The 57671-nt window shown below is 65.4% G+C and carries 43 protein-coding genes, 4 tRNA genes and 2 pseudogenes (2 of these 49 running past the window's edge); 30 read left to right on the top strand and 19 right to left on the bottom strand.

Translation table 11 applies throughout. The features are described 5' to 3' along the window. The 10 genes from AC1AZA_RS05335 to AC1AZA_RS05290 form a co-directional block, all read left to right on the top strand. A protein-coding gene (locus tag AC1AZA_RS05335; RefSeq protein ID WP_476513765.1) for an ATP synthase subunit B family protein crosses the window boundary here: on the top strand, positions 1-916 show its 3' portion. 20 nt of this gene lie to the left of the window's left edge; 916 of the gene's 936 nt are visible here — the last part of the coding sequence; its start codon lies off the left edge, out of view; its stop codon occupies positions 914-916. Continuing rightward, a complete protein-coding gene (locus AC1AZA_RS05330; protein ID WP_476513701.1) occupies positions 913-1530 on the top strand; it encodes a YceD family protein in 618 nt (205 codons plus the stop codon). The genes AC1AZA_RS05335 and AC1AZA_RS05330 overlap by 4 nt, the downstream gene beginning before the upstream one ends. Positions 1531-1695: 165 nt before the next feature. Next, positions 1696-1890, top strand: a complete 195-nt coding sequence (rpmF, locus tag AC1AZA_RS05325; RefSeq protein WP_476513700.1) for a 50S ribosomal protein L32 — start codon at positions 1696-1698, stop codon at positions 1888-1890. Positions 1891-2013: 123 nt separating this feature from the next. Next, a complete protein-coding gene (rnc, locus tag AC1AZA_RS05320) occupies positions 2014-2796 on the top strand; it encodes a ribonuclease III (protein ID WP_476513699.1) in 783 nt (260 codons plus the stop codon). A gap of 143 nt (positions 2797-2939) precedes the next feature. Next, positions 2940-4874 (top strand): acetolactate synthase large subunit, encoded by a 1935-nt coding sequence (locus AC1AZA_RS05315; protein WP_476513698.1) that lies wholly within the window; start codon positions 2940-2942, stop codon positions 4872-4874. A gap of 51 nt (positions 4875-4925) precedes the next feature. Beyond that, a complete protein-coding gene (ilvN, locus tag AC1AZA_RS05310; protein ID WP_476513697.1) occupies positions 4926-5483 on the top strand; it encodes an acetolactate synthase small subunit in 558 nt (185 codons plus the stop codon). A 219-nt stretch (positions 5484-5702) separates the two neighbouring features. After that, positions 5703-6287 carry an ArsR/SmtB family transcription factor gene (locus tag AC1AZA_RS05305; RefSeq protein ID WP_476513696.1) on the top strand — a complete coding sequence of 195 codons (585 nt, stop codon included), beginning with the start codon at positions 5703-5705 and terminating at the stop codon, positions 6285-6287. A gap of 148 nt (positions 6288-6435) precedes the next feature. Next, on the top strand, positions 6436-7704 hold the full coding sequence (locus tag AC1AZA_RS05300; protein ID WP_476513695.1) for an MFS transporter: 1269 nt from the start codon (positions 6436-6438) through the stop codon (positions 7702-7704). A 145-nt stretch (positions 7705-7849) separates the two neighbouring features. Continuing rightward, a complete protein-coding gene (locus tag AC1AZA_RS05295; RefSeq protein WP_476513694.1) occupies positions 7850-8116 on the top strand; it encodes a FitA-like ribbon-helix-helix domain-containing protein in 267 nt (88 codons plus the stop codon). After that, positions 8116-8541: a PIN domain-containing protein gene (locus AC1AZA_RS05290; protein WP_476513693.1), complete on the top strand. Its 426-nt coding sequence runs from the start codon at positions 8116-8118 to the stop codon at positions 8539-8541. Before AC1AZA_RS05295 ends, AC1AZA_RS05290 begins: the two co-directional genes overlap by 1 nt. A 152-nt stretch (positions 8542-8693) precedes the next feature. Here the strand turns inward: AC1AZA_RS05290 and AC1AZA_RS05285 are convergent, their stop codons facing one another. Both AC1AZA_RS05285 and AC1AZA_RS05280 read right to left on the bottom strand, forming a co-directional pair. After that, a complete protein-coding gene (locus AC1AZA_RS05285) occupies positions 8694-10820 on the bottom strand; it encodes an ABC-F family ATP-binding cassette domain-containing protein (RefSeq protein WP_476513692.1) in 2127 nt (708 codons plus the stop codon). 68 nt (positions 10821-10888) lie between these two features. Continuing rightward, a complete protein-coding gene (locus tag AC1AZA_RS05280; RefSeq protein WP_476513691.1) occupies positions 10889-11623 on the bottom strand; it encodes a type 1 glutamine amidotransferase in 735 nt (244 codons plus the stop codon). A gap of 117 nt (positions 11624-11740) precedes the next feature. On the opposite strand from AC1AZA_RS05280, the gene cysS reads away from it, so the two are divergent. After that, on the top strand, positions 11741-13396 hold the full coding sequence (gene cysS / locus AC1AZA_RS05275) for a cysteine--tRNA ligase (protein WP_476513690.1): 1656 nt from the start codon (positions 11741-11743) through the stop codon (positions 13394-13396). Between the two features lie 221 nt (positions 13397-13617). Here the strand turns inward: cysS and AC1AZA_RS05270 are convergent, their stop codons facing one another. After that, a complete protein-coding gene (locus AC1AZA_RS05270; protein ID WP_476513689.1) occupies positions 13618-14523 on the bottom strand; it encodes a cation efflux transmembrane domain-containing protein in 906 nt (301 codons plus the stop codon). A 496-nt stretch (positions 14524-15019) separates the two neighbouring features. On the opposite strand from AC1AZA_RS05270, the gene ffh reads away from it, so the two are divergent. Both ffh and AC1AZA_RS05260 read left to right on the top strand, forming a co-directional pair. Further along, complete coding sequence (ffh, locus tag AC1AZA_RS05265; RefSeq protein WP_476513688.1) at positions 15020-16651, top strand: signal recognition particle protein; 1632 nt, start codon at positions 15020-15022, stop codon at positions 16649-16651. Positions 16652-16834: 183 nt separating this feature from the next. Continuing rightward, on the top strand, positions 16835-17887 hold the full coding sequence (locus tag AC1AZA_RS05260; protein WP_476513687.1) for an endonuclease/exonuclease/phosphatase family protein: 1053 nt from the start codon (positions 16835-16837) through the stop codon (positions 17885-17887). A gap of 68 nt (positions 17888-17955) precedes the next feature. On the opposite strand, the gene AC1AZA_RS05255 is transcribed toward AC1AZA_RS05260, so the two are convergent. Next, a complete protein-coding gene (locus AC1AZA_RS05255) occupies positions 17956-21477 on the bottom strand; it encodes a glycoside hydrolase family 2 TIM barrel-domain containing protein (protein WP_476513686.1) in 3522 nt (1173 codons plus the stop codon). A gap of 323 nt (positions 21478-21800) precedes the next feature. On the opposite strand from AC1AZA_RS05255, the gene AC1AZA_RS05250 reads away from it, so the two are divergent. Beyond that, on the top strand, positions 21801-23285 hold the full coding sequence (locus AC1AZA_RS05250; protein ID WP_476513685.1) for a phosphatase PAP2 family protein: 1485 nt from the start codon (positions 21801-21803) through the stop codon (positions 23283-23285). Between the two features lie 328 nt (positions 23286-23613). Here the strand turns inward: AC1AZA_RS05250 and AC1AZA_RS05245 are convergent, their stop codons facing one another. Both AC1AZA_RS05245 and AC1AZA_RS05240 read right to left on the bottom strand, forming a co-directional pair. Next, positions 23614-24933: an ABC transporter substrate-binding protein gene (locus AC1AZA_RS05245; RefSeq protein WP_476513684.1), complete on the bottom strand. Its 1320-nt coding sequence runs from the start codon at positions 24931-24933 to the stop codon at positions 23614-23616. Then, positions 24930-25079: a hypothetical protein gene (locus AC1AZA_RS05240; protein WP_476513683.1), complete on the bottom strand. Its 150-nt coding sequence runs from the start codon at positions 25077-25079 to the stop codon at positions 24930-24932. The genes AC1AZA_RS05245 and AC1AZA_RS05240 overlap by 4 nt, the downstream gene beginning before the upstream one ends. Before the next feature lie 74 nt (positions 25080-25153). On the opposite strand from AC1AZA_RS05240, the gene AC1AZA_RS05235 reads away from it, so the two are divergent. From AC1AZA_RS05235 to AC1AZA_RS05225, 3 genes are all read left to right on the top strand, one after another. Further along, complete coding sequence (locus AC1AZA_RS05235; RefSeq protein ID WP_476513682.1) at positions 25154-26188, top strand: LacI family DNA-binding transcriptional regulator; 1035 nt, start codon at positions 25154-25156, stop codon at positions 26186-26188. Positions 26189-26523: 335 nt separating this feature from the next. Next, entirely contained in the window at positions 26524-27507 is a 984-nt protein-coding gene (locus AC1AZA_RS05230) for a hypothetical protein (protein ID WP_476513681.1), read from the top strand. Between the two features lie 98 nt (positions 27508-27605). After that, on the top strand, positions 27606-32069 hold the full coding sequence (locus AC1AZA_RS05225; RefSeq protein WP_476513680.1) for an Ig-like domain-containing protein: 4464 nt from the start codon (positions 27606-27608) through the stop codon (positions 32067-32069). A 187-nt stretch (positions 32070-32256) separates the two neighbouring features. Here AC1AZA_RS05225 and AC1AZA_RS05220 read toward each other — a convergent pair whose 3' ends face one another. Continuing rightward, positions 32257-33300 carry a CTP synthase gene (locus tag AC1AZA_RS05220; RefSeq protein WP_476513679.1) on the bottom strand — a complete coding sequence of 348 codons (1044 nt, stop codon included), beginning with the start codon at positions 33298-33300 and terminating at the stop codon, positions 32257-32259. Between the two features lie 393 nt (positions 33301-33693). Here AC1AZA_RS05220 and AC1AZA_RS05215 point away from each other — a divergent pair, with 393 nt between their 5' ends. After that, entirely contained in the window at positions 33694-35262 is a 1569-nt protein-coding gene (locus AC1AZA_RS05215) for a glycoside hydrolase family 30 protein (RefSeq protein ID WP_476513678.1), read from the top strand. Positions 35263-35359: 97 nt separating this feature from the next. On the opposite strand, the gene AC1AZA_RS05210 is transcribed toward AC1AZA_RS05215, so the two are convergent. From AC1AZA_RS05210 to AC1AZA_RS05195, 4 genes are read right to left on the bottom strand one after another with little or no spacing between them, the layout of a single operon-like run. Next, the gene (locus tag AC1AZA_RS05210; protein WP_476513677.1) at positions 35360-36253 is read right to left on the bottom strand and encodes a glycerophosphodiester phosphodiesterase family protein; all 894 of its coding nucleotides are present in this window, start codon (positions 36251-36253) and stop codon (positions 35360-35362) included. Further along, positions 36250-37602 carry an ABC transporter substrate-binding protein gene (locus tag AC1AZA_RS05205; RefSeq protein ID WP_476513676.1) on the bottom strand — a complete coding sequence of 451 codons (1353 nt, stop codon included), beginning with the start codon at positions 37600-37602 and terminating at the stop codon, positions 36250-36252. Before AC1AZA_RS05205 ends, AC1AZA_RS05210 begins: the two co-directional genes overlap by 4 nt. Before the next feature lie 37 nt (positions 37603-37639). Beyond that, positions 37640-38443 carry a carbohydrate ABC transporter permease gene (locus AC1AZA_RS05200; protein WP_476513675.1) on the bottom strand — a complete coding sequence of 268 codons (804 nt, stop codon included), beginning with the start codon at positions 38441-38443 and terminating at the stop codon, positions 37640-37642. Continuing rightward, complete coding sequence (locus AC1AZA_RS05195) at positions 38443-39318, bottom strand: carbohydrate ABC transporter permease (protein WP_476513674.1); 876 nt, start codon at positions 39316-39318, stop codon at positions 38443-38445. The genes AC1AZA_RS05200 and AC1AZA_RS05195 overlap by 1 nt, the downstream gene beginning before the upstream one ends. 475 nt (positions 39319-39793) lie before the next feature. Between AC1AZA_RS05195 and rpsP the strand changes: the two genes are divergently transcribed. The 4 genes from rpsP to trmD all read left to right on the top strand — a co-directional run bounded on the left by rpsP (position 39794) and on the right by trmD (position 42091). After that, positions 39794-40261, top strand: a complete 468-nt coding sequence (gene rpsP, locus AC1AZA_RS05190) for a 30S ribosomal protein S16 (RefSeq protein WP_476513673.1) — start codon at positions 39794-39796, stop codon at positions 40259-40261. A 4-nt stretch (positions 40262-40265) separates the two neighbouring features. Then, the gene (locus AC1AZA_RS05185; protein ID WP_150354689.1) at positions 40266-40499 is read left to right on the top strand and encodes an RNA-binding protein; all 234 of its coding nucleotides are present in this window, start codon (positions 40266-40268) and stop codon (positions 40497-40499) included. Between the two features lie 20 nt (positions 40500-40519). Next, a complete protein-coding gene (gene rimM, locus AC1AZA_RS05180) occupies positions 40520-41104 on the top strand; it encodes a ribosome maturation factor RimM (protein WP_476513672.1) in 585 nt (194 codons plus the stop codon). Between the two features lie 123 nt (positions 41105-41227). After that, complete coding sequence (gene trmD, locus AC1AZA_RS05175; protein WP_476513671.1) at positions 41228-42091, top strand: tRNA (guanosine(37)-N1)-methyltransferase TrmD; 864 nt, start codon at positions 41228-41230, stop codon at positions 42089-42091. A 245-nt stretch (positions 42092-42336) separates the two neighbouring features. Here trmD and AC1AZA_RS05170 read toward each other — a convergent pair whose 3' ends face one another. The 3 genes from AC1AZA_RS05170 to AC1AZA_RS05160 form a co-directional block, all read right to left on the bottom strand. Further along, positions 42337-44751, bottom strand: coding sequence for a cation-translocating P-type ATPase (locus tag AC1AZA_RS05170; protein ID WP_476513670.1), 2415 nt, complete (start codon positions 44749-44751; stop codon positions 42337-42339). 106 nt (positions 44752-44857) lie between these two features. Further along, the gene (locus AC1AZA_RS05165; RefSeq protein WP_476513669.1) at positions 44858-45664 is read right to left on the bottom strand and encodes an ABC transporter permease; all 807 of its coding nucleotides are present in this window, start codon (positions 45662-45664) and stop codon (positions 44858-44860) included. Beyond that, positions 45661-46539: an ABC transporter ATP-binding protein gene (locus AC1AZA_RS05160; protein WP_476513668.1), complete on the bottom strand. Its 879-nt coding sequence runs from the start codon at positions 46537-46539 to the stop codon at positions 45661-45663. The genes AC1AZA_RS05165 and AC1AZA_RS05160 overlap by 4 nt, the downstream gene beginning before the upstream one ends. A gap of 129 nt (positions 46540-46668) precedes the next feature. On the opposite strand from AC1AZA_RS05160, the gene AC1AZA_RS05155 reads away from it, so the two are divergent. From AC1AZA_RS05155 to AC1AZA_RS05120, 8 genes are all read left to right on the top strand, one after another. Continuing rightward, positions 46669-47361, top strand: coding sequence for a response regulator transcription factor (locus tag AC1AZA_RS05155; protein WP_476513667.1), 693 nt, complete (start codon positions 46669-46671; stop codon positions 47359-47361). Positions 47362-47370: 9 nt separating this feature from the next. Then, positions 47371-48399, top strand: a complete 1029-nt coding sequence (locus AC1AZA_RS05150) for a sensor histidine kinase (protein WP_476513666.1) — start codon at positions 47371-47373, stop codon at positions 48397-48399. A 572-nt stretch (positions 48400-48971) separates the two neighbouring features. Then, positions 48972-50126: an MFS transporter gene (locus tag AC1AZA_RS05145; protein ID WP_476513764.1), complete on the top strand. Its 1155-nt coding sequence runs from the start codon at positions 48972-48974 to the stop codon at positions 50124-50126. 139 nt (positions 50127-50265) lie between these two features. Then, positions 50266-50565, top strand: coding sequence for a hypothetical protein (locus AC1AZA_RS05140; RefSeq protein ID WP_476513665.1), 300 nt, complete (start codon positions 50266-50268; stop codon positions 50563-50565). 217 nt (positions 50566-50782) lie between these two features. Beyond that, a tRNA-Gly gene (locus AC1AZA_RS05135) sits at positions 50783-50855 on the top strand. A gap of 9 nt (positions 50856-50864) precedes the next feature. Continuing rightward, positions 50865-50936, top strand: a tRNA-Val gene (locus AC1AZA_RS05130). A 46-nt stretch (positions 50937-50982) separates the two neighbouring features. Next, positions 50983-51055, top strand: a tRNA-Val gene (locus AC1AZA_RS05125). 16 nt (positions 51056-51071) lie between these two features. Further along, positions 51072-51144: transfer RNA gene (locus tag AC1AZA_RS05120), tRNA-Ala, on the top strand. A gap of 127 nt (positions 51145-51271) precedes the next feature. Here the strand turns inward: AC1AZA_RS05120 and AC1AZA_RS05115 are convergent. From AC1AZA_RS05115 to uidA, 5 genes and pseudogenes are all read right to left on the bottom strand, one after another. Next, a complete protein-coding gene (locus AC1AZA_RS05115) occupies positions 51272-53092 on the bottom strand; it encodes an ABC transporter ATP-binding protein (RefSeq protein ID WP_476513763.1) in 1821 nt (606 codons plus the stop codon). Between the two features lie 261 nt (positions 53093-53353). After that, positions 53354-54211 (bottom strand): annotated as a pseudogene (locus AC1AZA_RS05110) (ABC transporter ATP-binding protein); the annotation flags it as partial. A 65-nt stretch (positions 54212-54276) separates the two neighbouring features. Next, positions 54277-55249: pseudogene (locus AC1AZA_RS05105) on the bottom strand (ABC transporter permease); the annotation flags it as partial. Between the two features lie 107 nt (positions 55250-55356). After that, the gene (locus AC1AZA_RS05100; protein ID WP_476513664.1) at positions 55357-55839 is read right to left on the bottom strand and encodes a MarR family winged helix-turn-helix transcriptional regulator; all 483 of its coding nucleotides are present in this window, start codon (positions 55837-55839) and stop codon (positions 55357-55359) included. A gap of 660 nt (positions 55840-56499) precedes the next feature. Beyond that, positions 56500-57671 carry the 3' portion of a beta-glucuronidase gene (gene uidA, locus AC1AZA_RS05095; RefSeq protein ID WP_476513663.1) on the bottom strand. It continues 679 nt past the right edge of the window, so 1172 of the gene's 1851 nt are visible here — the last part of the coding sequence; its start codon lies beyond the right edge, outside the window; its stop codon occupies positions 56500-56502.

Raw genomic sequence — 57671 nt, 5'->3', positions numbered from 1 at the left:
CGAGGACGAGGACGACGACACCGGTGAGTCGGTCATTGCCGCGTCCACGGACGCTCTGGCCATGACCCAGCCCTCGTCCGTGGACCCCGAGCCGGAACGTGAGCATGTGGAGGCCCCGCAGCCCGTGCGACCGGCGGTCGGCGAGCCGACGTACGCACAGTCCACGCAGTTCGCGCAACCGGTGCAGGCCGCACAGCCGGCGCAGCAGACGCAGCCCGAGCGCCGGGGACCCCGGCACGCCGTACAGATGCCGCAGATGCCGGACCTGCGCGAGACGAACGACGACCTTGATTCCGAGGCGGCCAAGTCGCGCAACGAATTCACCACCGTCTACGACATTCTCGACGCCATCGAGCAGACGCTCGGGGAGGCCAAGCCCGGCCTGTTCTCGCCGAACATGGTCAAGATCGACCGCGACCAGCTCACCGAGCAGATCGAGGACCTCAAGAAGAAGCTCCCCGTGCAGCTCGAACGTGCCAGCGCCCTCATGCGCGAGGCCGAACGCCGCCTGTCCGGGGCGCAGACGCAGGCCAGCGCCATCGTCGCCTCCGCCCAGTCGCGCGCGGCGGACATGATCAAGGAAGCCAACGAGCAGGCCCAGTTCCTGGCCGGCCAGGAGAACGTGGTGGCGCTCGCCCAGGCCAAGGCGCGTGCCACGATGGACGCCGCGCAGGCCAAGGCCGACCGGCTCACGCAGGGTGCGGACAAGTACTGCACCGACGTGATGGAGTCGCTCGATCACCAGCTTGACAAGCTCAAGCAGGACGTGCATGCCGGTCTTGGCGTGCTGTACAACCGTCAGCAGCAGGCCGCGCAGGATTATGCGGCCGCGCAGGCCGGAGCCCGTCAGGCGCAGGCCGAACAGAACGCGCGCGGCGCGATGCCGTCGCCGTCCGGAGAGGAGAACCAACGATGAGCCGTCCCGAAGATTCCCCGTGGGCCGTGCCGGTCGCTCAGATCGCGGGCCGACCGGGCCAGAGCAAGCCGATCGACGCCGTGTTTCCGGCGCCGGAGGGCATAGGCGACACGATCGTCGGCATCGACGAGGGCGCGGACGTGACCGTGACCGGCAGCTTCGACTCGATCGTCGACGGCATCATCTTCACCGGCCGGGTGAGCGCGCCGGCCCACGCCGAATGCACGCGCTGCCTCAAGCCGATCGAGCACCCGTGGACGGCCGACGTGACCGCGTTCTTCCCGTTCGAGCCCGTACGCGACTCCCGCGCGGGCAACGCCAAGGGTGAGGTGGACATCGTGGCCGGCGAGGACGAGTCGGAGGACACCTACCCGCTGAGCCGGGACGGCGCCTTCGCGGATATCGAGGCGCTGCTGCGCGACACGCTCACGGAAGCCCTGCCCCTGCAGCCGTTGTGCCGCCCGGACTGCCGCGGACTGTGCTCGCAGTGCGGCGCGGACCTCAACGAGGAGCCGGATCACCATCACGACGTGACGGACATCCGCTTCGCCGAACTGGCCGGTCTCAAGGCGCAGCTCGAGGCGCAGCAGCACGGCGACGCGAACCGCGCGTAGCGGCCGCAAGCCACGCATGACGAGTGACGGTTCTGCAGCATCCAGCCCGGTTTGCCGGCGCAAGCGGGGCCCCAAACGCCGCAGGATTGGACAATGTACGGCCTGTGCGCTACACTTCTGAACGCTTAAGCTCATTATCGTTCGAACGACAAAAGAGGAAATAACATGGCTCTGCCTAAGTACAAGACCTCGCGCGCCAACACTCATACGCGCCGCGCGACCTGGAAGGCCACCGCCGTCCAGACCGACAAGTGCCCGAACTGCGGCGCTCCCACGCTGGCTCACACCGCGTGCCCGAGCTGCGGCTCCTACCGCGGCCGCGTCTACCGCGAGGCCATTCGGTCCGCCCACACCAAGTGAGCGACTGATCGCAAGCAATGAAAGCCCTGCCATCGACGGGTGGCAGGGCTTTTGCATATGGATGTCCCTGCCGTCCCTGTCATGGGCGCCGTGCCATGGGACGCAACGCTATAGGATCGAGATATGACCAACGACAATCAATCCGCAGCTGCACCCGCAGTCCCGACGCCCGACGACGCCTTGCTCGAGGCACTCGGCACCACGCTCACCCCCGAACTGCTCGTCCAGGCGCTCACCCACCGCTCCTTCGCGAACGAGAACCCCGGCGCCAAGAACTACGAACGCCTCGAATTCCTGGGCGACGCGGTGCTGGAACTCGTGGCCACGGAAACACTGTTCCGCATCCACCCAGACATGAACGAAGGTCAGCTCGCCAAGATGCGCGCCAAAGCGGTGAGCGAGGAGGCACTGTCCGCCATCGCACGGGACAAGCTGCACGTGGGCCCATACATTCTGCTCGGCCACGGCGAGCAGGAGGACGGCGGGGCGGACAAGAGCTCCATCCTGTGCGACATCGTCGAATCGCTCATCGGCGCCACATTCGTGGAGCACGGCATCGACGAGGCGCGCAAGGTGGTCCATCGGCTCGTGGACGATACGCTCGCCGAGGTGGCCACCGAGGGGCCGGCGCTCGACTGGAAGACGTCGCTGAGCGTCAAGGCGCACGAGATGGGCCTCGAGGAGCCGCGCTACCGCATGCGTGTGGAAGGTCCGGAGTACGCGCTCGAGTTCACCGCCAAGGTGACGGTCGGCGAGAAGGACGAGATCATCGGCACCGGTAAGGGCTCCTCCAAGCGCAAGGCCCAGCTGGCCGCCGCGGAGGTGGCATGGCACACGCTGGACGCCCGTGAACATGCCCGCAAGCACGGCAGCCACAATGCAGACGCTCCGAGCGCCGCTGTCTGACCGGCGCATACACTTGTAGAACAATACGATCGACGCCTGCGCCACAAGCACGAGGGGCGTCATTATGGAATGCCGGGGCCGTCCAGCAGATCCGCGCTGGCGGTCCCTCGAGTAGTTCGACGGACCTGATGGAGAGAGACATCATGGCTACACCCACCCCCTTGCAGGCGTTCAGCGCCCTGCCCAAGACCACCCCCGCCGCGGACCGGCAGACCATCGTCAACGGCGAGAAAATGACCGGTGCCCGGGCACTGGTCCGGGCACTGGAGGATCTGGGCGTCCAGGACGTGTTCGGCATCCCCGGCGGCGCGATCCTGCCCGTATACCACGAGATCAACGACGACACCAAGTTCCGCTTCGTGCTCATGCGCCACGAGCAGGCGGCCGGCCACGCGGCGGAAGGCTACGCCATCGCCACCGGTCAGGTGGGCGTGTGCCTGGTCACCTCCGGCCCGGGCGCCACCAACGTGGTGACCGCCATCGCGGATGCCAACATGGATTCCGTGCCGATGGTGGTCATCACCGGTCAGGTGGGCGTGCCCGCCATCGGCACCGACGCCTTCCAGGAAGCGGACATCGTGGGCATCACGTACCCGATCTCCAAGCATTCGTTCCTCGTCACCCGCGCGCAGGACATTCCGCGCGTACTCACCGAGGCGTACTACGTGGCCCGCACCGGCCGTCCCGGTCCCGTGGTGGTGGACCTTACGAAGACCGCGCAGGTGGGCGAAATGTACTATTCGTGGCCGCAGCGCATGATTCTTCCCGGCTACAATCCCACGGTCAAGGCCCATGGCCACGTGCTGCGCGACGCGGCCAAGCTGTTCGCTCAGTCCTACCGACCGGTGCTCTACGTGGGCGGCGGCGCGGCCCGTTCCGGCGCCGGCGATCTGGTGGCCAAGCTGGCCGAGGTGACCGACGCCCCGATCGTCACCACCCTGCCGGCGCGCGGTGTGGTACCGGATTCCAACCCACGCAACCTCGGCATGCTGGGCATGCACGGCACGATCGCCGCCACCGGAGCCGTGCAGCGCTCCGACCTGCTCGTGGCGATCGGCGCCCGCTTCGACGACCGCGTGACCGGCAAGCTGGACGCCTTCGCCCCCACGGCCCGCGTGATCCACATCGACATCGACCCCGCGGAAATCGGCAAGAACCGTGTGCCGGACGTGCCGATCGTGGGCGACGTGTCCGCCGTGCTCACCGACCTCATTCCGGAGATTGAACGCACGCAGGCCATTCAGGGCAAGCCGAACCTCAAGCCGTGGTGGGAACTGCTCGACGGTCTGCGCACCAAGTACACCATCCACTACGACGAGCCGGAGGACCGTCCCACCGACGGCACGCTCTCCCCGCAGTGGGTGGTGGAGCAGCTGTCCCAGGCGGCGGACCCGTCCTCCATCTGGGTGTCCGGCGTGGGCCAGCACCAGATGTGGGCCGCGCAGCTCGTGGACTTCGAGAAGCCGAATTCGTGGATCAGCTCCGGCGGTCTGGGTACCATGGGCTACGGCCTGCCCGCGGCGATCGGCGCCTCCGTAGGCTCGCAGCGCGTGTTCGACAGCAAGAAGCCGGTGTGGCTGATCGACGGCGACGGGTCGTTCCAGATGACCAGCGAGGAGCTGGCCGCAGCGTTCCTGGACCACGCGCCTGTGAAGATCGCCATCCTCAACAACTCCGTGTACGGCATGGTCCGCCAGTGGCAGACGCTGTTCTACCAGCACCACTACTCGCAGACCAATCTGCTCGACGGCGAGGCCCGCGCGGACACGCCGGCCGACGAGTTCTTCGACGTGCCGGACTTCGTGAAGCTGGCCGAGGCGTACGGCTGCGTGGGCATGCGCGCATTCACCGAAGACGAGGCCCTCGAGGCGATCCGCAAGGCCAACGAGATCGACGACCGTCCGGTGCTCATCGACTTCCGCGTCTACAAGGACGCGATGGTGTGGCCGATGGTTTCCGCCGGCGCCTCGAACGACACGGTCACGTACCGTCCGGGCGTGCACCCGCTGGAGAACAGGCCGGTCGAGGCTGCGACTACGGACGCGGCTGCGGATCAGGGTGCCGATTCGGCCCGCTGAACGGCTAGATAGCATCGGCTTAACATCGCGGCTCAATCAAGGAGAGATTCCATGGCAGTTGTGTATCCCGCATCCCAGCCCGGTTCCGAGCGGCACACGCTTTCGGTGCTGGTGGAGAACCGTCCGGGCGTGCTCGCCCGCATCGCCGGCCTGTTCGCTCGCCGCGCGTTCAACATCAATTCCCTGTCCGTCTCCCCCACCGAGCGGCCGGACATCTCGCGCGTCACGGTGACCGCCGACGTGGATGCCATCCCGCTCGAGCAGATCATCAAGCAGCTCAACAAGCTGCTGCACGTGCTCAAGATCGTGGAACTGGACCCGAACACCACCGTGGAGCGCGAGCTCGTGCTCATCAAGGTGGCGGCCGACCAGTCGACCCGCTCCGACGTGCTGGAGATCGTGCGTCTGTTCCGCGTGCGCGTTGTGGACGTGAACCCCGAGTCGCTGACCATCGAGGCCACCGGCGCGGAGGGCAAGATCGACGCGCTACTGGGCCTGCTGGAGCATTACGGCGTGATCGAGCTGGTGCGTTCCGGTGCCGTCGCCGTGACGCGCGGCCCGCGTGCCCTGAGCGAGAAGGTCCTCGGTTCGGAGATCACGGGACGATAGGTTCAGTGGGCCTATCGGACCTATCATGGCGTGAGCGGGCCGGGTGCCCGCTCTTTTTTTGTTGACAAACTTTCGGGCATATTGTCTTCCGGAAGGGCGGAACGACGCCAATTGGCCGAGAAATACCCTCGAAAGTTTGTCGAGCGTCCTGCCCGCCCAATTTCTACAAGATTTGTTGTACAATATTTCTTGTAGATCATGGAAGGGGGGCCGCCCGTCATGCAGGAACAGCCCGAGAACACCGCCAGAACCGTGCGCAAGGTCACCGATTTCGCCCAGCTCAAGGCAATGTCGCACCCCACCCGCATGCGCATGCTCACCCTGATGAGCAACGAGCGCCCGTACACGGTCAGCGAGATCGCCACGGCACTCGGCGAATCGGCAGGCACGATCAGCTACCATCTGCGGCAGCTCGAGAAGGCCGGCGTCGTCATGCAGGTGCCGTCACCCGACGGCGACGGCCGCAAAAGCTGCTGGCAGGCCGTCGGCGAGGGGTACGAACTCAGTGTCGACGCCAAGGATGCATCGGCCGTCGCGCAGGCACTGGACCAAGCGGGCGCCGAGTTCCTTCGGGCGGGCAGGGAACGCTACCGGGCGGCAGCCGATTCGCTGCCCGCAGAGTGGCGCGATCCCGGATGTGAGACCAGCTCGGTGATTCTGCTCACCGCCGAGGAGTACGCGCAGATGTCCGCCGAGCTTCTGGCAGTCACCCGAAAATGGACGCAGCGCAATCTCACGCATCGGGAAGGCGACGGATCGCAGCCCGTGATGCTCGCCACCGAACTGTTCAAGTGGATTCCATGACCGGTTAGCCGCGCCCCGCAGCGCGCGACCGCGCCCAACCCGTTCCAGCACCGTACCCGCCACCGCCCGCGCCGCACCGCATGTGCGCCCGGGCGTGCGCAAGCATACCCAAAACCACCCCGCCAAGGCAAAGATCCGAGGAATCCCCATGCATTCCGAAGCACAACCCGCAGCGCGCACGCCCCTCTGGCGCAATGCGCAATACCGCCGCTGGTTCGCCGCGGACACCGCGGCAGCCATGGGCATGGCCATGAAGTCGTTCGCCATTTCGCTCGTCGCCTTTGCGCTCACGCAGTCGCTCGCGCTGTCCGGCTGGCTGGGAACGGTCACCATGCTCGCCGCGCAGACCGCCGGCATCTTCGGCGGCACGGTGGTCGACCGGCACGACCGCAGAACGCTCATCATCATCAACGCGCTGTGCGGCATGGCACTGTGGAGTCTGACATTCGCACTGTTGGCGCTGAATCTCCTGAACTTCGCGGCGTTCGCCGTCATCACGGTCGTGGCCTCCACGATCAACGGACTGTTCCAGGGAGCCACCAACGCCATGCTGCGGTCGATCATTCCGACCGAACAGTACCCGAAGGCGCAGAGTCTCAATCAGGGCCGCGATTCGGTGATCAGTCTCGCCGGCTCGCCGCTCGGGGGCGTGCTGTACGCCGTCGCCCCATGGCTGCCGTTCGCCGCGGCATCGCTGATGTACGCGGTCTGCGGGGCGAGCGCGGCCCGTCTGCCGGACACCGGCAACGGCGACCATGGGGACAACGGGGAGCCGCCGGCCGCGCACGGGTCATTTCTCGCCGATTTCGCGGCAGGGTGGCGCTGGACGCTGCGCCGCCGCACGCTGCTGACGCTCACCACGATCGCCGCGCTGGTGAACCTCGGCATCAACGGCATTTTCGCCACAGTGAACCTGCATCTGGTAGGTACGCACGTCGATGCGGTGCGCATCGGTCTGGTGGAGACGGCGATGGGCGCTGGCACGCTGCTGGGGGCCCTGATTGCCGCGAAGGTCGCCGACCGAATGCCGCTGGGCACGGGCATGGTCGTCGTTTCCACGGTGGCGCTGGCCACGCTGGCTCCGATGCTGTTCAGTGACGGTTATGCCGTGGTGCTGGTCTGCGCCCTGCTGGTCAGCGTGCCGATCCCGGTCGTCAATTCGCTCATCATGGGCTTCGTGTTTGCCAAGGTGCCGTCCGACATGCAGGGACGGGCGGAATCGGCGCTGGGGCTGCTGTGCATGCTACCGGCGCTGTTCTGCTCGGCGATCGCCGGCTCGCTGCTGCCGCTCGTCGGATTCGGCGCCACGATCGGCCTGTTTCTGGGCACGCTGGCGGTCAACGCGGTAATCGTGCTGGCCGCGCCGACGGTTCGATCGCTGCCGGCCGCCGATCGGTGGGACGAAGCGACGCCGTGAAGCTGCGATACGGCATATGACGTCGATCGGTCTGCACCCGACCCGCAGCCGGCCTACCGGGCGACACGCGGAGCCTGCAATCGAACACTTGTGCTAATATGTTGCCCGTAATCAATGACAGCACAATGCTAGCAAGGAGGTCGCCATGGGAACCATCACCATCCGCAGGGTGCCGGACGAGCAGATCGCCAAGATCAAGGAAATCGCGGCACGGAACAACCGTTCCATGGAGGCCGAGGCGCGCTCGATTCTGGAGGAGTACACCGCGCAGTATGTGAGCCATGAGATCGTCAGCAACGCCGATCTGGTTCAGGAGATGTGGGATCTGCTCAACGGGGAAGGCCTTGCCCCGGAAGAGGACCTGACGCCTTCTCGCGATACCTACATGCGACCCGTCGACCTAGGGGAATGATGGTCATTCTCGACACCAACGTCATCAACGAAATCCTGAAGAGCGTCAACGGCAACCGGAACGTCATCGACTGGCTCGTCGGGCTCGATCGTGACGAAACCTACATTACGGCCGTGAATACAGCGGAACTGCTCTACGGCCTTGCGCTCGTTCCGCCCGGACGGAAGCGATTTGCGCTTTCCAGAGCCATCGACGAATTCATCGAACAATACCGTGACCATACGCTTCCGTTCGGCGCCTACGCATCCGCGTATTACGCATCGATCGCCGCAAAAAGACGACGGGAGGGGCGGCCGATCAGCGTGCAGGATGCGATGATCGCGGCGATCGCACGGTCGCACGGCATGACGCTGGCCACACGGAACGTCAGGGATTTCGAGGGAACGGGGGTGACGATCATCAATCCGTGGGAGCCGGCGGCGTAACGGCACCGAGAGCTCACGGCGCAATGGCACAGCGTGGAACGACCGGCAGCACGGCACTCAGCGACACGGGCACGGCGGAAGCGCCAGAAACGCCAAGACCGTCGGCCCGCACGGACCAGCCACGAGGCGCTTCCCGTTCCCGTCATTCCCGTCTACTCCCCGATCTGCTCGGAAAGCTCGAGCCACTCGGCCTCCAGATCGTCACTCTCCTTGGCGATCGCGGTGAGCTGTTCGTTGAGCTTGTTGAGGCCCTCGTAGTCGGACGGGTCGTGCGCGGCCATCTGCTCCTCGAGGGCGGCCTTCTGCTCCTCGAGCTTGGAGACCTTGCGCTCGATGGCACGCACGCGCTTGCTGGCATCGTGATAGGCCTTGCCGGTGAGCTTCGGCTCCTGCGCGGCACCGGACGCACCGGAACCGGACTCGCCGCCGGCGGCCTGCGAGGACGAGCCCGCGGATGGAGCCGTCGCGGCAGGAGCGTTCTTCGCCCGTTCGATCATGGCGAGGTAATCGTCCACGCCGCCGGGCAGATGCCGCACCTTGCCGCCGATGAGCGCGAACTGCTGGTCGGTGACGCGTTCGAGCAGGTAGCGGTCGTGGGAGACGACGATGAGCGTGCCGGGCCACGTGTCGAGCAGATCCTCCATGACGGCCAGCATGTCCGTGTCCAGATCGTTGCCGGGCTCGTCCATCACGAGCACGTTCGGCTCATCGAGCAGGATGAGCAGCAGTTGCATACGGCGCTTCTGCCCGCCGGACAGGTCGCGGATGGGCGTCATGAGCTGCGCGGAGGAGAAACCGAGCCGCTCCATGAGCTGGCCGGGCGTCACCTCCTTGCCGTCCACGATGTAGCTCGGCTTGTAGCGGGAGAGCACTTCCTTGATCTTGTACTTGCCGAGCTTCTCCAGCTCGTCGAGACGCTGGGACAGCACCGCGAACTTGACGGTCTTGCCGATGTTCACATGTCCCACGGTGGGGGTGATCGTACCGTCGATGAGCTTGAGGAGCGTGGACTTGCCGGCGCCGTTCGCGCCCACGATGCCGAAACGATCGCCCGGGCCGATCAGCCACGTCACGTCGTCCAGCACCTTGCGGCCGCTGACCGTGACCTTCCGCGCCGCGGACGTGACGGGCGTAGCGCCTTCACCGTCAGCGTTCTCGTCGGCGCCGGTCCCGCCGGCATTCGCAACGGCCACTGGCTCGACGGAAGCGACAGCCCCGGGCTCGACCTCGTCGGCCGTTACGCCGGCATCCACGAGGCGCGGGTCGGACATGTCGTCCACGGCGATCTCCACGGACCCGTACACCTTCGGCTCCGCGTACAGCGCCGGCACGATGTCCCCGCCGTTCGCCATCGCCTCGCCGCGCGCCACGGAACCGTGCGTGTGCTCGAACACCTGCGTCACGTCGATCAGGTCCACCACCTGCTTGCCCAGACGGGACGTGGCCATCTGCTTGAGCTCCACGCTGTTGCGCATGGGCGGCACGTCGGCGATGAGCTCGCGCGCGGCCTTGACGTGGAACTTCTGCTTGGTGGAACGCGCACGCGCCCCGCGCGACAGCCACGCCAGCTCCTTGCGGGCCAGGTTGCGGCGGCGCTCCTCGCGCACGTCCGCCTGACGGTCGCGCTCCACGCGCTGCAGCATGTACGCGCTGTACCCGCCCTCGAACGGGTCGATCACGCCGTCATGCACCTCCCACATGGATTCGCACACCTCGTCGAGGAACCAACGGTCGTGCGTGACGATCAGGAACGCGCCCTGCCCGGACGGCCAACGGTTCTTGAGATGCTCGGCGAGCCAGTGGATCGTCACCACGTCCAGATGGTTGGTGGGCTCGTCCAGCGCGAGAATGTCCCAATCCCTGAGCAGCAGGCGGGCCAGATCCGCGCGACGACGCTGACCGCCGGACAGGGAACCGATCGTGGCGTTGAGGTCGATGCCGCCGAGCAGCGCCTCCACGATCTCGCGCGACTTGGTTTCCGCGGCCCACTCGTAATCCTCGCGTCCCTCGAGCGCGGCCTCGCGCACGGTGGCGTTGTCGTCCAGGGGATCGCGCTGCGAGAGCATGCCGAAGGTCAGGCCGTTGCGCTTGGTCACGCGGCCGGAATCCGGCTCCTGCGTGCCGTCGAACAGTTTGAGCAGCGTGGACTTGCCGTCGCCGTTGCGACCCACGATGCCGATGCGATCGCCCTCGAAGACGCCCTGCGTCACATCCGTGAAGATGGTCTTCGTGGCAAAGGCGAGCGATACGTGTTCGAGTCCCAAATCATAAGTCGGCATAATGCAACAATGTAGCGTTACGCCTAGGCATCGGGCCGCTCAGTTCACTGTGCGGCTCGATGCTCCGCTCACTGCGCGGCGAGCAGCGCCCGTGCCGTGGTGTTGCACCGGGCTGCGAACCCGGAGAACACCTGCTCGGCAAGCGGCTCGAGCTTGGGGTTGCACTCGGCGAACTGGTCGCGCACCTGCGCCTTGGACAGCCCTGCGGCCTTGAGGTCCTTGACCATGGACGGCTCGGCCAGCCACTCCTCCAGCAGCTGAGCGGTCACCTCCAGATGGAACTGCATGCCCAGCGCGGAACCGACGCGGAACGCCTGCACCTTGGTGCCGGCCGTACGCGCGAGCAGCTGGGCGCCCTCCGGCAGACCCACCACGTCGTTGTGCCAGTGCAGCACGCTGATCTGCTTGTCCCACATGGAGAAGAAGTCGTGGCGGTCCACGCGCTTGATGGGCGCGAACCCGATCTCCGGCGCCGGCCCCTTGGCCAGTTTCGCCCCGAGCGCGGTGGCGATGATCTGATGGCCCAGACATACGCCGAGCACCGGCTTGCCCACGCTCACCGCGGCGCGCACCAGCTTGGCCTCCGCCTTGAGGCCCGGGTAGTCGTCGTAGTCGAGGGCTCCCATCGGCCCGCCCATGACCACGAGTCCGGCGATCTCCTTGAAATCGGGAAGATCGGGGTTCTTCTTCGACGCGATGTTCATCGTCTGCGACTCGAGTTCCATGTCCTCGAGGTTCTGCAGAATCCGGCCCGGACGCTCCCAGGGCACATGCTGCAGGATAAGCACTTGCGGTTTGGCCATGCCACCCATTGTGCCACTGCGGCATTACCGCCGTTGTTACCCTCTCCCCTACGTCGCTTCCGGCGCATGAAGCCGCACAAGGCCCGATTGTCGGGTTTCGCGCATACGCTCATGACTATGGGAACAAGCCAAGAACCGCAGAATTTCAGCACTTCCTTGAGCGTCGAGCAGCCGGGGCAGGCCGGCGTCGCCAAGGCCGCCACGGGCCTCAAACTCTATGACACGGCCTCGCACGCCGTCTCCGCGTTCACGCCCATCAAGCCCGGGCAGGTGGGTATCTACGTGTGCGGCGCCACCGTGCAGTCCTCGCCGCACATCGGCCACATCCGCGCGGCCGTGGCGTTCGACGTGATCCGCCGCTGGTTCATGCGCCTCGGCTACAAGGTCACCTTCGTGCGCAACGTGACGGACATCGACGACAAGATCCTCGACAAGGCCGCCGCCGCAGGCCAGCAGTGGTGGGCGCGCGCCTACCACTACGAGCGCGAGTTCACGCACGCCTACGAGACGCTCGGCGTGCTGCCGCCCACCGTGGAGCCGCGCGCCACCGGGCACGTGCCGGAGATGGTCGCGCTGATCCAGCGCATCATCGACAACGGCCACGGCTACGTAGTCACCGACGCGGACGGCAGGCCCACCGGCAACGTGTACTTCGACGTGGCGAGCTGGCCGGCGTACGGCGAACTGACCCATCAGAAGGGTTCCGCCGAGGTGGACGAGGCCGCCGCCGTAGCCGATCGCATGGGTCCGTCCGTGGACGCGACCGGCGTGGACAAGTACAATCCGGTCGATCCGGCCGACGCCTCGCCGGACAAGCACGATCCGCGCGACTTCGCCCTGTGGAAGGCTCCGAAGGACACCGATCCCGAAACCGCCCGCTGGGCCACCCCGTTCGGCGTGGGGCGCCCCGGCTGGCACATCGAGTGCTCGGCCATGAGCCACCGCTATCTGGACGGCATGTTCGACATCCACGGCGGCGGCTTGGATCTGCGCTTCCCGCACCACGAGAACGAAATGGCACAGACCCGCGCGGCCGGCTACGATTCCGCGGCCCGCTGGATGCACTCCGCGTGGGTGACCACCAAGGGCGAGAAGATGTCCAAGTCGCTGGGCACCGGCCTGTCCGTGCCGAGCGTGCTCGCCCACCATTCGGCGTGGGTGGTGCGCTACGCCCTCGGTTCCGTGCAGTACCGGTCCATGCTCGAATGGTCCGATCAGGCGCTGGTGGAGGCACAGGCCGCGTACGACCGCGTGTCGAACTTCATCGAACGCGCCGGCGCGGCGACCGGCGAGCAGCCGTCTCGCGACGAGATCGAGGCCGTGAACGCCGACACGCTGCCGGACGACTTCGTCACCGCGCTCAACAACGACGTCAACGTGCCGGGCGCCCTGGCCGCGATCTTCAGCGCGATCCGCAAGGGCAACATCCTGCTCGGCCAGTTGGAGACGAACTCGACGCCGTATACGCCGGAAGTGGCCGTGGAAGAGGTCAAGCTCGTGCTGCACGACGTGCGCGCCATGCTGGACACGCTGGGCCTCGACCCGCTGGCCGAACCGTGGGCGAGCTCCGGTGCGGCCGGCTCGGCGGACACCGAGGAGACCAGCCCGGAGCGCAAGGCGCTGGATGCGTTGATCGGCGAGCGACTGGACGCCCGTGCCGCGGCTCGCAAGGCCAAGGACTTCGCCACGGCCGATGCGATCCGGGACGCGCTTGCCGCCGCCGGCGTGGCCATCGAGGACGGGCCGCAGGGCTCCACCTGGAGCCTCAAGTAGGCTCGTAGGCCCGCACTCGTCAAGCTCGTGCGGCCCACCCGCGCGCATTGTTGCATGATCGGTCCAACCTGAAGCCCTCGCGGCGCAGGTTGGACCGATCGCGTGAAAAAACGGCCTGTTTCGGGGCCCAAAATCGCATGATCGGTCCAACCTGCGAATTTGAGTGTGCAGGTTGGACCGATCATGCAAAAGCGGGCAGCGCGTCGAGCTGCACGCACCCGTCACTCGAAGACGAAGTCCACGTCCACGATGTGCAGCCGCTTCGTGAGCTCCCGCTCCAGCGTGCGCTTGCATTCCACCAGGTCGGCCACGTCGATGGTCTCGCCGGTGCCGATCAGGTACACGTCCACCGTGTAGTTCATGCCGGTCTTGAACACGAGCGTCTTCTCGTATTCGGTGTTCGCCGGCAGGTGTTCCAATGCGGCCGATTCCACGAAGGCGTTGGTGGTTTCGTCGTCGTGCACGCCGCCCACAAGTTCCACGAATGCGTCGCGCAGCACGCCGAACGGCTCCTTGACGGTGAGCAGCACGATGGCCAGCGTGATGAAGAAATCGCCGGTGTAGTGCAGGAAGTCGAGCGGGGTGCCGGCGGGCAGGAACCACAGGAACACGGCCACCGCACCGATGCCGAACGACATGGCGCCATCGATCAGCGTGCTGTTCTGCTCCGCGCCGAGCATGGTGCTGGCGCCGCGCAGCTTGCGGTTCTGCCGGCGGTAGTAGACGAACAGGACGAAGCAGATGAGTACGGTGACGATCTCGTAGATCACCACCGGTCCGGTTTCGATGCGCTCGCCCTCGCCGAGCGCGAAGTAGTCCCAGGCCACCTGGGTGACGTCGATCAGGGAGAAGACGAGCAGGGAGAGGGTGAACAACGCCTTGCAGATGGCGTAGATCGGTTCGAGGGCGAACTTGCCGTTGGGGAACTGCTCGGAGGTGCGCACGGTGTGCGAGGAGAGGAAGACTGCCACCATGCCCGAGATCACGGAGATCACGGTGAAGGAGGCATCGAGGAACAGGGCCTTCAGGCCGGTCATGAAGAACACGATCATGCCCATGACCACCGTCACCACGTTGACGATGATACCGACGATCAGTGCTTGGCGTTCAATCTTTTTTTGAGGCATCGTTGGGCCTTCCTTTGCTGATAACTGCTTGCATCGGGGTGTCCAGCGATATATGAAATGAATATCAATACCACTGCCTGTCCAGTATAGAGGCAGGCCGGGATCAATAATCGACATCGTGTCGAGCGTTGCGAACGCGGCATCGCAAACGGTGCGGCACCGGCTTCGACTGCGAGCTGCCGCCATGGCTGGAGCGCTGCACGTTCCCGGCCGAGCGACGGTTCGTCAACCGCATGTGGCTCGCAGGCACCCCGAAGTTCGGTGCGTTCGCGTCGATGCGCACCGAGGCCACGCGCCCGCAGAAGTTGCAGATCCGCGCGCGTTCCCGGCAATTCGCCCGCTCTATGCGCGCGAATCCGCAACTTTTGGAGCGCGATCGCGCAATATTGTCGTCCCGTGCACGTTTTCGTATCGGGGAGGGCTCGGACCGCGCGAATCCGGACGCAAGCGAGCGCCGCCCCGCTTTTCCCGCGGCACGGCTAGACTGGAACCCATTATGGCTGCTTTTAGTTCTTTGACCGATAGGCTTTCGAACGCATTCAAGAACCTGCGTTCCAAGGGCAAACTGTCCGAGGCGGACATCGACGGCACGATCCGCGAAATCCGCCGCGCGCTGCTCGACGCCGACGTGGCGCTCGACGTGGTGCGTTCCTTCACTGCGCGCATCCGCGAACGTGCACTCGGCACCGAGGTCTCCGAAGCGCTCAACCCCGCCCAGCAGGTGGTGAAGATCGTCAACGAGGAGCTCACCGACGTGCTGGGCCGCGGCGTGGACCGCCCGCTCAACTTCGCCAAGAACCCGCCGACGATCATCATGCTCGCCGGTCTTCAGGGCGCCGGCAAGACCACGCTGGCGGGCAAGCTCGGTTACTGGCTCAAGGAATCCGGGCACACGCCCATCCTCGTGGCCGCCGATCTCCAGCGCCCGAACGCCGTCACCCAGCTGCAGGTGGTGGGCGAACGCGCCGGCGTGCCGGTCTTCGCGCCGGAGAAGGGCGTGCAGTCCGACGGCGGCGATCAGGTGTCCGCTCCCGGCGAGACCACCGGCGACCCGGTCAAGGTGGCGCGCGACGGCGTGGCGCTGGCCCGGCAGAAGCTGTACGACGTGGTGATCATCGATACCGCCGGCCGTCTGGGCGTGGACGAGGTGCTCATGAAGCAGGCGCGCGACATCCGCGACGCCGTGCAGCCCAACGAGATCCTGTTCGTGATCGACGCGATGATCGGTCAAGATGCCGTGAAAACCGCCAAGGCGTTCGACGAGGGCGTGGACTTCACCGGCGTGGTGCTCTCCAAGCTCGACGGCGACGCGCGAGGTGGCGCTGCCCTGTCCGTGGCGAGCGTGACCGGCAAGCCGATCCTGTTCGCCTCCACCGGCGAGGGGCTCAAGGACTTCGAGGTGTTCCACCCGGACCGCATGGCCTCCCGCATCCTCGACATGGGCGACATCCTCACCCTGATCGAGCAGGCGCAGAAGCAGTTCGACGAGGAGGAGGCCCGCAAGGCCGCCGCGAAGATGTCCGAGGGCAGCTTCGGTCTGGACGACTTCCTCGAGCAGCTGCAGCAAGTGCGCAAGCTTGGGCCCATGAAGAACCTGCTGGGCATGATTCCCGGCATGGCGGCCCACCGCAAGGAACTCGAACAGTTCGATGAGAAGGAAGTGGACCGCACGGAGGCGATCATCCGCTCGATGACGCCGGCCGAACGCCGCGACCCGAAGATCATCGACGGTTCCCGCCGCGCGCGCATCGCCTACGGTTCCGGCACCACCGTCTCGCAGGTGAACGCGCTGCTTCAGCGCTTCGAGCAGGCCGCGAAGATGATGCGTCGCATGACCAACAGGGCCGGCGGCGGCATCCCCGGCTTCGGCGGCCCCGGCATGGGCGGCGGCAAGAAGAACGTCAAGAAGGGCAAGAAGAAGGGCGGTAGCAAGTCCGGCAACCCGATGAAGCGCGAGGCCGAGGAAAGGGCATTGCGCGAGCGTCTGGCCGGCGGCGGCAAGAAGGGCGGCAGTGGCTCCGGCTCTGCGTTCGCCAAGAAGCCGCAGAATCCCGCGCTTCCGGCCGGTCTGGACGTGAACAATCTGCCGCCGAATCTGGGCGCCGGTCTGGGCGGACTGCTCGGCTGACGCTGAGCGGCCGGCGGCCTGCCGGAAACGGCACGGCTATTCGGGCCCGTGCGAATGCAGTCACGAAACGCGTTCGCACGGGCCTTCGCTATGCTTGGGACACGGTATGCCGGCGAGGGACCGGCAAAGGACCGGCAAAGGCCGTCGGCGAGGACCGCGGCAGGGCAAGGAGACGCAAAGTTTATGGTGATGGCGGTTTGGATTCTGGCGTTCGTGTGCATGCTGTGGGTGATGCTGATTCGGCTGCCCGCAGGCTCGGAGGCACACATGCCGCTGCCGTACATGATCGCGCTCGTACCGTTCATGTGGATTCCGCTGCTGGCGGTGGCGATCTGGGCGGCCACGGTGCAGGAGTGGGCACCCATGTTCCTGTGCCTGGCGTGGGCGCTAATCGCCTGCGGCAGCGCGATCGAATACCGGCTGGCCACGCTGCCCCAGTGGCTCTCGCAGCCCACGCCGATGCTCAAGCTGCCGGTCGGCCCGTCCACGGCTTCGCTCGATGCCGCGTTCCGCACCGCACGCCAGAGCGTGGAAGCCAAGGGCGAGCAGGCTACGGAATACCGCGTGATGACGCTCAACTGCCGTTACGGGCGCGCGGATGCCGTAACGATCGTGAACGCCGTGAAGGAGCGGAACGTTGACGTACTGGCCTTGCAGGAATGCAACGATGCGCTGATCGGGCGGCTCAACAAGGCCGGATTGGGGTCGATCATGCCCTACATGCAGCAGGGCGAGGCGAAGGATACCGACAACGGCGGCTTCAACGTGCTCTTCACGCGGCAGGAGCCCGTGGGCCGCCAGCTCGACGCGGCGCACATTCCTGCGGCGGACGTGCCGGCCATGACGCTGGAGCTCGCCGGGCGTGAGGTCACGTTCGCCTCCGCGCACCCGAAGTCCCCGATGCGCGGCTGCCCTGACTGGTCGGCCGGCATCATCGGCATCGGCGTGCTGGCGCAGGAGGCCATCGCGGAGGATCACGACGTGGCCGTGGTGCTCGGCGACCTGAACTCGCAGATCGAGCATCCAAGCTTCCGCGCGCTGCTCGCCTCCGGATTCCGTGACGTGTCGCTCACGCTGGCGAGCGGCCGGAACGCCACGTTCCCCTCATGGCTGCCGTGGCCGCGCATCGAGCTCGACCACGTGCTCTTCACGCCCGGTGCCGTGCCGGCGGACGCGGAAGCCTTCGCGGTGCCCGGCACGGACCATCTGGCGCTCACGGCCACGCTGAAGTTCTAGCGCGGACCGGTGGCTCCGGCACGTTCCGTGAACGAGCGGAGACACCGTGTCACTCCCCGCGCCGCCGCTCAGACCTCGGGCTTGAGGGCGATGCGGAACGCGAATTCCGGCGCATCGAGGCGGTACCGCTCGATCAGCTCCGGGCCGCAGCTGTTGGAGCCCACTCCGGACTGCTGGTAGTCGAGGCAGACCACGGTTGCGTCCGGGCATTCCTCCAGCTCGTGGTTGTGGCCCTTGGCGGTCAGCTCCTCGGCGGTGTACGGCAGGGCCTGGAAGTCGAAGCCGCGGCCGTCTTCGCGACCGGTGTAGGCGGTCAGGGTCACGCCGTCGCCCTCGAGGCACGCCCAGTCGCAGTCATGGTGGTTGCCGTTCTCCTGCGGCTTGATGTACGGCTCGAACAGCGTGGCCGGGGTCGCCTCGAACACGCCGTGCCAGCTGGCGCGGCGCTTGTCCACGTAGCTTTCCGTCGGGCCCAGACCGCAGTAGCGCACCCGGCCGAACTCCTTGGGTACGAAGAGCCGCAGGCCGAAGCGCGGCAGGAACGGGAAGACCGGGTCGCGCGTCACGTCCATGGCGAGCGCGACCGTGCCGTCCGGGTGGACGGTCCACACGGCGTCGATCGCGGCGATCGGCTGCACGGTCGGGGCGAGCAGGCCCATGCGCACGCGGATCGTCACGTCCCCGGCCCCGGGCACGTCCTCGGCGGCGAGGGACACCAGCTTGCCGTCACGCATGATCGTTACGGACTCGCCATCGCCGGCATCGCCCGCCGCAGCGTCCACCGCTCCGGACTCACCGTCGGCGTCGGCAACGCCGGGCTCGACTCGCACCTCGTAGGCGCGGGCGTACGCGCGGTCGTACTGGGCCGCCTCCCACTGCTCGCGGATGGTGCGGTCGTTGTCCGTGGGGGCGCGCCACACGTTGAGCTCCATGGGCCGGGTGAGCAGGGTGTGCCCGTCGAACGTCATGCTGGAGAACAGGCCTGTGCGTGCGTCGAGCACGTAACGGAAGTTTTCGCCGGCCACGGTGACGGATGTGCCGTTTTCGGTCACGCTCGGCGCCTCGCGGTGGCGCAGCTCGTCGGCGATGTCCTCGTCGTCCACGTAGTCCACCATCCAGTCGGCGGGGTGGCCGGCGGACAGGGCCAGCTTGGCCTTGACGAGCTGGTTGGTCGGGTCCGCGGTAGGCACGGCGATCTCGTCGAAGCCGAGCTCGAAGAGTTCCGGCATGATCCCGTCCGCGGTGGCCTCGGGCGTCAGGTACCGCAGCACGACGGTGATGCGCCCGTTCCACTCCTCGGGGATGCTCAGGCCCGGCAGCGTGACGCGGCCCTCCCCGTGCGGGGGAATGTTGAGCTGGGCACGGTCCTCGTCGCCGAACAGGTAGTACGAGTCGAGCTCGCCGTCCACGTACAGCTCCCACATGAGCGTGACCGCCTCGCCCAGGGGCGTGAAGTCCAGATAGTTGTGCAGGGTCACGCTGGCCTGTTCGCGGCCCTCGCCGGCGAATTCGAGGCCGCCCACCACGCGCGCGGGACGGTACACGTTCTTGAATTCCGCAAGTCCGGTGTGCGGCGTGCGGTCGGGATAGACCAAGCCGTCCATGCAGAAGTTGCCGTCGTGCGGGTACTCGCCCGAATCGCCGCCGTACGCATACACGCGGCGGCCGTCGGGCGCGGTGCCGCGGTCGATCGCATGGTCGCACCACTCCCAGATGAATCCGCCCACCAGACCGGGGAAGCGCTGGATGCGCTCGAAATAGTCCTCCAGATCGCCCGGGCCGTTGCCCATCGCATGGCAGAACTCGCACAGCACGTAGGGCTTGACGCCGCTGCCGTCCTCGTAGCGGCCGTCGTGCCCATTGCCGCCGTGGCCGCCGTCTCCGCGCGGGGAGCCGTCGTCGCCGGGGGCGAAGTACTCCTCGATCTGCTCGACCGACGGGTACATGCGCGAATGGGTGTCCAGGTTCGAGTAGTCGTGCGGGGCGTCCTTGTCACTCACGTAGCGAGCGGACTCGTAGTGGGTCAGGCGTTCCGGGTCGAAGGCCTTCGTCCAGGCGAGCGCAGCCTCGAACGCGCAGCCGTACGCGCTTTCGTTGCCCATGGACCACATGATCACGGACGCGTGGTTCTTGTGCGCTTCCACGCAGCGGCGGGTGCGGTCCACGGTGGCGGGCGTCCACGCGGGGTTGTTGGCCATGCGTTCGTTCCAGCGCAGCCGGTTCTCGCCGCCCTCCGGCACGTAGTCCATGTTCATGCCGTGGGATTCGTCGTCCGCCTCGGCGATCACGTAGAAGCCGAGCCGGTCGAACAGGTCGTAGTATTCCGGCGCGTTCGGGTAGTGGCTGGTGCGCACGCCGTTGACGTTGTGCTGCTTCATGAGCGTGAGGTCCGCGAGCATCTGCTCCTCGCTGATCACCGGGCCGGTGACCGGGTCGGAATCGTGGCGGTTGACGCCGTGAATCTTGATGGGCCGGCCGTTGACCGTGACCACCCCGTTCACGACGGCGATCTGGCGGATGCCGAGCGGCTGGGTGACGGTCTCCCCCGCGGATTCCAGCACGAGCGTGTACAAGTACGGCCGCTCCGCGTTCCACAGGGTCGGCTCGTCCACGCGCAGCGTCACGTGGGCGCGGGCCGTGAACTCGGCCTTGGTGGCTGTGTGGTCGCCGGTGGAATCCTCCGCGTATTCGGCCGGCTCGACGCTTCGTGCGTCCTCGATCTCCACGGCTTCGGCGCGGGCCACTTCGGCGCCGTCCGCATCGAGCAGCACGGCGGTCACGGGCACGGTCACGCCGTTGTAGAAGTCGAGGTCGATCTCCACGCGGGCTTCGGCGTCGCTCCAATCGGGGGCGAGCGGCGTGACGGGCGTACGCACGAAGTAGTCGCGGATCGCGCGCTCCGGGCGCTTGAGCAGGTAGACATCCCGGAAGATGCCGGACATGCGGAACTTGTCCTGATCCTCCATGTAGCTGCCGTCGCACCACTTGAGCACGAGCACGGCCAGCGTGTTCTCGCCGTCCTCCAGCAGGTTGGTCACCTCGAATTCGCTGGTGGAGTGGGAGACCTGGCTGTAGCCCACGAACGTGCCGTTGAGCCACACGTAGAAGCAGCTGTCCACGCCCTCGAAATTGAGGAACGCGCGCGGAGCGTCGGGGTCGGCCGCGTACGTGAAGCTCGTCAGGTACACGCCGCACGGGTCGTCCTCCGGCACGAACGGCGGATCCACCGGGAACGGGTAGCGGATGTTGGTGTACTGGTGGCGGTCGAACCCGTGGTTCTGCCACACGCTCGGCACCGGGATGACGCCGTAGCCGTTGGCCGCGTCCGGCACGAAGCCGTTGTCCCAGAAGGCCGGATCGTGGTTGGCGTGGGCGCGTTCCACGTCCGCGTCGAGCTTGTGGATCGACTCGTAGTAGCGGAACTCCCAGTCCCCCGCGTCCGGTCCGCTGAGCAGCTGGAACCGGTCGGATTCCACGCGCCTGCCCACGCTCGTCTCCATCTGATGCGAGGCGGGAATGTAGTACGCGCGATTCGGCTGGCACCCCACATGCAGATGGTCCAGACTCTCGTAGTACTTGGGGACGAACATCGATCAACGCTCCTTTACGCTGGTTGGTGGCTTTGCATTGGCTAGGCACCAGTATGCCGCGGGGCGTCGATCGCGCGGCGGGGCATGGCGGACGGTCACGATATGGCCCGCATGCCGGTCACCTGCAACGGCGAGGGATGGCAGGGCGGGCAAATGGGGAAATTCCCGCAACAATTCTTCATTAGATAGCCATTAAGCAAGAAACGATACTTCAATGCTACGTATTCCCGATGGTTCGCCGCTATTCTTATTTCTCATTCCAAGAATAAACTACGTTGTTTATCTGGAATCTACATATAAAGTACACATGGGAGTGCACCTACATGAACACCAACCATCGGTCACGCATCATTTCTGCATGCGCCACCATCACCATAGCCGGAACCTTCCTCGCCGCAGCCTTGCCCGCAGCTCAGGCAACAGATGCCAATGGATTCGCCGATCTCATCGAAGAATACTCCGAATACTGGCAGCCCCCGCAGCAACCTTACGACGGCACAGGTTCCGGCGGCACGGCACTTAACGCTAAAGTGCTGCAGGAAAATGACGCCACCACCGTCGCAATCAACCACGCCGGGGCAGCCAATCTCGATTCTGACGGATTGAACAACCAAGTGCGTCGCGCTCTGAGCGATCGCGATGCGGACAAGGATGTGGCCCATGCATTCAAAGACGGGTTCGGCCCAATTCTGGGCGAATACTTCGAAGAGGGATACAATTCCGGACAGCTAGAACTGGTCAAGACGGTCATGGAAGAAAACGGATGGAGCGGTAACCCCGCTAAAGAGATCTACCAGTACCCCCGTCCTTTCACCGAACGCAACGTCTGGCTTCCGGATACCGATCACCTTACTTCGGGAAACAACAACCTTTTAAATCTGCCCGCCACACTAGACATCCACAGGTTCCCCGACGGCATTGGTTCGGACGGGAAAAAGCACTCCGCCGACTACACGAAGAACGCCCCCGAGGGTTCTTTCCCATCTGGCCACACCAATAAGGCATACTCCCGCGGCGTAACTCTTGCCGCCATGATTCCTCAGCTGGCGCCGGAAATTCTTGCACGCGTCTCCGAAATGGGCAACAACCGACCGCTGCTGGGCGTTCATTACGCCCTTGACGTAGTGGCAGGCCGCATCGGTGGGCACGCTTCCAATGCGGCATACTGGAGCGCACACCCCGAAGAGGTCACGCAGGCCGCACAACAGCTGCAGGATTATCTGGCTTCTCGCTGCCAGCAGGATGGTCACGGTTCCACGCTGAGCGAGTGCATCGTAAACGTTCAGGCCGATGACAACAACGGTTACACAAACGATTTCACCGATCCGGTGTCGACCAAGCCGGTCGCCGACCGAGCATCGGCCATCGACGCCTACACCGCACGCATGACGTACAACTTCTCACAGGTGAGCGCCTCCGGACAAACATTCACCGCCCCCGAAGGCGCCGCAGAACTATTGCGCTTCGCATATCCGCAACTCAACACCCAACAGCGCAATACCGTGATTGAGCTCACGGCCATCGACTCGGGCTATCCACTCGATTCCTCCTCCAACGGATGGATGCGCATCAATCTCGCCAAGGCCCTGAGCGCAACCGTCACGCTGGCGCCCGATGGCACTGTGGTCTCCGCCGTTGCAGCCAATGCACCCAACGTGATCGAACAAACGGGGCAAGCCGAGCAACAGACCACGGTCCCCGACAGGCGATCCGTACCATGGGGACCGATCGCCGCCGTCGCAGTCTCGATCGCTATCGTTGTCCTGATAGCAGTCATTGTCATCCGCCAGCGCTCATCCGCACGCTAGCAGCTCTCTCACTACGCAAAATAAGCAGCGAGCGGCGGAGAGCAGGCCAGAGCGCTGAAAATGCCACCGGACCGTGACTCCATATCGACATCCGGCACGTCCTTCTGTCCAAAAACCAAAAAACGGTTGGGCCCCGGAGCCAGAAGGGAATACCTTCCGGCTCCGGGGCCCAACCGCAGAAGATGCAAGGGGAAACAAGAGAGTTGCGGAGGACTGCGCCGGGCCTCGGACGAAGTCCTTTCGACCAAGTGGCAGTCCACACTCCGGCGGCGAACCGCACGCTGGCGATCTGCCGCCGGTCGGGCCAATGCCGCTGGATTTACTGGGCTTACTTGGCGGTCAGGGCGCCGCTGTTCTGGATTTCGCGGCCGCCGTCAGCCAGACCCTGGTCGATGGGCTTGGTGCCGGTCATGATCGCGGAATGCATGGTGTTGAGCAGCGACTGGATCTCGGCCGTGCCGGCGCCGATCGGGGTGTCCGGCGTGGTCTTGTGCTCGCTCCACGCGGCCTTGGACTGCTCGTCGGTCGGAATGCCCGCGTTGGAGAAGAACTTCTCGACCACCTTGTCAGAGGAATAGGCCGGGGTGGAAGTGATGGCCGCGAGCGCCATGGCCCCTTCTTCGCCGCACGCCCACTTCACGAAGTCCTTGGCGGCCTCCAGCTTGGCGCCGGAGAGCTTGGCGGACAGGGACAGACCGGTGGAGCTGCCGAAGGTCTCCGGCACGGCCGGCGCGGACTTGTCCGGGTTCTGCGGCACGGAGACCATGCCCCACTCGAACTTCTCCGCCGCGCCCGTCTTTTGCTGGTCCACCAGCGTGGAGATGTACCACGAGCCCATCGGCAGCATCGCCGCCTTCTGCGAGCCGAACTGCGCCTGGTACTGCACCTTGCTGGCCGTGGACGTAGCGTAATTGATCGTGAGGTCCTCGTCCTGCATCTTCAGCGCACGCTCGTAGTACTTCTTCATGTACGTATAGTCGCCGGAGAAGTAGTCCGCGCCATCCACCTGCGCGAGCGCGAACGCCTGCACCACGGTCTGCCAGTTGTGCATGTAGGAGGCCTTCACGGAATTCGCGTCGTAGCCCGCGGCGGCAAGCCCGGCCTTGAGCTGCTCGCCGGTCTTGATGTAGTCATCCCACGTCCAGCCGGCCTTGGGCTCGGCCACGCCGGCCTTCTTGAACATGTCCTTGTTGTAGAAAATCACCCACGAGTCGGTGCGGTAGGGGATGGAATAGTACTCGCCGTCGAGATCGTAGATGGACGAGTCGAGACCCGGGCTCAGTTCCTTGGCGATGTCCGCGATGTCGAGCAGTCCGCCGGACTTCGCATAGCCGTAGTACTTGTTCATGCCCTTCATGGTGATGATGTCCGCGGGCTGGCCGCCGGAAAGATCGACGGTGAGCTGCTTCTCGTAGTCGTCGGACGAGTATTCCTTGAGCGTGATCGTCACGTTCGGGTGGGTGGCCATGTAGCCGTCGGTCAGCGTCTTGAACTCGGGGGTGGCGGACAGGTTCCAGCCGGTCATGGTCAGCTCCACCTTGCCGTCCGCGGTGGTGCCGCCGGAGGGGCCGCCGGCGCCGCAGCCGGTCAGCGCCAGTGCGACCGCGGCGGATGCGGCGGCCAGGGACAGTGCGCGTCGATTGTTCATGTTCGTTCCTTTTCCTCGTAGGTGCGGCGATCTTCCTCGATCGTCTGCTTGGCGGGCGAGCAGTGCGTCTTCGTTGCCGTTCGCCGCGTCGGTGAAAGTACGATATCATATTTTTGTTTACCGGTAAACATCGCGGTTTCCGACACGCATCAAACGCTTGACATTGCTTGCGACACGCCGCGCCCCATACAATGCAGAGCAGCGACAGTTGGGAGGACACATGGTTACGATGCAGGACATTGCGCGCCGGGCGGGCGTCTCGAAGATGACCGTCTCCAACGTGCTGCGAGGCCGTGGCCATTATTCCCGGGAAACTTCGGAGCTGGTGCTGACCGCCGCCCGCGAACTGCATTACCGCATCAGCGCCCGATCCGCGGCCGCGGGCAGCCTGCGCCGCCACGACGGCGACTCGCACGGATCGATCGGCGTGGCGGTCTCCAGCCTGCGCGCCCTGTGGGTCTCCGAGCTGAGCTCATACATCACCGAAGCCGCCAAGGCCCGCCGGTACGAGGTGTCCGTGGAGGAGACGCGCGTACGCCAGCAGGACGAGGAATCCGCCATCCGCCGCCTGACCGCGCACTTCTACGACGGACTGATCTTCACACACTCGAACCTCGCGCCTGAGATCATCGACAGCCTGTCCCTGCACCGGCCCACCGTGCTCGTGGACTACACCTACCCGCGCCGCGCCCTCGACACGGTCACCACCGACAGCGAGCGCGCCGGGCACCTCATCGTCGAATACCTCGCATCGCGCGGGCATCGCAACATCATGGTCATGGGCGCATCCCCGGACCCCGCGCGCAACTCCGACGACATCAACTACGTGCGCGCCAGCCGCCTCAAGGGCTGCATGGACGCCATGGACCGCGCCGGCCTACCCTACGACGACCGCTCCTTCCTGGGCCCCCAGTGGGATTCGGACGTCTGCCGCGCCGCCATCGACGATCTGGGACGCGAGGCGCTGTCCCGCTTCGACGCCATCGTGTGCCTCAACGATTCGGCGGCCATCGGCGTGATCCGCGGACTGCGCGATCTGGGTATCCGCGTGCCGGAGGACATTGCCGTCACCGGCATGTCCGGCATCGAAATGGGCGAATACACCACGCCGTCACTCACCACGGTGGATCTGGACCTGCGCAGCGTGGCCGATGCGGCCGTACGCCTGCTCGTCGACCGCATCGAGGGCACCGAAGACCCCGAGCCCCGCACGGTCAACATCCCCTGCCGCCTGCGCCCGGGCGAGTCCGCCTAACCGCGGCACAGCACCCGCACCGCCTCAAGAATACGGGCCGAACGTCGCGAAATCCGGAATTCCAAGCGCGAACCTATCGCCCCAGCGATCATTTGACGCTGCGAATCGCCAAAAACGCGACATTCAGCCCGTATGTTGAGGCGCAACACGCGGCACACCCGCCGCATCGCCACGCCGATTGACCCGCCATCGCGGCTGTGCTACATTTGCCGCATCAAATTGTTTACCGGTAAACCTTTTGTAAACCCTAAGCGTTGACCACCCCACACGAACCCTTTCCGCCGCAAAGCCGCAGCGGAAACAGGCACCACGCAGCAGACAAGGCAGACACAGACATGGCGCGATCCAGCATTTCCCGGCAAGCACTCATCGCAATGCTGTCCCTAGGCATGTTGGCCACTGTCTGCGGGTGCGGCAGCAACTCGTCCACCGCATATTTGGCCAATGCCTCAAACAAAGTCGTAGCGACCTGCGGAGATTGGCCGGTGGACGAGTCGAGCGTGTCGATGTACGCGGACGGTCTCTCCAACGGAACCTTGCAATCGTTCACCAGCAAACATGAAATCGCCTCGTACGGCACGGACATCTGGAGTAAGTCGTTCGACGGGGAGTCACCTGTCACAACACTCGCCCAAACCATAGGGCAGACGCTTGCGACGGACTGCGCAACCATCGCAACGGCCCGCGAACTCGCCGTGGACACCGCACCGCTGCTTGCCGTACCGGCCACATCCAGCGGCACCGCAACCGATGCCTACGCCATATGGAACGCACAACTCGCCACGCTCAAGGACGAGATCCGCGATGCACTACTTGCGCAAGACGATCCGGACGAGACAGCACTACGCGCCGCATTCAACCGCATTGACCCGGAGGTGTTGGATGGCGGCGACGCCACATTCGAAGCCATCCGCATTACCGGAGCCGAACCGGACGCGCGGACCGTACAGCAAGCGACCGCAACGAGCGATCTCGCCGCCGCAGTGGACTCCGTACGAAACGTCTTGTCCGGAGCCTCGATAGATGCACTCTCGCTCGACTCTCGGACCGCCTCAAAGGATGACACCGAATCCCAACGCCTGATCGCACTACTGTCTGGATCACAACCCGGCGATACGGTGCGAGACGGCGGCGACTGGCTGATCGTCACCGCAAAGACAGGGGACGAACCTCTCGCATATGAGCAAGCACCACGACTGGCCCGCGTGCAATACGCGAACGAACGGCTTGCCGAACTCGTGGCCCGCCACGCAAGCGACGGCACCCTAAGAATCACCGGCGATTTGGAGGAGGTGGTCGCCCGGCTTATGACTTCCTGATTGCAACGTAGCAAGACAGTGCGCAACGAAGCGCATCGCCAGCATCCGAACACTCACAGGCAAATGCCATGAGAATCACACAAGGAGTTACACCCAGCATGACAGTATCCATCCGCCAACGTCTCTGCGCACTGGGCGCCAAAGCCCTCGCAGGGCTCGCATCCGCCGCGACATTGATCGCCATGTTCGCCGCTGCGCCCACGAGCGCGCAAGCGGCAGACGTTCCCGATCCTGACACATTCATCTCCGTAGGCGCTTCCGAGACCGGCAGCACCTACTACGTGGACGGCGCCCGTGGCGACGACGCCAACGACGGCCTGAGCGCCGGCAAACCTTGGAAGAGCCTGACCAAGGTCTCCTCCATCACATTCCGGCCCGGCGACCACATCCTGCTCGAATCCTCCAGCACTTGGAACGGTCAGATGCTCGATCTCAAGGGCAGCGGCACCGCCGGCAACGCGATCGTCGTGGACCTCTACACACGTAACGACGACGGTACACCCTCCTATTCCGCCGACTCACGTCCGGTCATCAACGGCAACGGCACCTACGGTACCGGCTCGTTCAAGCGCTACGTGTCCGGCGCGGTGCAGCTGGTCAATCAGGAGTACTGGACCATCCGCAACCTCGAAGTGACCAATACGCCGGATCTCGCCAACGCAGAAGGCTACAAAAAGCATGGTGACGCGCAGCGCGCAGGAATCCTGCTCATGGGCTACGGCCAGAACAGGATTCTGCAGTCCATCACCGTAGAAAACAACTACGTGCATGACGTACAGACCGAGTACTACCTCAAGGCGCAGAAGGAAGGCAAGAAGAACACGCTCAAGGCGGTCGGCGGCATCATTGCGCTCGGCCACTGGCTCGATCCGGACGGCAATCAGGTGGGCCGCAAATCCGGCGGCGTCACCTACACCGACACCGGCTTCAACGATCTCAAGCTGAGCGGCAACATCGTGATTCGCGCCGGACTGGAAGGCATACGCACCAAGGCGGACATCTCCAACTCCTCATACACCTACCCGAAGCTGTTCAGCAACGTGACCATCGCCAACAATTATCTGCAGGACATTGCCGGTGACGCGATCGTAGTCTCCGAAATCAAGGAAAAAGGCCTCGTGGAAGGCAACACCGTGGTACGCGCGTGCGCCGCCGACTACGGTACGCACAACTACGCGGCGCTGTGGGCCATGGCCAGCAACGACGTGACGCTGCAATACAACGAGGTGTACGGCACACTCTACGGCTACAACGACGGCGAAGCGTTCGACATCGACATGCAGAGCGACCGCGTGACATATCAGTACAACTACAGCCACAACAACCCCGGCGGTTTCCTGCTGCTCATGAGCAACCAGACCAATTCCGTGGTGCGCTACAACATCTCCGCCAACGACGGCGGCGGACAGTACGCCGGCACGGACGCCGACCAGGGTGGTGGCAACAAGTATTCCTACAAGGAGCAGAGCATCTTCCACTACTGGGTGAAGTCTGAAGGCGCCAGCATGCCGCAGATCTACAACAACACCTTCTATGTGGGAGACGGCATCAGCACCTCGCTGTTCGGCGAAGGCAACTCCAGCGACAACTCCGGCACCATCGCGCATTTCACCGGCAACATCATCCGCAAGGTGGGTTCCGGCTCCGTGAAATTCCTCGCCAACCAGCCGGCGAACGGCAGCGACGCCGTGGAACGCAAGATGAACGACAACCCGGAACGATTCATCAAGAACAACGTGCTGCCGGCTTCCATGGCCACCGAAAAGTCCGGAGCCACGGTGGACAAGCTCACATCCTCCGGCAATGTATTCGAGGACCCGAAACTGGCCATCGACTCAGCCGCAGACGGCGCCGCACAGCTGGCCGCGCAGATCGGTACCACGCTCGCCAATCCGGCATCCAGCCTGCCGTGGAGCGACCCGGCCGCCCGCATGCGCGAGCGCGCCAAGCTGTTCCGCATCGCCGACGACAGTCCCGCCGTGGGCCTCGGCACGCGATCCGAGAACCTTCCCGCCACCGATTTCTTCGGCAACTCGCTGGCCGACCGTGCGATCGACGCAGGCGCCCATCAGGCATCGAACCATGCCGTTAGCACCGAATACGTGCCGGAAACGGTGACGGCCAACACCCCGGCCGGCGTATACCCCGTGTTGCCCGAGTCTATTGCCGTGACCGTACGCGAAACCGCCAATGGGAACTCCGCCGAGCGTATCGAAACTCACGCCGTCCGTTGGGATTACGTGGAGTTCGACCGCTATCAGAAGGCCGGAACGCTTACGGTGACCGGCACGATAGACGGCATAGCCGCTGTGAAGGCGCAGGCCACGGTGACCGTGACCGGAGAGCTGGGAGAAGGCAAGGCCAAGGCCTCCTATCTGGCCGAAGACGACGCGACCGTGCAAAAGGGCACGCCGAACCAGACCATGGGCACCCAAGTCGGAGCCTCCAATGCGAAGTCCGGCAGTGTGCAGCATCCGTTCGGCCGTGAGTACACCAACAACTACGTGCTCAAGCTCAAGAATGCGGAAAGCGCCAATTACAACCGGCGCTTCTACGTGAAGTTCGATCCCTCCGCATATGCCTCCAGCCCGGCCACCGTCAAGGACGCCAAGATCCGTCTGACCGTGTCCCGCTACGACAAGTGGAACGGCTCGGCCGGCTCCACCGACCTCGAACAGCTGCGCAACACCTCGTTCGTGGCCGACGTTTATGCGACCGATGCCGACTGGGATTCCTCTACGCTCACGTGGAACAACGGCCCGCTGAACGCAGAGGTGACCGCGAAGAATCATGACGGCGGCACCGACGCGACCGTTCCCGACTATGCAGAGCTCAAACCGGTCGCCCATCAGACCTTCGTCAACGGGCAGATCGTGGACAACGGCAACGTGGCGGAGATCGACGTAACCGACTATCTGCGCTCTCTCAAATCGTTCGATGGCCCGGTGAGCTTCCTGGTGGATATTCCGATGAGCCGGGTGGCGAACTTCAATCGCGACAACTCGGGCTTCGACGCCTTCTCGCTGGAAGGCGCGGCCAAGGCGTTCGAGGACTATGAGGCCGGCAACCTGACCGTGCCGAGCGGGTTCGTCATGGACGAAAGCACGTTCGCCCCGCATCTGACCGTCTCCGACGTATACATCACGTCGACGGGCAAGACCGCCGTGACCATCAAGCCCGGCACTGTGCCCGCACTGCCCGAAACCGTAACGGTAACGTACTCGGACGGCACCGCAACCGATGTGAAAGTGACATGGGAGGAGCTCTCTGCGGACGACTTCGCCGCCGACGGCACCTACACGGTGCTCGGCCACGCCGACGGCATCGATATGCCGATTCCCGCCACCGTCACCGTGGAATCCGACCGGATCGTAAGCTTCGACGAGCTGCCGGCACTCGACCGACCGGTCGGCCTGCCCCGCAACGACCTGGGTATGCCCGGCACGGTGAAGGCCACGCTGAGCAACGGTTCGCACGTCGAACTGACCGTGATGGGCTGGGACGACGACGCCAGCAACTACAGCGAGCAAAGCGCCCCCGGCACCTACCGATTCCCGGGTGCCGTGGAGCTGCCTGCCGGCGTGTCCAACCCGGACGGATTGCGTCCGCTGCAGACCGTCACCACCCATCCGAAACCGGCATCCGTAACCGTGAGCATCGGTAACGGCTCCGGCAAGATGGTTGCCGGCACCTCGACGCTGGCCAAGGCCACCGTCATTGGCGCGGAACCCTATACCACAGTGGATGAGTGGGGATCCGCAGTCGTCTGGTCCATCACGTCGTCCGGAACGGTGCAGAATCCGGCTACGATCGATGCCGAGGGCACGATCGTCACCACCGCCAACACCACGCCTGGCACGTACACGGTCGCCGCAACCTCCGACCGCGTACCGGGAGTCTCCGGGACCGCCACCGTCACCGTGGCAGCTTCAGGAGACACGACGGAGCTCAAAAAGCTGATCGCCGAAGCCAAGGCACTCAAGCCGGCGGACGGCAAGCACTTCACCGAGGCGAGTCTTACGACGCTCAACACGGCGATCGCAGCGGCCGAGGCGCTGATCGGGAACGAGCCGGTGGCGGCCGACGATGTGGATGCCGCCGTCCAAGCGCTGCGTGACGCCATCGACGGTATGGAAAGCGAGGACGACGTGACGCCGGAACCCGAGCCGGAGCCGACACCCAAGCCGGATCCTTCACCGGAGCCAGAACCGGAACCCGGACCGGACCCGACGCCCAAGCCGGAACCGAGTCCTGAGCCCAAGCCTGAGCCAAATCCCGACCCCACACCCGAGCCGGAGCCAGAACCGTCACCGGAGCCGACACCCGAACCAGATGCGAAGCCGAGTCCCAATCCGGAACCTGCACCTGAGACTCCGGATACGCCGGACGACGACACTGCCTCCAAGCCGAAGCCTCAGACTCCGCAAACAGGCAACGGTGACGCCACGAATGATGCTCCCGGCAAGCTGGCATCCACCGGAGTTGGCGTGGCAATGGTGCTTCTGGCGGGCGCGGCAGCAGCCGGCATTGGTATGGTGCTGATGATGCGCAAGGAGGCATAGCGCCACCTGCAGCACCCGCACCGCCTCAAGAATACGGGCCGAACGTCGCGAAATCCGGAATTCCAAGCGCGAATCTATCGCCCCAGCGATCATTTGGCGCTTAGAATCGCCCAAAACGCGACGTTCAGCCCGTATGTTGAGGCCCGACATGCGGCACGCCCGCCGCGTCGAGCCGCTGGCTAAGCAATCAGGGCTTGTCTAGGTCGGCGTAGTACATCCGGACCACAGCCTCCACCTGACGCTCCAAACAGCGCTGCCGATCGCGCTCGTCATCCACCACCTCCCGAATGCCGCGCCCACCGGTCATCGTCGGATCCACATATTTGCTCATGCCATCCAACTCGCCGGCCACCTGACCGCCGTCCGCCCGTATCCAGATGAAATCCGGCCGATGCGCACGCCGGGCGTCATCCAAGCACGGAAACGGCTTCTGGATATCGCTGACTGGATAACCCAGATCGGTCAGTACGCCGCGCGCCTCGGACTCGCCGCCGTTCTCGCTGCGACCGTCCGCCAACGCAAACGCCCGTTCGACTGCGGCTCGATTGCGCGAATACTTGACTGCCCGCGGGTAGCCGGTCATCTGCTCGCGGCGAACCAAACCGTTGCGCAGTGCTGCATCGAGCGGCCCGAGGGCGTAGCGCAGCGGATGACGGGCGGCGCAATCGAACAGGGTGCGCAGCGGATCGGTGACCACTACGCCGTCCGGAGTCATTACGGTATCCGGGTAGGCGATCGGATAGTGCGCGAGCTGCGCGGTGTTGCGGTAATGCGTTCCCGGCTTGGCGACGATGCAGATGGGCATCGCCAGCCGGTACGAACAGTCCAGACCGAGCATGATTGCCGCGGTAGGACCGCAGAACACCCAGTTGGGATGCCGGATGGCCAGTGCGCGCACGATGTGGCACGTCCGCTCCAGCGGGTTCAGCGCGTTCCAATAATCGGCCCGCGCGTACAGACCCCGATAGACGCGCACGACCTCGCCGGCACGCACGCGCCGCGCGATGGCGTTGACGTCCGCCTCGGTGACCGGGTTGGCACAGCGTCGCATCCGCTCCGCATGGGCGAACAGGGCATTCAAAGGTTCGTGAGCTTTCATGGCTGCACCGTAAGTAAGCGACGGGATATTCAAGGGGAACGGGGAATCGCACGCTGCGCAACCGGTGCCGGCGTATACGACACGCCGTTCCCCATTGTGCACTGCCACGAACGGGAACACATGCACGGCCATGCGCACGGGCACTCGCCCATGCAGCTGCACGCCATCACATGGAAACACACGCCAACGGCCGAGCATACCCAACATACGGGCTGAACATCGCGTTTTTGGCGATTCTAAGCGCCAAATGATCGCTGGGGCGATAGTTTCGCGCTTAGAATTCCGGATTTCGCGACGTTCGGCCCGTATTTTGGAGGAGCACACCCCGCACGCACGCCAGCCACACACCACGCTCGGTTGACCGGCCGGCCGTTTACCGGTAAACTAAATCATGCGTCATCCGACGCGGATTCAACGGCGCATCGACGCCGGATGACCACCCCATCACAGTCAGCAGCCGGGGAGCCATGGATCCGCACCCCGCCCGCAGAACGGCATCATCGCAACCAAGCAGAAGGAGACCCCATGCCACACGCACCAACCCCCCGAAACCCATACCCGTACGAAGCCTGGACCGTCACGTCCGGCGACCTCGCACAACGCCGCGACCCGCTGAGCACGCCGCCCGTGCAGCCGGCCGCGAACACGCCCGCCGGCGCGGTGCCGATCGTGATCGACCCGGCGGACCGCAAGCAGCCGTGGGTGGGTCAGGGCGCAGCCATCACCGACGCCACCGCCTACCTGATCCAGTGGGCCATGAGCCCCGAACAGCGCCACGCCCTGCTCACCGAACTGTTCGACCCGGTGGAGGGCGCCGGCTACAACATGGTCCGCCTGCCGATCGGCTCCACGGACTTCAACGAGCAGGACTACTACACCTACGACGATCTTCCCTTCGGCGAGCACGACAACGCGCTGAATCGCTTCTCTCTCGGCACCGGGGAGCCGGGCGCGCCGGACGCCACCGGGGACCTGAAGTCCATCATTCCCGTGGTGCAGCAGATTCTGGAGATCAACCCGGGCGTCAAGGTGATGGCCTCGCCGTGGAGCTCGCCCGCGTGGATGAAGAACACCGGACACCTCACGCTGGGCGGCCGGCTGCGGTTCGGCGAATGGACCGGCAACGGCTTCGACCCCATGAAGGACTCCTTCGAGGGCACGTACGCCCGCTACTTCGTCAAATACATCGACGAGATGGCGAAGTACGGCATCCCCGTCTGGGCGCTGACCATCCAGAACGAGCCGGCCAACGCCTCGCCGTGGCCCGCGATGATCTGGACCCACGAGGAGATGGCCGCGTTCGGGGCCGACTATCTGCGCCCTGCGCTCGACGCCACGCACCCCGAGGTCAAGCTCTTCTTCCTGGACGACAACACGCACACCCTCACCCACCCGCTGGACGAGGACATCACGGCGCATCAGGCGGCCAGCTTCGACGGCATAGCCGTGCACACCTACGAGCCCACGTACGGCAACCTGTTCAACGCCACCCGATCGTTCCCCGGCTGGAGCGTGTGGATGAGCGAGCGCCGCTGCATGATGCGCGACAGCGTGGAGGACGCCTCGCACATCATGTTCGGTGTGACCAGCACGTGGCTCATCCGCAACGGCATGGGCATGGTCACCCTGTGGAATCTGGCACTGGACGAGCGCGGCCTGCCCAACAAGGCGGGGTCGACCGGCCGGCGTGGCGTGGTCACCATCCAGCACGAGACCGGCGAGGTGCAGCGCAACCTCGAATACTTCATGCTGCGCAACCTCGGTCAGGACGTGCCTGCCGGGTCCGTGGTGATCGGATCGTCGTCCTATTCCCCCGACGGCTACTCGGGCGGACTCACCTCCGTGGCATTCCTTGCCCCGGACGGTTCGCTCAGCGCGATCGTCTACAATCCGACCGGCTCGCCGATCACCGCGCGCGTGACCGTCTCCGGGCGGGGCGACGCATGGCAGACCGTGGACGTGCCGGCGTGGGGCACGGTCACGCTGCGCAAGTCGTACGCGCCGCTGAACCTGTCCGAAGTGCCGGCGGACGACGACTTCCCGCTCAACCCGTCCCCCGACAACTTCCACGGCGACCGCGCGCCCGGCCGTTAACGCGGACGCGCGCACAATCGCAAATTTGCGACAATGCGCATGTGAGAGGCCCCAATCGGTCTCCCACATGCGCATTCCAGCAAATTTGCGAGGTGTGCTACGCCTTCCGCCCGTCGCGCCACTCGCGCAGCATCTCTGGCCAGTCGGTCTGGATCATGTCCACGCCGTAGCCGTCCACGATCCTGCCCCAGCCGGCCTCCGGACCTTCGAGGATGGAGGTGTCGTCGTCCAGCCCGGCGAACCCGCGGTATCCGTTGCCGAGGTCCATGGCATTGACGAACGTGTACAGGCCGAGCCCGTGCAGGTACTCGAACACGTCGCGGTCGAGGAATTCGGTGTGGTCGGCGTCGTGCACCATGAGCTCCACGCCCACCAGATTGAGCTCCGGATCGCAGGCGAGCTCCTCCAGCCCGTGCACCTGCTCCACGGTTTCCACCATGGCCATGTACATGAACTTCACGGCATGCCCGCGCAGCAGGTTCACGTATTCGGCGTCGGTGCGGCTCTTCATCACGAGCTGCCCCTCCAGACCGAACTGGTCGAGCCAGTCGAGGAACCCGTCCCAGTAGCGCCACGAGCGGTCGATGTTGATGAGCATGCGCGGCATGGAACGCAGGATGTACGAGGTCGGTTCCACGCGGCCGAAGGAGATGCCTTCGAAGTCGTTGTAGCACAGCTGGCTGATCTCGGCGGAGCTCAGTTCGCCCAGCTTGCGCGGCTCGTTGAGGCGGGCCGGCTCGTAGCCGTCATGGAAGGTGAAGTATTCGCCGTCCGTGGAGCGTACGATGTCGATCTCCGCCATGTCCGCGCCGATGTTCCGGGTGGCGATCACGCCGCGCAGCGTGTTCTCGCGGATGGCGCCGCGCGGCGCGCCGCGGTGGGCCACGATGAGCGGCCTGTGCGCGGCGAGCGTTTCGTTGAGCAGCGCGTTGATGGAGGCAAAACGCTCCTGGCCTACGCGCGTGAGCGTCGGGGTGAAGGCCTGACTCACTTCTTGGCCGCCTTGTTGTAGGAGGCGATGTCGGAGGCGGCCTTGGTCTGGGCGTCGTTCATGGCGGAGGAGATGTCCTTGCCGTTGACGGCATCGTTGAAGGCGCCGATCACGGTCTTGCGCACGGTCGGGAACGCGCCGGTGCGGCAGCCGAGGGCCTCGTTGCTGGCGGCGTTGGACTCCAGCTGCTTGTACATGTTCTGCACGTTCGGATCCTTGAGGGATTCCTGACCTTCGGCCTCGTCCTTGGCCTTGGTGTTGGCGAACAGGTAGCCGGTGGCCTTGGTCCACACGGCCTGCGCGTGCGGGGTCTGCAGGAACTTGGCGAGCTCGTAGGCGGCCTTCTGCTCGGCCTCGCTGTGGTTCGGGCCGCTGATCCACAGGGACTGGCCGCCGATCGGGGTGCCGGCCTTGCTGTTGCTGTCGAGCTTCGGGAAGTCGGCCAGCACGACGGCGTCTGCGGAGCCGCCGGGCAGCATGGACGGGTACGAGCCGGTGGAGGTGAGCACCAGGCCGACCTTGCCGTCCGCGAAGGCGGTGATCATGTTCTTGCTCTGGGTTCCGGCGTTCAGGCCCACGCCGGACTTGAACATGTCCGCCACCTTGCCGAAGACGTCGAGCTGCTTGGGGTCGGTCAGGCTGACGGCGCTGACCGGGGCGCTGCCGCGGCCGTTGTCCGGCGTGCAGAAGGGCAGACCGGCGCTGGCGGTGAGCTCCTCGAGCATCCAGGAGTCGCCCATGTTCATGGAGAAGCCGTACTGGCCGGTCTTGTCCTTGATGGCCTTGGCCCAGGTGACGATCTCGTCGAAGGTCTTGGGCGGGTTGGCCGGGTCGAGGCCGGCCTGCTGGGCGAGGGACTTGTTGACGTACAGCATGGGCTGGGAGACGCCGAACGGCATGGACACCAGTCCGTTGGCGTCGCTGTAGTACTTGGTCACCGAGTCCGGGATGGTGGAGGCGTCGAAGGAGGAGTCGCCCTTGGTGAAGTTGCTCACGGGGACGGTCTGCTTGGAATCCATCATGAAGCCGGTGGAGATGTCGTTCATGGCGAGCAGGGACGGCGTGGACTTGGACTGCACGGCGGCGGTGTACTTCTGCTGCACGTCTGAGTAGGAGCCTTGGTAGGAGGCGTCCACGGTGATCTTGCCGCTGTTGGCCTGGTTGAATTCGGCGATGAGCGAGTCGAGCGCCTTGGCGCCGTTACCGGTGGCCGTGTGCCAGAAGGTGACCTTGACCGGGCCGTTGGACTGGGCGGCGCCGTTCTGGGAGCCGCCGCACGCGCCGAGCGCCAGCAGCGGGATCAGGGCCGCGGCGCAGCCCTTGAGGAGCTTGGACATGTTCTTGTTCATGGTTGTTGTTCTCTTTCCTTGTGTTGTTGAAATCTCGTCACTTGACCGCGCCGGCCACGCTCATGCCGCGCATGTGCTTGTTGCCGAGCAGGGTGAGGATGAAGGTGGGGATGATGGCGATCAGCGTGCCGGCCATGACGACGCCCATGTTGGACATCTCCGCGCTGGACAGCTGCGTGATGCCCACCTGAATGGTGCGCTTCTGCGGCGAATTGGTGACCAGCAACGGCCAGAAGTAGCCGTTCCATGCGGCGATGGCGCTGTTGACGGTGGCCGCGATGATGGACGCGCGGTTCATGGGCAGCAGGATGTCGAACATGAAGCGCAGGTGGCCGCAGCCGTCGAGCATGGCCGCCTCGCGCACCTCCCCGGGGAAGCCGGAGAACGACTGGCGGAACAGGAAGACGTTGAAGCCCTGCACCAGGAACGGCAGGAAGATCACCGGAATGGTGTCGATGAGCCCCCAGTTGGTCACGGTCATGTAGTTGGACAGCAGCGTGGTTTCGCCGGGAACCATCATGCTCAGCAGGAACACCATCATGATGGCGTTCGAGTGCCTGAGGTTGCAGAACACCAGCGCGTACGCGGCAAGGATGGCGGTGACGATCTGACCTGCGGTCTGGAAGATCGTCACGAGCACGCTGTTGCCCAGCTGCTGGACGAGCGGCATGGAGGAGGCGGCCTCGGCGAAGTTGCCCAGCGTGAAGCCGCTCGCGGTGCCGGACGCGCTGAAGAAGAACGCGCCGATCACGATGTACAGGACCGGGATGAGCACGATCACGGTCACGACGACGAACAGTACGTACAGTCCGATCGTCTGGAAGATGTTGCGCCTGACCATCAGTCGGCCTCCTTGTCCATGGTGCGGAACTCCAGCGCGGTGAGCACGAACACGAACGCGAACAGCACGATGCCCAGCGCCGCGGCGATGCCGAAGTTGGCGCTGCCCGCCCCGAACGCGGCGGTGTAGATGTTGTACACGATCGTGGTGCTGGCGTTGCCGGGGCCACCCTGCGTCAGAATGTTGATCTGGGCGAAGCTGGTGAACGCCTCGATGCCCGCGGTCACGGCGATGTAGAACAGCGTGGGGCGGATGAGCGGGGCGATGATCTCCCAGTGGATGCGGGTCTCGCTGGCGCCGTCGATGCGCGCTGCCTCGAGCACGGACGGGTCCACGCCCTCGATGGCCGCGGAGATGAGCACGATGGTGAACGCCAGTCCAGTCCAGATGGTCACGGCCACCACGCACGGGAACGCCCAGGCGGGGTCCACGAGCCAGTTGATCGGCTGGACGTGGAAGGCCTCGAGCAGCGCGTTGATCATGCCCGTGGGGCTCAGCAGTGCGGAGAAGCCCAGCGAGGCGGCGGCCACGGAGACACTGATCGGCGAGGTGATGAGGAAACGGAACACGCCCGCACCCTGGATCTGCCGGGTCACCAGAGCGCTGATGAGGTAGCCGAGCACGATGCGCCCGATGATCACGGCCACCGCGTAGACGATGGTGCGCACCAGCACGCTGCGGAACGACGGGTCGGAGAAGATGGCCTGATAGTTCTCCAGACCGACGAAGCCGGACGGGGAGCCGAAGATGTCGGTGCCCTGGAAGCTCATCTGGAAGACGTTGACCAGCGGGTAGAAGCAGAAGATGACCAGCAGGGCGAGCGCCGGCAGCAGCATTGCCACCGCCGGCAGCTTATCCCGCAGAATCCGTTGCATGTTCATGGATATTCGCTTTCGATTGCGCGCATCCGCGAGATCGTTCGACGCGCGATGTGCATGGGACTGATGACTGGTGACTGGACGTGACTGGAACCCGTATTGCCGTCGACCATCGTCACATTTCAGGGTGAAAACGCGTTTAAGAAAAAAAAATCTTCCCGGTGAACAGTGGGCCATCATTCGGCGTTGGCTACGCACTTTCTAGCTCACCTACGTACCCCCCTCCCGTGCGCACAATCGCAAATTTGTGAACATGCGCATGGGAGAGGCCCCAATCGGCCTCCCACATGCGCATTCCAACAAATTTGCGGCACGTGGCATGTCTGACCGAGGGAATGCGTTATAATGACGCAGTTATTCGCGCGCGCGAGGCCCTCTCACACTCGGGTGGCGCGAGGAACACGTGGGTTTCGGATTCCGTGCCCCACACAGAAGAAGAAAGCCACACCCCGAAATTACAAGGAGAGCCATTTTGGCAACCAAGATTCGTCTGAAGCGACAGGGCAAGAAGTTCTACGCCTTCTACCGCGTGGTGATTGCGGACTCCCGCAAGAAGCGCGACGGCAAGGTCATCGAGGAGATCGGCACCTACGATCCCAACACCCAGCCCTCGACCATCAAGATCGATTCCGAGCGCGCTCAGTACTGGCTCGGCGTCGGCGCTCAGCCGTCCGAACCCGTGCTGCACCTGCTCAAGATCACCGGCGACTGGCAGAAGTTCAAGGGCCTCAAGGGCGCCGAAGGCACCCTGAAGACCGTCGAGGCCGGCCCGGATGCCGAAGCTCGCGTGGAGGCCGTCGAGGCTCAGGCGCAGAAGCTGAAGGCCGCCAAGTCCGAAGCCGAGGCGAAGGCCAAGGCCGAGGCCGAAGCCGCCGCCGCTGCGGAAGCCACCGAGGAAGCCCCGGCCGAAGAGGCCGAAGGCGAAGCCAAGGCCGAGTGATCGTATGCTCGCGCAGGCTGTGGAACATCTCATCAAGAATGTCGTCGACTTTCCGGACGACGTCTCCGTCAAGTCTCATGAGAACGCGCGTGGCGAACTGCTTCGCGTGCGCGTCAACCCGGAGGACATCGGCCGCGTGATCGGGCGCGGCGGACGGACCGCCAACGCGATCCGCACCGTGGTTCAGGCACTGGCCGACCACAAGGTGCGCGTCGATATCATGGATGTGCGCAGGTGAACCCCAGCGTGGCGAGTCCCATGCATTCCGACGACCCTCAGCAGCGCGAGCTGTTGAGGGTCTGTCGTATCGGCCGCGCCCAGGGACTCAAGGGTGAAGTGAACGTGCGGCCGTTCACCGACGAACCGGAGCGGCGATTCGCCCCCGGTTCGGTGCTGTACACCAAGGACGGATCGCGCGAATTCCATGTGCTGCGGTCGCGCACGCACAAGGACCGCTGGATCGTCCTGTTCGACGGCGTCACGGATCGCAACGCGTCCGAGGCGCTCAACGGCGTGGAACTGTACGGCGAGCCCGCCACCGAGGAGGAGCTTGCCGAGGAGGACGCCTGGTACCCGGAGGATCTCATCGGCCTTGAGGCACGGTGGGACGAGGGGAACGAGCTCGGTCACCCGGCCGGCGAAGTGATCGGCACGGTGACGAACCTGATCGAAAGCCCGGCGCAGTATCTGCTCGAGCTGGCCGTCCCCATGCCCACCGACGACGATCCGGACGCCACCATGCCGGTACTCGTGCCGTTCGTGGACGAGATCGTGCCGGAGATCGACCTCGAGGAGGGCTACCTCACGATCGACCCGCCCGGTGGTCTGATTCCGGAACGCTGAGCCGGTTCCCCTCCCGCCTTCCCGTTTCCGCGGCCCGGTGCGCGCACATGCGTCCCGGGCCGCGGCCGTTCCTGCGCTGCCTGCGCCGCCTGCGGTATTGCTCCCTGTGGTATTAAGGACGGTATGAAGATCGACATCGTTTCCGTATTCCCCGAATACTTCGACGTGCTGAACCTCAGCCTGTTCGGCAAGGCGCAGGCCAAGGGACTCGTGGAGGTTCACGCCCACAACCTGCGCGACTGGACGCACGACGTGCATCACTCCGTGGACGACACCCCGGTCGGCGGCGGGGCCGGCATGGTGATGAAGCCCGTGGTCTGGGCCGAGTGTCTGGACGACCTACTCGGGCTCGCGCCCGTCGTGGCGGATCGGGCCGCCGACGCGGATCAACCCGCCGACGCGGACTCCGCTCCGGGCTTCCCCACCGCCGATCGCCCTGTGCTCATCTTCCCCAATCCGTCCGCGCCCCTGTTCACCCAGCGCGATGCCACCGAGCTGAGCCACGCCACGCACCTGCTGTTCGGCTGCGGCCGCTACGAGGGCTACGACGCGCGCATCCCCGAGTACTACCGCGCGCAGGGCGTGGATGTTCGCGAATATTCGATCGGCGACTACGTACTCAACGGCGGCGAGGTGGCCGTGTCCGTGATGCTTGAGGCCATCACGCGCCTGCTGCCCGGCTTCATGGGCAACCCGGAGTCGATCGTGGAGGAATCGTACACCGGCGAAGGCGCACTGCTCGAGCACCGCCAGTACACCAAGCCGGCCGAGTGGCGCGGCATCCGCGTGCCCGATGTGCTGCTCTCCGGCGACCACGGCAAGGTGGACCGGTTCCGCCGCGACGAGGCGCTGGAACGCACCGACGCGATCCGCCCGGACCTCATCGCCGCGCTCGACTGCACGGAACTGAGCAAGCAGGACCGCAAAACCCTAATGGCCCTCGGCTGGGAGGTATCCGGCCCGCATCCGCGCAAGCTCGGTGCCTGACGGCCGCCCGTAAGCCTCGCCTGCGGTCCGTGCAACACAGCCGCGCCAACATTACGGGCTGCGCGGGCCGAAATTGCCGATTCACAGCACTATCGGGTCGCAAATCAGGCGAAAAACAACCCGGAAATGCTGCGAATTGCGGATTTCGGCCCGCACAGCCCGTAAATCGCAGTGCGATGGCCGCAGCCAGCTACCCGCAGCACCCGACACGCCTGCCGCAGCCGCAGCCGTGTCGCCCCTCCGCATCACTCCTCGTCGCGCAGACCGCGGAGCAGCGCGAAGTAGCCGGCGAGCGCGATGAGCATGCAGAACATCGCCATCACCAGATAGCCCGCCATCGGCTTGGTCACGGCCGTCACCTCGAACAGCTTCGGCAGGATCGCCAGTGCGAGCGGCGTGCCGGCCGCCATGGTCACGCACACGAACGCGCGGATCCGGCTGAACGGGATGCAGCTCTTGACCACCGCGATCATGGACACCGCGATGAGCAGCAGGTACATGGCGGTGCGCGTCTGCCCCGCCTCGAACGGGTTGAGCAGGCTGGCGACGATGACCATCGCGGTCACCGCCACGGCGAACGGTGCGGCCTTGGACAGCGCGGTGGACAGGAACCGCCCGCGGATGCGCCGCGTGTCCGACTCGAAGATGGTGAGGAACGACGGCCACGCCTCGATGCACGCGTCCACCAGCGTGATCTGGATGGGAATGAACGGGAACGGCACGTTGAGCGCCAGGCAGAAGAACGAGACGAGCGTGGAGTAGATGGTCTTGATGAAGAACACGGCGGCAGTGCGGGTCACGTTGTTGACCACCTTGCGTCCCTCGAGCACCACCTCGGGCAGGTAGGTGAAGTCGGAGTCGAGCAGCACGATCTGTGCGATCTGCCGTGCCGCATCGGAGCCGGAGGCGATGGCGATCGAGCAGTCGGCCTCGCGCAGGGCGAGCAGGTCGTTCACGCCGTCGCCGGTCATGGCCACCTTGCGCCCCTTGCGTTGCAGGGCCTGCACGAGTTGGCGTTTCTGCTTCGGGGTCACGCGGGAGAACACGGCGTAGCGGTCCACGAGCGCGTCGAACGAGGCATCGCCTGCCCCGGCGGGCACGGACGTCATATCGATCACGTCGCCCCAGCGTTCCAGTCCGGCCTGCCGGGCCACGGCGGAGACGGTGTCCGGATGGTCGCCGGAGATAACCTTCACGTCCACGCCCTGCTCGCGGAAGTACTGCAGCGTTTCGCGCGTGCGGGGGCGGATGGTGTCGCGCAGGGCCACCAGATACAGCGGCGTGAGGTCGGCGGGCAGATGCATGTCGTCGTCCCAGGATCCGGGACGGTATCCCACGGCGATCAGTCGCAGACCCTGCTTCATCAGCCCGGCGGCCTGCGCACTCGTACCGCCCAGAATGCGCTCGGGAGCGCCCAGGAATACCGTGCCGGCCGTCTCGCCGCCTTGCCTCGCCACGCCGACGAAGGTGATCGCGCCCCACTTGCGCTTGGAGGAGAAGGGGATGACCGCGGCGGACGGCAGCGTTCGGGCGACAGGAGCGGATACGGCTGCCGAACTCACCGGGACGGCTGCGGTACCCGAGTCCGTCGCAGAGCCGCCCGCGGACCAGTCATACGCACGCAGCGCGGCGATGGTGGCGTTGTTGTCCTCGCTGGCGGCCAGATACGAGCGCATGAGCAGCGCGGCGGTGCCGTCCGCCACGCCGGCGCCGCCCAGCCGCTCGACCCGCTCCACGCTCATGTTGCCGTCGGTGAGCGTGCCGGTCTTGTCCAGGCACAGCACGTCCACGTGGGCGAGCGTTTCCAGCGAGTAGATGTTCTGCACCAGGATCTTGCGCTTGGCGAGCCGGATCACGCCCGTGGCCAGCGAGACGGAGATGAGCAGCACCAGCCCCTTGGGCAGCATGCCGAGCAGGGCGGCCGAGGAGGAGACCACCGCGTCGTACGTGCCGGCGTGGCGGCCGAGGAACGCCTCGGCGAACAGCAGCACGCCGAGCGGCACGATGAGGAAGCTCGTGAAGCGTGTCACCTTGCGCATCGAGTCGAGCAGCTCGGAGTGCACGCGCTTCTCCTGCCGCACTTCGTTGATGAGCGAATTGGCGTAGTTCGCGTCGCCCACGTGGGTCACGCGCGCCATGCACCGGCCGGAAACGACCGAGCTGCCGGAGAGCAGTTGGTCGCCGGGGCGCTTGTCCACCGAGTCGCTTTCGCCGGTGAGCAGGGATTCGTTGACCTCCAGATCGCCGGAGAGCACCACGGCGTCGTTGCAGATCTGTTGCCCGGATTCGAGCACGATCACGTCGTCCTTGACGATCTCGCGGGTCTCCACGTCGAGCGTCCGGCCGTCGCGCAGCACGGTGGCGTGCGGCTGGTTGAGGATGGTCAGCTCGTCGACCAGCTTCTTGGCCTTGAGCTCCTGCGCGATGCCGATCACGATGTTGAGGATGATGATCGCGATGAACAGCATGTTGCTGTACGCACCCACCAGAAACAGCAGGATCGCGATCGCGAAGTTGAGCGCGTTGAACAGCGTGCACACGTTCTCGCGCACGATCGCGCCCGTCGACTTGGTGACGCCCTGCGCGCCGGTTTCGCCTTCGCCGCGCGCCCGCCGCTCCTCGACCTCGCGCGCGGTCAGGCCCGTGATTGCTTCAGCCATCGCTACCTCCGTTGCCGTGTATGTACGCCGTATGTGCGCGTGCACGGCAACGGTATCGGTCTGTGTCTCAGCGCGCTCTAAGATTCACGCGGGCTGCGGAGAGCTCCTACGGCAGGTCGGTGCGGCACTGGTCGAGCGCGGTGAAGCTGGTGCGGTAGATGAGGATCATGATCAGTGAGTCGGCGATCAGCGTGAGCGAACTGATCACGGTCAGCACCACGAACTGGTACCGGCCGGCCATGATCGGGTCCGCCCCGGCGATCACCTGCCCGGACATCATGCCCGGAATGAGCACGATGCCGCTGGAGGCCAGCGAGGAGATCGTGGGGATCATGCCCATCTTCACGCTCGAGACGATCGACGGCTTGGACGCCTCGAACGGCGTGGCCCCCAACGCGAGCAGCATCTCCACCTCGTAGCGGCGGGACTTCATGTCCGCGAAGAAGCGGCTCATGGCCACGGCGGTGGCGGCCACCACGTTGCCCAGCATCATGCCGCTCATGGTGACGAGCACGGTCGGCGCGTACCACGGCCGGGGGCGAATGATGAGCTCCACCACCACGCAGATCTCCAGAATCACGCACGTCAGCAGCGTGAGGAACACCTGCGGCGCCAGACCCTTGGGGATGTTCGAGGCGCGCGTAAGCGTGATCTGGATGGCCGCGAGGATCATCACGGAGATCAGCGCGAAGCAGACCCACGGGCTGTTCATCTCGATCACGAACTTGATCACGTAGCCCATGGCGAGCAACTGCACCAGCGAGCGCAGCGTGGCCCACAGCATGCGGCGCTCCACGCCGAGCTTCATGGCCCAAGACATGCCGGCGGCCGAAGCCACCAGAATCACCGTGATGAGTACGCCCCATCCGTCGATCGGATAGGCGCCTGCGGTGGCGGTACCGACGTCGTTCATCGCAAAGCCTCCTCACTGTCCGCGCTGCCTGCGCTGTCCGCCGCCGTGAGCGCGTCCATCTCGGTAAGCGTGCCGTCGGCGAGCCGCCACATGCGCGTGGCCCGCCCGTCCGCCGGCCGGTGGCGCACGCGGATGATGGCCATGCCCTGCCGGGCCGCGTAGGCGAGGATGTCCGCCACGAGTCCGGCGTTCTCGTCGTCCAGACCGGCGTCCACTTCGTCGGCCAGCATGACGCGCGGCCGGGTGAGCAGCGTGCGCAGCATGCACACGCGCGCCTGCTGGCCCACGGACAGATCCTGCGGCGGGCGATCGAGCTCGATGTCCCCGCAACCCACCTGATCGAGCGTGCAGCGCATGGTCGCCTCGTCGGGGGCCGGATCGTCGATCGGGGCACCGGAATCGTTCCTCTGGTGGACCTTGAGCGTGAACGGCAGGGCGATCGCCTCGCGGACCGTGGCACCGATGAGCGTGGGCCGCTGCGGCAGGTAGGCGACGAGCCGGCGCCAGCGTTCGGGACTCATCGCGTCCGAGGCGGTGCCATCGAGCGTCATGACGGCGGTCGCCTGCGGGTTGAGCAGGGCCAGAGCGGTCAGCAACGTGGATTTGCCGGAGCCGGAGGGACCTACGAGGTCGACGATGTCGCCGGCGCGGACGGTGAGCGAGAGGTCGCGGAAGATGGTCCGGCCGGCGGCGGACTGAACGGGCTCGGCGTTCCGGACGGACCGGGCATTCCGGGCGGACCGGGCGGCTTCGTCCCGGCCGTCCGCCTTGCGGATGCGGCTCCACGGCCAGCGCCTAAGCGGATTCGGCGTCTCGCCGCCGGGCACGACGCACGTCACATGCGAGGCCTCAAGCACGATGGGTGTAGTGGTCATACGGATATCCTATGAAGGGAGCGGCGGAATCACGTGCCTCCCCGCGTTTCTCAGCGTGGTCTTAGAAACCGCGGCGTGTGATGGATCGTGGAGGATCGGCGGAGCGCAACGAAAGGACGGGACAGGGCGATGGATGGGCTGGAGAATGCCGCGCGACTGCTCAGACCGAAGGTGCTGCTTGTGGAGGACGACGAACGTCTCGGGGCCATCACCAAGGAGCTGCTGGACGACGACTATCGCGTCGCCTGGGTGACCGACGGGGCGTCCGGACGCAGCGAGCTGGCCAAAGGCTCGTTCGACGCTGCGATCATCGACCGCCGGCTGCCGGACATGGACGGCCTCGAACTCGTGCGCATGCTACGCGGGCGCGGTGTTTCGCTGCCGGTGCTCATGCTCACCGCCCTGTCCAGTGTGGAGGACATCGTCGCCGGGCTTGATGACGGCGCGAACGACTACGTGACCAAGCCGTTCCAGTTCGCCGAACTCGACGCCCGCCTGCGCGTGCTGCTGCGCGGGTCCACCGCCAACCAGCGCGCCTATCCAATCGGCGATTGGACGTTCCTGGCCGAGTCGGAAGAGGTGGAGCGCTTCGATGGTTCGCGCGTGAGGCTCACCGCCGCGGAATCGGCGCTGCTGCGCGTGCTGTGCGCCTCGCCGGACCACGTGTTCAGCCGGCAGGAACTGCTTGCCGCCGCATTCCACCCGGACGACGTGCCGGGCACCATCGACACGTACGTCTCCTACATCCGTCAGAAAACCACCAAGGAGCTGATCGTCACCGTGCGCGGGCGCGGCTACCGGATCGGCTCCCCGGAGGAATAGGAGCGGGCCATGCGTAAACCGACGTCTCCGGCACCGGCGCGAACGGCCTCGCGCGCCGCATCCTCGATCAGCCTGCGCATGGTCATCGCCATGAGCGGCATCACCGCGATCGGCCTGGTCATGCTCGTGGTGGGCGTGATCCTCGGTTCGCGCCACGAATTCAGCGAGCACGGCGTCGATCCCAACGACGTGAACGCCGCGGCGGCGGGCATCATGCAAGGCACGTGGGTGATCGACATCAAGAAGGCCATCCTGTTCATCGCCATCTTCGGCGTGTGCATCATCGCCGCCACGGGCGTGGTGGGATGGTTCTTCTCACGGCGTGAGATCGCGCCGATGCAGGAGGCCATGCGGTTGCAGCGCAACTTCGTGGCGGACGCGAGCCACGAACTCAAGACGCCGCTCGCGGTGATCGGCGCGCGCACCGAGCTGCTCGAGCACCGACTGAAGGCAGGGCGGCAGATCGAGCCGACCATCGCCGACCTCAGGGACGACGTGACGCGCATGAACGACGTGATCAACGACCTGCTGCTCGCCGCCACGAGCGCCCTCGAGAACGTGCCGACCGACGTGGGCGCGGCCGTGCGCGATGCGGTCGATTCGATCCGTCTGCTCGCCGACGGGCACGGCGTGACGCTCGACGTGACCGTGCCGGAGACCCCGGTCACCGTGTCCGGCGGGGAGACGGGCATCCGCCGCTGCGTGGTGGCCGTACTGGACAACGCGATCGCGCACTCCCCCGCCGGTTCCACGGTGGCCGTGCGCGTGACGGTCGAGCGCGGGCAGGCTGGGCGTGGGCAGACTGGACACGGGCAGGCCGTGGTGACCATCCGCGACCACGGCCCCGGGCTCGGCGACGATCCGGAACGGCTGTTCCACCGGTTTTCGCGCGCCGGCGGCGGGTCTGACCACCAAGGCTACGGGCTCGGACTTGCGCTGGCCCGCGACATCGCCGTGCGCTACGGCGGGTGGATCGACGCGGCACCCACGGCCGGGCCCGGCACCACCATGCGCGTCACGATCCCGCTGGCGAGGTGAGCCGGCGCGGGCGGACGGCTGGCAGAGGCGGGCGCACACCAGACTGGCACCGAGCCCGCCTAGCCCGCGCAAATTACGGGCTGCGCGGGCCGAAATTGCCGATTCACAGCACTATCGGGTCGCGAATCGGGCGAAAATCGGTCCGGAAATGCTGCGAATCGCGGATTTCGGCCCGCACAGCCCGTAATTTCGATGCCGAGCCAGCCCACCGCTCGTCTCGGGTCACGGTCATGGCCGCGGCCGAGCCCGTCTCTCCCGCTCACGGCCCGTCATCGTGCACTCGGACACGCTTCGGTCCCTCGATTTCCGCTCGATGCCGAACGCAGGGTAGGATGACGTCAAAATCCGAAAATCCTTTGACGTCATAGAAGCCCGCCACACCCATGTCACAGCACATCTCCCGTTCCGGCCAGCCCGACCGCTCCGCCGCCACAGACACCGTTACCGCACCGGCCGCCCAAGCCCCTCAGGCCGACATCCCTCAGACCGCGCACGCCGCCCCGCACGCCCGGACCACGCCGGCCACTCTGCGCGACGACCGCTTCTTCACCCCCGCTGTCATCTCCCTCGTCATGATGAGCTTCATGCTGGGCATGAGCGAGTTCATCGTCGTGGGCATTCTGCCGGATATCTCCGCAGGCCTCAACGTCTCGCTCACCACTGCGGGAGGTCTGGTCTCCCTGTTCGCCTTCGTCTACGCACCCGCCACGCCCATCGGTGCCGCACTGGCCTCCCGCTTCGAGCGGTTCAAGGCACTCGCGGCACTTACCGTGGTGTTCCTGCTGGGCAACATCCTGTGCGCCGTTGCACCGAACTACGCGGTGTTTCTGGTGGCGCGCATACTCATCGCCCTCGTCTCCGGCACCACCGTTTCCACGTCCATGACCTTCGTGGACGACGTGGCGACCCCCAAGAACCGCACCAAGTTCGTGGCGTGGGTGTTCTCCGGCTTCTCCGTGGCCGCGGTGTTCGGCGTCCCGGCAGGCACGGCCATCGCCAATGCGATGGGCTGGCGATGGGCATTCTACGTGATCGTGGCGCTCACGATCGTGCTCCTCGCCGCCATGTTCAAGGTGCTGCCCAAGAACCATTACGGGCCGCGCAGCCGCTTCCTCGCGCAGTTCTTCATCTTCACCGAGGCGCGCATCTGGGCGGGCATCCTTGCGGTGCTGTGCGGCGCGGCGGCGACCTACGTGTTCTATACGTATCTCTCACCCATTCTGCAGGACGAGATCGGCATCCCGGCAGCCTGGGTGAGCATCGCCCTGAGCGCATACGGCCTCATGTGTCTGGCGAGCAATCTGTACAGCGGCAAACTGGGCGACCGCGGCCGCGGCGTGAAACCGCTGATCGGCGTACTGCCCATCTACGTGGTGCAGGCCGTGCTGCTGGCCCTGCTGCCGTTCGCGGTGATGAACCCGGTCACCGGCTGCGCGCTGCTGCTCGTGCTGGGGTTCTTCATGTACCTGCAGAACACGCCCTCGCAGGTGCTGTACATGGACGTGGCGGCCGAGACGCACCCAGGGTCGCTCAATCTGGCGTCCTCGTTCAATTCGATGGCATTCAACATCGGCATCGCGGTCGGCTCGGCCGTGGGCAGCCTGGTGACGGACACGGTGGGCATGCACTGGCTCGGACCGTTCGGCGCGATCTTCGCGCTGCTCGCCGCCGCCTGCGTGTTCTGGCTCAAGCTGGACGATCGCAGGCGCGAGGCGGCCGCCAAGTAGGCGAGGCGCGGCCGGCGAGGTACGTAGCGCACCGCACGGCACCGTAATTATCCCTACGGTAAAACTGCGATGCCATCTCTATCCGCCGGCCGCGAAAGCGCCTAGCGTAGGAGCCATGAGCATTCCAACGAAGTATCCCATGAAGCAATATCTCGGTGGCATTGTCGAGGCGCTCAAGGCTGCTCCCGGCAATGACGCCAACCCCAACGACGTGGAAACCATCCGCTTCTACAGCGAGCTTGGCAACGACGCGCCTGATTCCCAGCTGCCGAACGTGCTGGTGGCCATCGCCCGCGTGACCCGCGCGGTGTCCGAGGACGCCACGCACAAGGCCAAGTTCTCCGCCGCGAACGGCTTCACCTACGTGAAGGACGCCCAGACCGCCATCATGGCCACACTGGACAAGGCCTCGGAGGATCTGGTCGAAAAGCGCGGCTGACCGTCTTTACGACCACGTAGATGCAGCACGCGAATGCCTGCCGTTCCCCCATTTGCCGAACGGCAGGCATTCGTGCGTTTCGGCAAGGTGCACCCCCTCCGCGCGGTGCAGCCTTCGCCACGACCCATCGCAACCCCACCGCAGTGCGACACGCGGAAGCTTGCGTTTCTCGGTCGTTTGGCGTAGGTTATCTGTCTGTTGCCCAACAAGGCAACATGCGGACATAGCTTAGTTGGTAAAGCGCAACCTTGCCAAGGTTGAGACCGCGGGTTCGAGTCCCGTTGTCCGCTCGCAGACCCGGGCGGTTGGCGCAGAGGTAGCGCACTTCCCTGACACGGAAGGGGTCACAAGTTCGAATCTTGTATCGCCCACGCAAGTCGGAGCAATCCGGCCTACAACTGAATACCGTAAGGGTACGGGCGATTGGCGCAGCGGCTAGCGCACTTCGTTCACACCGAAGGGGTCGTAGGTTCGATTCCTACATCGCCCACCCGATTGCGAGTTACGGGGCTATGGCGCAGCTGGTAGCGCATCTCCATGGCATGGAGAGGGTCAGGGGTTCGAATCCCCTTAGCTCCACAATCAACGAAATCCCGCGGAATGGCAACGTTCCGCGGGATTTTTCATATCTGTATGCATCGCCATTGGCGTACGCCGGTGTGCACCGGTAGGTACCCCGATGCACACCGGCGCCAGGTCTCCCCCGCTAGGCCGCCTGCGAGAACTGGCTGTTGTACAGTCTGGCGTAGAACCCGCCGGCGGCGAGCAGCTCGTCGTGCGTGCCGCGTTCTATCACGTCGCCGTGGTCCATCACCAGAATCATGTCGGCGTCGCGGATGGTGGACAGCCGGTGCGCGATCACGAACGAGGTGCGTCCCACGGTCAGCGCATCCATGGCCTTCTGGATGAGCTCCTCGGTGCGCGTGTCCACGGAGCTCGTCGCTTCGTCGAGGATCAGGATGGGCGCGTCCTGCACCATGGCACGCGCGATGGTGAGCAACTGGCGCTGGCCGGCGGACAGGGACGTATTGTCGTCGAGGACCGTGTTGTACCCGTCGGGCAGCGACCGCACGAAATGGTCGAGTCCCACGGCCTTGCACGCGGCCACGATCTGCTCGTCCGTCACACCCTGCTTGGCGTAGGCCACGTTCTCGCGCACGGCGCCGCGGAACACCCACGTGTCCTGGAGGACCATGGAGAACTGGTCGTGCACGTTCCAGCGCGGTACGGACGCGGTGTCCACGCCGTCGATGGAGATCGAGCCGCCGACGATGTCGTAGAAGCGCATGAGCAGGTTCACCATGGTGGTCTTGCCCGCGCCGGTGGGCCCCACGATCGCCACCTTCTGCCCGGCCTTCACGGAAGCGGAAAAGTCGTTGACGATCGGCTTGCCCGGCTCGTATTCGAAGCGGACGTGACTGAATTCCACGTCGCCGCGCACCGGCTTGGGCTTCCCGTCCGCATCGCGCCCCAGCAGCGCCGGCTTGGCGGATTCGTCGGCCATCTCCGGCTCCTCAAGGAAGCCGAATACGCGCTCGGATGCGGCAGCGCAGCGCTGCAGGTTCTGGAAGGCCTGCGCAAACTGCGCGAGCGGCTGGGTGAACAGGCGGATGTACATCATGAATGCCACGATCACGCCGAATTCGATCTGGCCGTTCATGGCGAGCGCCGCGCCCACCACGCACACCACTACGTAGCCGAAGTTGCCGACGAACTGCATGAGCGGCATCATGAGACCGGACAGGAACTGGGACTTCCAGCCGGAGTCGTACAGGTCGGCGTTGTAGCGCTCGAAGCGGCGGATGGAGTCGGCCTCGCCGTTGTACGCCTTGACGATGAGGTGGCCGGAGTACATCTCCTCCACGTGGCCGTTCACGTCGCCGAGGGCGGCCTGCTGACGGACGAAGTACCGCTGCGACGCCTTCATGATCGTGCCCATGAGGAGCAGTCCGAGCAGGCTGGCGCCGATCGCGCACAGGGTCATGATCACGTTGTTGTAGAACATCATGATCAGCGCGCCCACGAACAGGGTGACGGAGGTGATGAGCGAGCCGAGCGACTGGCCCAGCGTCTGGCCGATGGCGTCCACGTCGTTGGTGATGCGGCTGAGCACGTCGCCGTAGCTCACCCTGTCGAAGTAGCTCAGCGGCAGCCGGTTGATCTTGGCGCTGATCGCCTCGCGCAGGCTCTGGGCCGTGCGCTGGGTGACGTTCGCCATGAGCCAGCTCTGCACGTAGCTCAGCAGCGCGTAGCCTACGTAGAGGGCCACGAGCGTGAAGCCGATGCGCGTGACGGCGTCGAAGTCGATGGCGCCCATGACCGGCCTGCCGTTCACGATCGCCGGAAGCCCCCGCACGATCGCGTTGGTCATGTCCTTGAGCTTGTCCGGCCCGATGATCTGGAACACCGTGCCGATCGCGCCGAGCACGAGTGCGACGGCGATCACGGGGATATACCGGCGGCAGAACCGCACGAGCTTGCCCAGCACGGCGCCGAAATCCTGCGGCTTTTCGACCGGCGCGCCCATCGAGCCCGGCCCGCCGTGCGGCCTGTTCCCCGGTCTGTTCCCCGGTCCGCGCACCGCCCCGCCGCGCAAGGCTCCGCGCGAACCGTCATGGAGTCCGCCGCGGGACTCACCGCTCGCCCCGCGTTCCGTTCGTTCTTCCTGTGCCATTGTTCAAAGTCCTTCCTGTGTTGGCCCATGTTTGGCCTGCATGCGGCCTATTCCGGCCCGTTCCGGCCTGTTCCCGGCCTGTTCCGGCCCTGTTGCGGCACGCGCCGGCCTGCGCTACGCCGTCAATTCCGCCTTGCTGAGCTGCGATTCGGCGATCTGCCGGTACACCTCGCAGGTCTCCAGCAGCTGCCGGTGCGTGCCCTGGCCGACCACGCGGCCGTCGTCAAGCACCACGATGAGGTCGGCGTCCATGATCGTGCCGATGCGCTGGGCCACGATGAGCTTGGTCGTGCCCTTGGCGTGCTCGGCGAGGGCGTCGCGCACGGCCCGGTCGGTGGCGAAGTCGAGCGCGCTGAACGAATCGTCGAAGACGAGGATCTCCGGGTTGCGGTACACGGCCCGCGCGATCGACAGGCGCTGCCGCTGCCCTCCGGAGACGTTCGAGCCACCCTGTGCGATGGCCGCGTCGAAGCCGCCGTCCATGCGCTCCACAAACTCGGTGGCCTGGGCTACGTCGGCTGCCTCGCGTACGCGCCGGAGCGTGGCGTCGCCGGCCGGACGGTCCTCCTGCGCCGCATCTCGCGCGAGCAACTCGGCCTCGCGCCTGCGCCCGGCCGCGGTGGAGGTGTCCGCCAGTTCGACGGTGACCGTCTCCCCCGGATGGTCGCCGTAGCTCACGTTGCCGGCAACGGTGCCCTTGAAGAGCACGGATTGCTGCGGCACGTAGCCGATCCTGTCGCGCAGCGCGGTCAAGTCGCAATCGCGCACGTCCACGCCGTCCACGAGCACCTGCCCGGAGGTGACGTCGTACAGACGCGGCACGAGGTTGACGAGCGTCGACTTGCCGGAACCGGTCGAGCCGATGAACGCGACGGTCTGCCCCGCTTCGGCCTTGAACGAGACGTGCTCGAGCGTGGGTTCGCGCGAGTCCGGGTAGGTGAAGCTCACGTCGCGGAATTCCACGGTGCCGGCGGGGCGCTTGGCGGGCCCGGCAGCAGCGGCAATGTTTCCCGTGAAACGTTCGCCGTTTGCGGGGTTCTTCACGGCCGGCTCGGTGTCCAGCACCTCCATCACGCGCAGGGCGGACACGTCGGCGCGCGGCCAGAGCACGAACACCATGCTCATCAGCAGGAAGCTCATGATCACCTGAACCGAGTAGCTGGAGAAGACGACCATGTTGGAGAACACGGTGAGCTTGTCCATCGCGCCGGCGGCGTCGATCAGGTAGGCGCCGATCCAGTACACGGCAAGCATGAGGCCGTTCATCACGGAGTTCATGAGCGGCATCATGACGGCCATGGCGCGGCTGGTAAACAGCTGGGTGTCCGTGAGTTCCCGGTTCGCCTCGGTGAATTTGGCCTCCTGATAGTCCTCGGCGTTGTAGGCGCGCACCACCTTGAGGCCGGTGAGGTTCTCGCGGGCCACGAGGTTGATGTTGTCGGTCAGGCGCTGCATGGCCTTGAACTTCGGCATGACCATCGCCATGAGCACGACGATGGCGACGAGCAGTACCACGACCGCGATGCCCGTGGCCAGCGTCCATTCGAGGCCCTCGCCGGCGATCTTCGCCACGGCCCAGACGGCCATGATGGGCGATTTGACGATGAGCTGCAGCCCCATGGTGATGAACATCTGGATCTGCGTGATGTCGTTGGTGGATCGGGTGATGAGGCTTGCGGTGGAGAAGCGGCCCATCTCCCCCGGCCCGAAGGATTCCACCTTGCGGAATTCGAGCGAGCGCAGCCGTTGACCGAAGGAGGCGGCCACACGGGCGGCGATGTACCCGGTGACCACGGCGCAGGCAGCCGATCCGAGCGAGACGAGCAGCATCTTGCCGCCGGCGATCCAGATGTCCGCCATGGCGCTGCCCGGCGTCTCCACCAGCGTGGTGATCCGCGACATGTAGTCCGGCAGTTTGAGGTCGAGCCAGACCTGCCCGACGATGGCCGCCAGCGCGATGAGCATCTGGCCCACCTCCGCCTTGGAGAGGTATTTCATGATGCGAAGCACGGCATTCCCCTTATACTTTTATTTTTCGGTATCGAATTACTTACAGTGTAAGATAATAGACATGAACCTTCGGTTTTCCTGAGAGCGAACGACGCGCTGTCGGTTCCTCAGTCCCGGCGTTCCGCAAACGCGGCGCGGACCTCCTCGGGCGTGGGACGCGGCCCGCCGGGATGGCACAGCGACAGATAGGTGGTGAACTCCTCCGCCAGCTCCACGAACTCGCGCGTGCGCCGCTCCCCCATTTGCGAGAAGATCCAGCACACCGCGTCACGCATCTCGGCCATGTCCGCTTGGGCCCGTTCGCGCCCCGCATCCGTCAGGTTCACGCACACCACGCGCCGATCGTCCGGATCCACGTCGCGCACGATCAGCCCCTTCTTCTCCAGCGCCGCCAGAACGGTGGACACCCGCCCGGACGTCGTCCCCATCGATGCGGCCATCTGCGACGGCGTCAGCATACCCCGATGCAGCAGCTCATGCAGCACGAATAGCTCGCCATGGGTCCCGCGCAGCATCTGGCGCTGCATCTTCGACCGACTGCCCTTCATGCAGGCGAACAATGCGTCCACCGCTTCCTGCTCGTACCCCATGCGCGCTCCTTCCGCCTGAAACCGTCATCATAGTATCTTACACGCAAAGGTATTTTGCTGCGCGCGATTGGAGTGCGGGCGGAGTGGGACCGGAGAAGACGGGCCCAAGGGCAGGAGTGAATCGGAGCGGGGGCTTGAGCAGGGCGGAAGCGGGGAGCAAGCCGGGACGAGGCTTGAGCGGGGCGAGGGCGGATCGGATTGGGTAGGCCTGGGACGGGCTTGGGGCGAGGGCTTGAACCGGGGCTGAGCTTGACCCGGAACGAGGCTTGAGCGGGGCGGATTGGCCCGGGGCGGAGCTTAGACCGGCGCCAGTCCTGCCCTGAGCCGGGCACACGTGCACGTCGCCGAGCCGCCCTGCCGCACACCGCGGCCCACTCATAGGTCAAAATACGGGCCGCGCGGACCGATCTTCCCGATTCACAGCACTATCGGTCCGAAATTCAGGCGAAAAACGACCCGAATGTGCTGCGAATTGCAGATTTCGGCCCGCACAGCCCGTATTTTCACACCGCGCACCAGCGGCACCCACGAATGCGGCAAGCCGTCCCGCCCCCCACGCATACGGCAGGGCGCCGCGCCCGGATTGCTCCGTGGCGCGGCGCCCACAGCTCCATAACGGGTGGCTCGGCCCGAAGCCAAGCCGCCCGAAGGCCAGAAAACTCAGCCCTTGTAGCCGAAGTTCGGGATCTCGGCCCAACGGTCGCGCAGGAAGTGTGCGGCGAGCTTGGGCTGGCGGTCGCGCGTGAGGATGCCCTTGCGGTTGCCCTCCACGCGCATGGTGCCCTGAATGGTCACGAAGTCCGCGAAGTTCCACAGCTGCTCGCCGATGAACCACGGGCGCTTGTCGATCTCCGCATCGATGCGCGCGTAGTAGTCGCGCTGGTATTCCTCGCTCCACATCTTGCCGTGGGTGCCGTGCACGCCCTCCATGGTGTCCGCGCCGTACTCGGTGAACATGACCGGCTTGCCGATCTTCTCCCACCAGTCGAGCTCCACGTTCAGCGCGTAGCACGCCGCGTCGAGGTCGCCGGACAGGTTGTACCAGCCGTAGTAGCGGTTGATGCACACCACGTCCATGGTGCGGGTGACCAGATCCTTGGTGTAGTCGTTCTGGCAGCACACGATGGTGACCGGGCGGTTCTGCGGGTCCACCTCATGGGCGAGCTCGTACAGCGGGGTGAAGTACTTGAGCGCGTTCTCGGACTTCTCGCCGCCCTGGTCGTACCACGGCTCGTTGGCGAGCGACCACATGACCACGCTCGGGTGGTTCTTGTCGCGGGCGATCATGTCACGGATCACCTGCTCGTGGTGCTCGAACAGCGCCTTGTTGGTGTACTGCGGCCAGCTCATGCCCACGGCCGGGGTTTCGTCGATGATCACGATGCCTTCGCGGTCGCACAGGTCGTACATGTTCTCCGCGTACGGGTAGTGCGAGGTGCGGAAGGAGTTGGCGTTGAGCCAGTGGATCAGCGAGACGTCCTTGACGTTGAGCAGCTGGTCGGTGCCGCGGCCGTGGAAGTAGCTGTCCTCGTGCTTGCCGAAGCCCTTGAAGTAGAACGGCTTGCCGTTGATGAGGAACTTCTGGTCCCTCACCTCCACGGTACGGATGCCGAAGGTCTGCTCGTACTGGTCGGCGTCGGCCACGGAGCCGTCTGCGCCGGCGAGCGTGACGTGCGCGGTGTACAGGTAGGCAGCGCCCGGGTTCCACAGGTGCGCGGCGGACAGCGTGATCTCGCCCTTCGCACCGGAGGCGGTGGCCACCTCGTTGCCGAATTCGTCCTCGATCGCCACGCTCACGGCGGCCGGATCGGCATCGCCGCCCAGGGTCACCT

It is taken from the genome of Bifidobacterium sp. LH_389 (assembly GCF_056357235.1).
This window is presented reverse-complemented; position numbering and strand designations above follow the sequence as displayed.

Coding starts and splice junctions, on each gene's coding strand:
- AC1AZA_RS05185 (WP_150354689.1), top strand. CDS start 40,266: ATGCTCGCGCAGGCTGTGGAACATCTCATCAAGAATGTCGTCGACTTT.
- AC1AZA_RS05220 (WP_476513679.1), bottom strand. CDS start 33,300: ATGGCCGTGCATGTGTTCCCGTTCGTGGCAGTGCACAATGGGGAACGG.
- AC1AZA_RS05255 (WP_476513686.1), bottom strand. CDS start 21,477: ATGTTCGTCCCCAAGTACTACGAGAGTCTGGACCATCTGCATGTGGGG.
- AC1AZA_RS05195 (WP_476513674.1), bottom strand. CDS start 39,318: ATGCAACGGATTCTGCGGGATAAGCTGCCGGCGGTGGCAATGCTGCTG.
- AC1AZA_RS05260 (WP_476513687.1), top strand. CDS start 16,835: ATGGTGATGGCGGTTTGGATTCTGGCGTTCGTGTGCATGCTGTGGGTG.
- AC1AZA_RS05100 (WP_476513664.1), bottom strand. CDS start 55,839: ATGGGGTACGAGCAGGAAGCGGTGGACGCATTGTTCGCCTGCATGAAG.
- AC1AZA_RS05245 (WP_476513684.1), bottom strand. CDS start 24,933: ATGAACAATCGACGCGCACTGTCCCTGGCCGCCGCATCCGCCGCGGTC.
- cysS (WP_476513690.1), top strand. CDS start 11,741: ATGGGAACAAGCCAAGAACCGCAGAATTTCAGCACTTCCTTGAGCGTC.
- ffh (WP_476513688.1), top strand. CDS start 15,020: ATGGCTGCTTTTAGTTCTTTGACCGATAGGCTTTCGAACGCATTCAAG.
- AC1AZA_RS05305 (WP_476513696.1), top strand. CDS start 5,703: ATGCAGGAACAGCCCGAGAACACCGCCAGAACCGTGCGCAAGGTCACC.
- AC1AZA_RS05140 (WP_476513665.1), top strand. CDS start 50,266: ATGAAGCAATATCTCGGTGGCATTGTCGAGGCGCTCAAGGCTGCTCCC.
- AC1AZA_RS05225 (WP_476513680.1), top strand. CDS start 27,606: ATGACAGTATCCATCCGCCAACGTCTCTGCGCACTGGGCGCCAAAGCC.
- AC1AZA_RS05215 (WP_476513678.1), top strand. CDS start 33,694: ATGCCACACGCACCAACCCCCCGAAACCCATACCCGTACGAAGCCTGG.
- AC1AZA_RS05270 (WP_476513689.1), bottom strand. CDS start 14,523: ATGCCTCAAAAAAAGATTGAACGCCAAGCACTGATCGTCGGTATCATC.
- AC1AZA_RS05295 (WP_476513694.1), top strand. CDS start 7,850: ATGGGAACCATCACCATCCGCAGGGTGCCGGACGAGCAGATCGCCAAG.
- AC1AZA_RS05165 (WP_476513669.1), bottom strand. CDS start 45,664: ATGAACGACGTCGGTACCGCCACCGCAGGCGCCTATCCGATCGACGGA.
- AC1AZA_RS05285 (WP_476513692.1), bottom strand. CDS start 10,820: ATGCCGACTTATGATTTGGGACTCGAACACGTATCGCTCGCCTTTGCC.
- rnc (WP_476513699.1), top strand. CDS start 2,014: ATGACCAACGACAATCAATCCGCAGCTGCACCCGCAGTCCCGACGCCC.
- rimM (WP_476513672.1), top strand. CDS start 40,520: ATGCATTCCGACGACCCTCAGCAGCGCGAGCTGTTGAGGGTCTGTCGT.
- AC1AZA_RS05315 (WP_476513698.1), top strand. CDS start 2,940: ATGGCTACACCCACCCCCTTGCAGGCGTTCAGCGCCCTGCCCAAGACC.
- AC1AZA_RS05145 (WP_476513764.1), top strand. CDS start 48,972: ATGATGAGCTTCATGCTGGGCATGAGCGAGTTCATCGTCGTGGGCATT.
- trmD (WP_476513671.1), top strand. CDS start 41,228: ATGAAGATCGACATCGTTTCCGTATTCCCCGAATACTTCGACGTGCTG.
- rpmF (WP_476513700.1), top strand. CDS start 1,696: ATGGCTCTGCCTAAGTACAAGACCTCGCGCGCCAACACTCATACGCGC.
- AC1AZA_RS05290 (WP_476513693.1), top strand. CDS start 8,116: ATGGTCATTCTCGACACCAACGTCATCAACGAAATCCTGAAGAGCGTC.
- ilvN (WP_476513697.1), top strand. CDS start 4,926: ATGGCAGTTGTGTATCCCGCATCCCAGCCCGGTTCCGAGCGGCACACG.
- AC1AZA_RS05155 (WP_476513667.1), top strand. CDS start 46,669: ATGGATGGGCTGGAGAATGCCGCGCGACTGCTCAGACCGAAGGTGCTG.
- AC1AZA_RS05160 (WP_476513668.1), bottom strand. CDS start 46,539: ATGACCACTACACCCATCGTGCTTGAGGCCTCGCATGTGACGTGCGTC.
- AC1AZA_RS05300 (WP_476513695.1), top strand. CDS start 6,436: ATGCATTCCGAAGCACAACCCGCAGCGCGCACGCCCCTCTGGCGCAAT.
- AC1AZA_RS05235 (WP_476513682.1), top strand. CDS start 25,154: ATGGTTACGATGCAGGACATTGCGCGCCGGGCGGGCGTCTCGAAGATG.
- AC1AZA_RS05170 (WP_476513670.1), bottom strand. CDS start 44,751: ATGGCTGAAGCAATCACGGGCCTGACCGCGCGCGAGGTCGAGGAGCGG.
- AC1AZA_RS05280 (WP_476513691.1), bottom strand. CDS start 11,623: ATGGCCAAACCGCAAGTGCTTATCCTGCAGCATGTGCCCTGGGAGCGT.
- AC1AZA_RS05150 (WP_476513666.1), top strand. CDS start 47,371: ATGCGTAAACCGACGTCTCCGGCACCGGCGCGAACGGCCTCGCGCGCC.
- AC1AZA_RS05205 (WP_476513676.1), bottom strand. CDS start 37,602: ATGAACAAGAACATGTCCAAGCTCCTCAAGGGCTGCGCCGCGGCCCTG.
- AC1AZA_RS05230 (WP_476513681.1), top strand. CDS start 26,524: ATGGCGCGATCCAGCATTTCCCGGCAAGCACTCATCGCAATGCTGTCC.
- AC1AZA_RS05200 (WP_476513675.1), bottom strand. CDS start 38,443: ATGGTCAGGCGCAACATCTTCCAGACGATCGGACTGTACGTACTGTTC.
- AC1AZA_RS05115 (WP_476513763.1), bottom strand. CDS start 53,092: ATGGGCGCGCCGGTCGAAAAGCCGCAGGATTTCGGCGCCGTGCTGGGC.
- AC1AZA_RS05330 (WP_476513701.1), top strand. CDS start 913: ATGAGCCGTCCCGAAGATTCCCCGTGGGCCGTGCCGGTCGCTCAGATC.
- AC1AZA_RS05250 (WP_476513685.1), top strand. CDS start 21,801: ATGAACACCAACCATCGGTCACGCATCATTTCTGCATGCGCCACCATC.